Source organism: Pararhizobium sp. O133 (assembly GCF_051669845.1).
Lineage (GTDB): Bacteria > Pseudomonadota > Alphaproteobacteria > Rhizobiales > Rhizobiaceae > Pararhizobium.
Map to the genome: position 1 here is coordinate 57,672 of NZ_CP196429.1, position 57,671 is coordinate 115,342.

A 57,671-nucleotide genomic window follows, 5' to 3' on the forward strand; every position below is an offset into this window, starting at 1 on the left:
TCTCGATAGACTTGCTGCTCACGCTCGCGTGTTGGCCATCTTCCTGTCAATGCTGTTTCGCGAGCGAGTACAGCTTCTGTCTGGCCACGTGGCCCAAGGTGCAACAATTCCGGAGCTTGCTCTTTACTGGGCGGAGAAAGTACCGGATCGCGGCTTACCGTATAGTTGTAGCTAGTAGTCGCGACCTGAAGCGGCATGATAACCCCATCTGGCGTTTCGCTCTGCAGCCCGTCGTTAGCGAGCTGGTGTGCGTAGCCTAGCTGGTTTAATTGATACCCGTTTGACGCCGTTGCACCTTCCGTGGACGCAACAGGGTCCGATAGAGTTGCCCTTTGATCCGAGCGGTAACTTGCGTCATCTGGCCAGCCGCGCCCCACCAGTCGGGTCCGCCCCCTTCCCGTACCAACATGTTGTCGATGAAGTTCCTTGCATTCGAGATAGGCGGGCATAGGCCTTTCCAGCCGCCGGCCCTCTTTGGTCGAGCGCAGGGTATCGTGGACAACCTTGAACCCGAAAATATGCTCCGACTCGTATTTCCCGGTCTCGGTCGCAAGCCGAGCTCGTTCGTTTTTTCGACTTCCATAAGTGCCGATATTGTCGCTTCTCGAGCAAGCGGCTTTTTCTGGCTGAGTGGACTGAACCGTCAAACAACCCTCGTGAGACGACAGTCTTTCCGCACTTGAAATTACGTCATAGGCCGTTGCTTTAGCGCCTCGACGGCTCTTGGCACCCAGCCGTTTAACTTTGCTTACCTCGTCGAGGCGATTACTGTCGGCGATGCTGGCGGTTTGGTCTGCATCCCTCCCAGAGGGCCCGAAATATAGAGCACGTCTTGCTTCCAATTGTGCGCACGTCAGGTTTTGCACGTGAGTCGGCTGTTGTGCTGGCTCACGTGCGAGACTAGGCGAGCGCGCTTCCGGTTGATCACCTAAACTGAGGCGGGACTTATTGGTCGTGCTTGCTTGCGACAGAAGACCAGTCGCCCCGCCATCCTCAGACGGATCATGTTCATCGGGAATCCAGGCCGCCGGGTCGAGCTCTGCCAGGCGCGCGTTCACCACCAGATTTTGCCACCGCGGCTGGGCTAGCTGCCTCCACCGTCCGTACGCCTGACGCTCCGCATCCCCAAGCAACATTCCCTCGTATAAAAAGACTGAGGAAGATGTCTTCCCGATCATCCCATTCGAAACGGCACCGCCTTCGATAGCAGCTTGGCGCGCGACTATGATAAGATCTTCCCAGGTGGGCCGGTCCGGCCTGCTCCAACGATCATGCGCAGCGCGCTCGGCTGCTCCGAGCGCCACTCCATCGTACACGAAGAACGCACGCGACACCTGCTCGGCGTTAATTGGGACGCCCGAGATGCGCCCGGACTCGTTGGAAGAAACGTCGTTGCCTGGTTGGTGTTCGCACCACGTCGGAGCAGACTGGTGCAATTCCGCAACGCGTGCGTCCACAACCAGGTCTTCCCATCCTGGTTGCGCGGGCTCGAGCCATTTTTCATATGCTAGGCGTTCCCCCTCCCCAAGCGGGACGCCTTCGTACTCGAAGACCGAGGTGTCATTTGATTCGTTGAGCCAGGTGGAGGTGTCGATTGCGTCAAGACGGGCGTCAACTATCAGGTCTTTCCAGGATGGCGGTTGCGGTTTACTCCAATTCTCATATGCTTCGCGCTCAGGCGAGCCGAGTCTCATCCCATCAAATTCGAATGGTTCAGGGAAACCGTTCTTTTGACCAATGGAGCTTGTCCGCTTACGCTTAGGCGCCTCCGATCGGAATTCCTCTTGAAGGGGACTACACTCATTCGGAATTGCAGCAGAGGTGTTTAGCTCTTCAATACGCGCGTTCACAACGAGTTGTTGCCAACTGGGCTGTCCCGGCTCCACCCATTCCTCGTAGGCATGCCGTTCCCCTTCCGCCAGAGGAACACCATCATAAACAAAAGTTGAAGAGGTACTTTCTCCGACATCGACATTCCAAGCGAAACTGTCAATCGCGTTCAGGCGAGCGCTCAGTATCAGGTCTTTCCAACTCGGCCGGTCCGCTCTATCCCATGTCTCGTACGCGGACCGCTCGGCTGCGCCCAGTCTCATTCCATCGTAAGCGAATTGCGCAGATAAATTTTCCCGGTGATCCATTTGGCCGTCAGATGGGGAGCAAGCAAAACGGTTCCAAGGCTCTTTGGGATGAAGGACAGGCGTAACCCCTGCGCGAACCTGGGGCGAGGATCTAGCCGACCCGGCGTATCCAGTTTTTGAGCTTCCCGACGGTTTCATGGCGATGTCTCATCAATTGGCAACCTTCAACGTTGGTAATGCATTCCCGAAACGGGACATCTGACGGCGCTAACAAGACTCGATCCGAAGCGGTATCACATCGAGCTTCAAGTGCCGGAGGCTGTTCTACCTCGTAGCTGGAGCGAAATGATCTGGTCGAGGAGTTCGCGCTGCGCCAAAAGAGCCGGAGCAATTTCCGGAAGCTTCTCAGAGGTTGCGGCGTCCGCGCCTTGGTATTCCCGCTCGTCATCAACTTCGTTTGAACGGGGGCGAACTTCTATTGGCATTACTCCATCAGCCACAGTTCTGTTTTGGGGGGAAACGACTTCCCCATGGTCGTTCTCTTCAATCTGCACCGGTTTTTGCGAAGTTGTATCGGCTGTTCCCTGGTCGAGCTTGCCTTCAACGAGGTTTGTGTCTCCCGGCAACATCAAAGATGCGGGCTCGGGAAGGGAACCGTGTTGGCTTTCGAAAATTCGCTTCAATATGAAATCCGAATAATATCGCACTTTTCTCAGTTTGAGGGGAGGTTGGCCTTTGATAAGGACTATTTCATAATCGTCGTCGAGTAGGCGGACTTGTTCGGCGCGCAAAAGCGGTGCTCCTTGGTCGGAGATTTGGATGTTATGATCAAACATGCGCGCTTGGCTGTACGACGTTGAGCGAGCCTGGAATGTGTAGTCGCCGATAGCTTTGGAAATGTAGTTGGGCGTCTCGTCATCAGCAGTCGCCATGAATACCTGCACACCCGTATTGCTGAGAAAATTTTGCTTACCAGCTTCATCATAAGTTCCTGTCAAAGCCGAAAGACTCTGAATAATAAACATGAAGCGGCCCTTGTAGCCGGCGATCGTCGTAATTGCCGTCTCCACAGCTTCCAGCTTGCCCAAGTGCTTGAACTCATCGAGGAGAAACAGAACTTCGTGCCGTTCATCTCCAAGTGGCAGCGATCGCTGCAGGATTGATACAACCTGCTGGAAGAGAAGACGCATCAAGGGCGCTATGACTTCGAGATCGTTCGGGCTGACACAAAGATAAATACAAGTCCTCTTCCGCCGCAGATCGTAGACGGAAAAATCCGAGGTGCTTGTAGCCGCTTTAACGAGTGGATCGGCCCAAAGATTGAGTCCGCCGTCGCCGAGCACCGATGTGTAGGATGTCAGGATTTTGGTGTCATTCCCCGCCATATTGTCGAAGATACGCTGAGCCTCTTTGTTTTGTGTTTCCTCCGCGAGTTGCGCAAATAGTTTGTACTTTTCACCCGGCTGAGCAAACAGATCGTAAACGGCACCGATCGTTGGTGTGCCGCGCTCAATGCAACTCAATATGCCTGCTACGAAAAGATCCCGTGCCCCGTCGATGAAACCTTCGGCTCCCTTGCCTTTGGCTGTGATGAGATTCGCAGCGAGGCGGCGCGTTTCTGTAAAGCGCCGTTCGGGCGGCAACGCGGCAATATCCAGCACGGGATTGTAACAATGCGTTCGCCGCTCTGGATCTAAGGGCGAGAACTTGAAAACCGCGTCGCCACTTGATTTACGCGCCCTCGATGTGAGTTCAAATAGCTCGCCTTTCACATCCAAGGCAATTACTGAGCCCTTGAAGGTTAGCAACGTCGGGATAACGACGCCGACACCCTTACCAGCGCGAGTTGGCGCGACAACAAGGCTGTGAGGTTGTTCTCCGTTACTTAGGTAGCTGCCAAACCAACGTGGTCCACATGTCTTGCCGAAGATGGGACCCGTGACGTGACTGTAGCGCCGGAGGTACCTGGCGTGCCGCATCTCGCCGGAGCCGGCCCAGCGAGCAGTGCCGTGATGTTCGCGCTCGCGCATCGATAACAGTAGTTGGCATAGCAACACGAGCGTTGACGTCGCAACGATGATGGCTAGTCCGCGATAGAACGTAGGACTTGCGTATCCCAAATAAGGCGGTGTCTCGTACAGGAACGCAAAAACGTTGAAAGTCATCATCGTTTCGCCCGTAAAGCCATGGCGAAATGTGACATAGAGACTGGCCGCACAAAACCCCACGGCCAATGAACATGCTATGCTCGCAGCCAGGCCTATTGGCGTGTACTTGCCTGAATTCATCACGTGACCACGCTCCGTTTATCCTATTGGACGGCTGTTTGCTTTACGGGCAGCTGGATCTACAGCCCATACCTTTCGCGCACGCGCGGTTCCAAGGTTCTCTTACCACCCTGCGCGTCACGGCCGTCCCCGTTCCGGCCCATCGACTGATCTGCTAACCGGTCGGCCTGTTGCGCGCGATCTTCGTTTCGTCCGTCAACAGTTTTTGCGTTTGAAGTTCCAGGTTCCCGCAGGTGGTCGTGGACAGGAGCGGGACGTAGGAACTCGATGAAAAGGTTTTCGGCGCCGTTCGCAACCTTGGAATTATAGGTTTCCGGCGTCATGTAAGCATTGGCTGGCGATTTGAGCCAAACATTTTCCGCGCCATACGTATTCGTTACTGTCGCAAGCTTTTCCAGCCTGAGAAGTTTTGGCCAAAACGCGAAGAAGGTTCCGCTATGATGCTGAACCATCACCTCTGGATTATGCACGCCTGCCTGCCGCGGGAACTCATAATCATGTTCACTTACCCGTGGTCCAGCAGGTGTATCATAAAAATATTTGCTATCGGACTTCAATCCGCTGAAGGTATTATCGGATAGACCGAGCGCTTTCATTCGTTCGTAATACTTTTCGGATCCGAGATGCAAGAGCAGCTGATTTCGGGGCATATAGGATCGTTGCGCGCTATCCGCTTTGACGAGGATCACACTGTTTTCCAACTCCTCCGCAGTCGGCCACTTCTGCAATCTTTCGAAGAGCTGCTTGCCTGTTTCAAAACGAACAACGTGCTCCCAGGGGTAAGGCCACCGCGGAACTGGCTCATTCCCGATGAGCACTTCGTCACCAAGCCGTTCAGCATCGAAAATCGCTTCCGTCGGCATGCGTCGCGGCTGGTAAGCATAGGACGCGCCAGGACCTTGCTGAATCTGATAATCTGACGAGACTTTTCGTTTCCCTTTATCCGAAACATCTCGCCGTATATCGGCACACGACGCCTTCCCGATCCGCAGTGGACCCGCAACGTCCGAGCCAGGAAGTTCCGTATGGGTAGCCTGCGGCAACCTAGGTACTCCGCTTTCGAGCGTGATAGGTGCCGCCCTGGCGGCGCTTGTTCCCGAAACGGTAGTGGGCGAGCCCGCCTCCTCGATAGCCTCGTTCAGTTTGAGCCTATGAGATTTTCCCCCGACAACCTGCTCGGAGCGAGATCTCTTCGAGCGCGGTTCAGAGATTGCGTCAATCCTTACCAGATCCTCGTCGGTCAACTCCGGCAAGCCATCGAACTTCATCTCTGATGGGCTCGGGTCCTGCCGAGAAGCTTCCTCATGGAACGCAGGATTCGTATGCCGGCCGCCGCGGCCCACGGTATAATCTTCGGCTGAGAAAGCATCGTCCAACCTGACTGGCTGAATAGTGTTCGCACCTTCCCGCCCCGTAGTCGGGCGGGGTCCAGAGAGTGCGTCGATCCGGGCTAAGTCCTCTTTGGTCAATTCGGGGAAGTCGTCGGACTTCATTTCTGATGGGCTCGGGTCCTGCCGAGAGGCCTCCAACCTGACCGCATGAATAGTGCGTGCAACATCCAGCCTCGAAGTTGAGCGGGCTTCGGAGAGTGCGTCGATCCGTGCCAGGTCCTCGTCGGTTAATTCCGGGAAGTCGTCGGACTTCGTTTCTGATGGGCTCGATTCCTGCAGAGAAGCCTCCTGACGGAACGCAGGATTCGTAAGCCGGCCGTCGTGGCCCGCGGCAAGATCCTTGCGTGAGAAGGCATCATCCAAGCTGACCGCATGAATAGCGTGCGCAGCATCTCGCCTCGAAGGAGAGCGGGCTCGCGAGAATGCGTCAATCTGCGCCAAGTCCTCGTCGGTCAACTCGGGAAAGGCGTCGAAGCGTTCCTCCGGTGAGCCAAGCGAACGAACTGAACCTTCATGGATCGATCCTGAAGCTGTTTGGCCACCGGTTTCGGTCGCGTCGTCGGAATAGGCACTGTCGGCGAGGATTTGGGTGCTTTCGACGCTGGCGGACCCTGCCTCAGTGCTTAAATTCGTAGCGGCTACGTCAGGAGGAACAACCTGAGTACTGAGCGGTGAACTGCTGTCGGCGAGCAAATCAAGGTCATCTAACCCTGGCCAAGATAAGCCTTGTTGGATCGACGGAAGGCTATTGGTCTCGCTATCCCCGCTTTCTACCATCCAATATGGTGCGCCGTCGAATGTTTCTTCAGGCTGGCCCTCTCCAGGAATGATCACATCATGACCTGAACCAAAAGCGCTTGTGGCAATAGGTTGTGTCGCAATTTCGTGCTGAGATTGCGTACGGCTCTCTCCAGTCCCTTCGATATTATCCAGCTCCATCCCAGACCGGTGCGGCCCTTGCGAAGCCGGCGTCGCGGTCGAGCTATCTTTCATAGCCAAAGACGCGGCAATAGTTCCCACCTGCATTCCCGAGCTGGTACTCCGCTTCGCCATTGATTCACTTTGATCACCGGTTTGCTCGTGTTCGCGCAGCTGCTTTCTTTCCCCCTTGCCAAAACGTGACGACGACGTCGCCTCGTGGTCCGCCCTGGCAGTGGACTGCATTTCAATCTCCCGCAGGTATTGCATGGCCGTACGAAAATACCCCTTGCTCCTCGGAAAGACCGCTGATTGGCCAGCCGGAGCTTCGGCTGATCTCACCGGGAGTATTTCTGCTGTATTCGGGGCATGGGTTGTCGGCCGTTGATTTTCGGGGGAAGTGCCTGGAAGGTCGCCGGCCCCACCAGTAATTAATGGCCGTAAGGAACTGGTCGTTAAGTGTTCTCTGCGGTTTTGTCGGAAGGCAGTCGACACCGATGTATCCGGGATTGGTGCGCCTGTAGCGCCTTCGTTATTCGAGTTCAACGTAGCGGAGCGGCTGAAGTCTCGACGAAATTCTTCATCTGCCATGATCGATCCTTTTCTACCTTCTGTTTCCCTCATCCCCTTGGCTGCGCCCGTCCCTTGACCGCTTACGAATGCTCGGCTCGGCGTCATCATCACGAGGACGCTTAGAATTTGGCTCTCCCTGCTGCCGGCGATCGGCTGTCGGAGGCAATGCGTCCGTAGCGATGTTGGTCTGCCCCGGGTCATCCAACGGATTTGATCCAGGGGGCTGGATCGGCGATGTAATCGGATCGTCCTGGGCAACCGGTACGGCGCTGATTGTCACTCCCGTCCGAATTCCGTCTACCCTGGTCAGTTTTGCGCCGCTCTGCTCTTCCTCATCACCGCGAGGCCGTTTTCGATGAGGCCGTTGCCGAACATCATCTTCGCTTGTTGTGTGCGTGACGGGTTCGGTTGCCAAACGATGCATGCCAGAACGGCCTTCAAGATCCTGGCCGTCTCCGGCGATGGTGAGAGGGCCGTTCCTCAAGTTGCCATCGTCCACAAAGGCTTTATCGCTGCCGGATTGAGAACGGGAATCGTTTCCAGATGATACACGATCGGGCGTGACACCGTTGCCGTTCGATCCGATCAGTGCCCGGGAACGTACTTCAGACACCGATTGCAGACCGCCGTTTCGTCGCAAGTTTTCTGACACGTTTTGAGGCAGCGAACCGTACGAAGAATTAAAAGATTGATCCGGTTCTCCGTCGTTTCCCCCAGGCGAGAATTCTTCGAAATCAATATCCTCGAAACGAATTTGATTGGCCTGCTGCCGCTCCAGGCGTCGATACTGGGCAAAAGTCATCGGCCGCTCCGAGATGCCGCGCTCAGCTCGGCTCGTCGCCTCGAGGACGACGCCATGACGAAGTGAAATCTCGGCCATTGTAATGCGCAAGGCGTCATAATTCAGTTGGGGGTGGCGCCGGGATATTTTCAGCCAGCCGTGCCCCAAAAGTTCGCGACGATTAACGACCACATGCAGATGTGGGTGATCGCGATCGATGTGAAAGGCTGTAAGATAGTTGTATCGGCCTCCCCCTGCGCCTGACCCAAACATCTCGGCTGCCCACTCCCGGCTCGCTGCATAAGCTGCTACCTGACTTGTACCGGCAGGGAAGCTTACAATAATGTGGGTCGTCAACTCCTGTTGCCTTTCCTCGTCTGGCCGACTTTCGTGATAAGTCCCGGTTTCTTGAACCCAGCTTAGGGCGAGTTCGCGGATTTCATCCGGTGGTACGAAAGTATCGAGATGTCGGGCCGAACGCTGCAGCTCCAACTTGCCCTTCCGAGATAGATACTCCAACTGGTTGATAATCTGTTGGAGGGTCTTCGTCCCACCTCCCGGCACAATGCGGATGATGACTTGAGACCGATCGGGCATCCAACAGATTCCCCCAAGTGCTACGTTAATGCTGCAAGGCGTCCGCCAGCATGGAGCAACCGTCGATCCGTCGCCGTGATACGGACAAAATGGAACGGAGCAAACCGTCGAGATCAGCGAACGATTTACCGAAAGCGTTTCGTTCAGCTTGCAGAGCGCCCAAATCCGTTGTCGGATTTTCAGCATAGGCACACAGCAGCGCGGCAATGTTGTTTGAGAGTGCTCCTATTGAATGAAGAATGGCTTCCATCATCTGACGAGTCTCTGCATCGATTTCGAGAAAGCCGGCAATGCGGCGAACCGCAACTCTTATGGCCATGCTGTCGGAGAGCCCCAGCAGACGGGCTTGGCGAGAGAAGCTCTCATATTCCGACGATCGCAAACGAGTGCTAACGACCTTGAAACCTTCAATCTTCGGGCCTTCACGCCGGTCGACAATGTCACTTGAAGTGGATTTTTCGCTTTGCGACATGGCTTGCTCCATAGAAAACGGAATGATCTGGATTTGTTCCGGAGTGAAATTCTCCAGTTGAGACTGAGGGAGCCTAGCCGCCAACAGAATAAATTCAAGAATATACTGTTCATATTCGGATCTATATAGTTACATTTGCAACTATCCTTCAATGCAATTGAAATATACTCCTGATAATTTCGCTATACAGACAGTCACACATACAAACAATGATACAGACGCACTTTCGTTCACAACGTCGCCAGGATAAACTTATGAAACTTCTGACATTTTGCTCATTTAAAGGAGGCGCCGGCAAAACCACGGCGCTCATGGGCCTTTGCGCTGCGTTTGCAAGAGACGGCAAAAGAGTGGCTCTCTTCGATGCGGACGAGAACCGGCCGTTAACGCGATGGAAAGAAAACGCGATGCGTAGCAACACCTGGGATACATCCTGCGAGGTGTACGCTGCAGAAGAAATGTCGCTTCTTGAAGCGGCTTATGAGGACGCCGAGCTTCAGGAATTTGATTATGCGCTGGCCGATACGCATGGTGGTTCGAGCGAGCTCAATAACACAATCATCGCTAGCTCAAACCTGCTTCTGATCCCGACAATGTTAACGCCGCTGGATATCGATGAGGCACTTTCGACATATCGTTATGTTGTCGAGCTGCTGCTGAGCGAGAACTTAGTGATTCCGACCGCCGTGTTACGCCAGCGAGTCCCGGTTGGCCGATTAACCACGTCACAACGCGCGATGTCAGACATGCTGGTGAATCTGCCTGTCGTACAATCTCCAATGCATGAACGAGACGCGTTCGCTGCAATGAAAGAGCGTGGCATGTTGCATCTCACATTGCTGAACACGACAAATGATCCGACGATGCGCCTCCTTGAGCGGAACCTCAGAATTGCGATGGAGGAACTCGTAACAATTTCAGAATTGATTGGCGATACCTTGGGGAATTGAAGATGGGGATCCGCAAACCTGCTTTGTCTGTCGGTGAAGCAAGACGGCTTGCTGCCGCGCGACCGATCGTTCACCCAATCCCAGCTCTTTCCTCGCAAAACTTGGCGCCTTCGCAATTACCTGAAAGAGCCGGAAAGGAAAAACGACCAGCGCCTCCTATCGCCGCCAAACGTCGTGACAACTTCGATCGGCAATCAATGCTAACGGCGGACGCCTTGAGTTCGACTGCGCCGCCGGAAAAAGTCCAGGTCTTTCTTTCGGCACGCCCCCCCGCTCCTGAGGTATCGAAGATATATGACAACTTGATTCTGCAGTACAGCGCTACCAAGGCGCTGCAGATGATCTTGCGCCGTGCGCTCGCCGATTTTGAGAACATGTTGGCGGACGGATCATTTAGCACGGGGCCTCAAAGCTACCCGATCTCAAAAGTAGTCGAAAAACCTATCGTTGTCCTGACTTCTCGCATGTTCCCGGTATCGCTGTTAGAAGTCGCACGCAATCACTTTGATCCATTGAGATTGGAGACCGCCAGGGCTTTTGGCCACAAACTGGCTACGGCCGCACTTGCATCTTTCTTTGCCGAAGAGAAGATAAGAAAAGAACGCTAATATGATGAGGCCGGTCACTTGACGGCGGTATTGTATTCGACAGCAGGCAATGAGGCAGCCCCTACCCAGCTACAACACAGCCAGCTCACTCTAGGCTGTGTCCCCATAACGGGGTTCATGTTGATGACGTTGTGTGATTCAATTTCCTGGAAAGGAGATTGTTATGCGCCGTCACGAACTGACCGACGAGGAATGGGCGGTTATCGCCCCTTTGCTGCCGACCAACAGCCGTGGAGTTGAGCGCGTGGATGACCGCCGGGTGATCAATGGTATCCTATGGCGTTTCCGGACAGGTTCATCCTGGCGTGATGTACCGGAGCGCTATGGTCCGCGCACGACGCTCTACAATCGCTTCTCTCGCTGGCGCAAGGCAGGCGTCTGGGATCGCCTTCCCGGCGCTGTTTCAAGGCATTATGCCGGAGAGATCGTCATGATCGATTCTTCCTGCGTCCGCGTTCACCAGCATGGTGCAAACGAAAAAAAGGGGGATCTGCCGATCCTTGCATGGGACGTTCGCGTGGCGGCCTGACGACAAAGATCCACGCGCTCGTCGATGCTGATGGTTTGCCGGTTCGACTGGCATTGACCGCCGGTCAGGCCGCCGATGCTCCTATGGCCGAAAAGCTGCTGAGTGACATTCGGCCCGGAACGACACTGCTTGCCGACAAGGCCTATGACACCGACGCGATCCGTAACTTCGCCAAGCAACGCAAATGCTGGGCAAACATCCCCGCCAAGGCCAACCGAAAACAGACCTTCAGTTTCAGCCGTTGGGTCTATCGCCAGCGCAATCTGATCGAGCGTTTCTTCAACCATCAAACAGATGCGTGGTCTGGCAACACGATACGACAGACGTGCTGACAACTACCTTGCCGGGCTCAAACTTGCCGCGACGAGAATCTGGATCGCTTCAATTAACGAGTCCGCGTCCTAGGATCAGATCGAAAAAGGCATATGCGTCGCTGCTTCAGGCCGCCATCAGACCTCCATAGGAAACATCCACATCAGCGTCGAAGAAATAGCCGGCACCCCTGGCAGTTTTGATCAAGTTTGGGCTCGCTGCATCCTGCTCAAGCTTTCGGCGGAGCCTCAAAATGAGAACATCAATGCTTCTGTCATATACTTCCTCCTCACGCACTCGGCTCGCGATGAGGAGCTGTTCTCGGGAAAGCACGTCGCGTGGCTTTTCCAGGAAAGCGACGAGCAGATTGAATTCCCCTGCCGTAAGCTTCACCTCGCCATTTTGTGCGGATACCAATCGCCGCTGTCTGAGACTAAGTGTCCAGCCGGCGAAACAAAATGAACGCCGGTCTTTGGTTCGCATGACATTCGGTCGCACGCGTAATGCGACACGGATGCGTGCTAGGAACTCGCGCGTTCCGAAAGGTTTCGCGATAAAATCCGTTGCTCCCAGCTCGAGCGCCACCACTTTATCCGCCTCCTCAAGGCGATCACCGCTGATGATTATAATTGGAACATCGGATTTTGTGGCGAGACTGCGAACGATCTCAAGTCCGTCTTCACGCCCTAAATTGAGATCCACGACGACGACATCGACCGTCTCTGATGCAAGTACCCGGTTGAATTGCTGGCTATCTGATACCGCGGTGACCCTTAAGGCATGAATCGTTAAATACTCGGTAATAAGATGGCGCATCGCGGCATCGTCATCGATGACAAGAACATGTTTCACCAGTTCGCCTCCGTATGGGATTCTGCAGAATCGATAGATTCGTGCAAGCAGAGGATGTACGTCTCAGCCTCAACCTGATCATTTTCTCTCACTATGAGGGTAGTTCGGCAAAATTTCGGCCAAGCCGTGCATGACAAAAATGCTAACGGAAGGTTTCAGATTGATGACAGGAGTTGCTGCAGCGCGCTACACTTGTAACGCTTTAAAATCTGCGCGAGCAGACCTCCGTGCGGCTCTATTGCTGGTTTAGAAGATCCCCTATCGTCTCACCGCGTCGGCGGGCATCGGCGGCGAGCCATACTTCGCCCACTTCGTAAACATCGCCGTAAGCACGGAAGGGAACAATGACATCGATTGCCGTTGCCAACATGTCAATCAGTGTGCGATCTTCCAAGCATGCCCCCTGCACACTGCTCTTCACAAGTGAGAACAGCTTTTTGAAGCCTTGGACGGGATTCGCCCCATGTATGGTTGAAATCGATCCGGGGTGGCCTGAGACCACCTCACTCAGGTACGCCCACGCCGCGTCGTCGCGCATCTCACCGAGCAATATTCGGTCAGGCCGCATCCGAAGGCTTGCCTGGAGCAGCTGTTCCGCAGTCACTGCACCTAGCCCTGCCCCACTCTTGGAGTAGAGCAGTCTGACGTGGTTCTCATGTGGAATGACGAGTTCGAGCGTATCTTCAATGGTTATCAGCCTTTCTTCCCGCGGAATAGCACTGATCAAGGTCTTGCTCATCGTGGTCTTGCCGCTTCCGGTCGGCCCACAAAGCAACATCGTCCGCTTACCGATAACACATGCACGTAAAAATGATTCCAGATCGCCATTGTCGTAGTCGCGCAGAATCGCTTCGTCTAGTTGATCTCGTCGCTGCGTCCGGATTTGCCACTGATTCCATCGACGAACATCGTAGCGAGCCGAGACTTCCCCCAATTCAGAGACACGATTGCTCGGTCGTCGAATTGTCAAGCTCACGGTGCCAGAGGGTACCGTTGGCGGCAAGCAGATTTGCATCCGCTCGCCACCTGGGAGCTCGGTAGCGCAAAGAGGGTTGCGGGGGCCGACATCTTGTTTTCGCAATGCCCCTGCTAGAATGGCGATGTCTTCGAGATCATCATAAGAGAACGGTGCGGCGAACCTCGTGAAGACGCCACTTTGGCGTACAAAGGCTTCTCCCGGTCCGTTTATGGCAACTTCTTCAGTCCTCGGGTCATCGAGCCATTGCAAGACTGGGTTAAGAAGGGCGCGCAATTGCGGATTTACTTCCATTGGATGCATCTCGCAGCTTTGGCTATCTGTGCATTAGCGCAGATGCCGACGTTTCACCGATCCACCAGTCATATGAAGCTGGTAGATTCCTGAGAAATCCAAATCCCGCGCGACGAAGATCGAGACCGTGTCACCCTGATTTTTTTTCAAGGTTGGGGGAATGTTTATGGCCGCCCTTAGGGCCGTATCGGCCGCTTGTTCGCCATTGTTTTGGAAACTATTGAAGCTGGTCCCGCCGGTCGAATTCCCTGCGTAGCTACTTGCCGCCTGGACTGCGCCCTGGACGACACTCAGGAGCATGGCCCCGCTAAAGCGTTTCCAGAAATGATTGTCGACCGTACCCGGCAGTCCGGAACGGCCGAGTTCGTCGGCCCCCGGGGAGGAAAGAGAGACGACGGCGTGTGAGGGCGTCTCCGCGCGATTCCAGAGAACGAAAACGCGGGCGTCTCCCTGCTGCAGTCCACGCTGGATTTCGCCGACAACTGTCGTTCCGCGATCCAGAAGCACAACATTTCCGGTTGCTCCGCGTATGTCTTGAGGAAGTACACATTTCACATACCCTGCCAGATTTGTATCAATGGCGGTTTGCAGTATGCAGGGAATGATCGTTCCTTGCGTAACAGTGAAATCTGGGTGCGGCAAAAGTATAGCGAGGCTAGGCTGCAACACTGTCGGTTTCAAGCGCACAGAGAGATCGTTCTCAGCAGAATCCTCCGACGCGGCTAGGGAGTTGGCGTTTCTATTGTCTTGGCCACCGTTCTGAATATCAGCGTGTGGGGCGGATTTGACACCATTCTGATCACCTCCGCTGTAGGCAAAGATCGGTGTTTCTTCGGGCCTCAGTTCGTTGTGTTCTCGCTGATGTTGATCCGACGGCAAAACCGTTGCTTCCGCAGCTGGCGGTGTCATTGCCGGTTTGGCGGGAATATCAATCGGGGCCGGCCGAAAGGGCTTCGTGTTGGCATCGATCATTGTGTTTGGTGGAGACGGCTCGGTCCTTTTCTTTGAACGCGCCCCGAGCCAAATGAGGCTCAACGACAGTACCAGGACTAAACCCGCAACAAGGAGCTTTTGCGACCCCGAGAGGCGCCGGCCATGAGGATCGGTGACGAGGGATCCGGGCGCGTCGATACCTTCTCTGGATTGGGCATTCACGTCCTCCATCACCTCGTCTCCTTCAGCACGCGCACTACATCGGGTCTGACTGTGCCAGTGCCCGGCTTCCGTCCGACGGCGTCATATGCCTTATTCCAGATGCAAAGTACTGTATGGCCGTCCCGCAGACGCCATTCCCTGGAAACTGATGCTACTTCAACGTAATCTCCCTTAACTGAATAGTTGGCCGTGGCTTCCTTGCCATCTGGGTTAATCACGTAGATTGAAGGTACACGCACGTTTCCGGGAAAGCGAAATGTCGTGGAATACCCGTTGTCGAAAACCTCGAGCGGTAATAGCGAGCGGTCTCCTTGCGCGACATAGCTCCAATTTTTCGCATCTGTGCTGCCACCTGCTGGCGGACGCTCGAGCAAGTCCTCGGCTCGACGCTGATATTGTGCTTGCGCCCGCATCCGATCCGCAAGATCTCTCTGCTCCGCTTCTTTTCGGCGAGCAGCGGCAACGTCGGCAGGATAAGTGAACTGTACGCTGTAGTAGAGGTCAGGCTGCTCTTTATCGAGCCGAGACATCGTTCTGGTCGCGAGGCTGAAAACATAGCGCCGCATTCCTGCGTCGCTTGCGGTAAGGACGATCACAGGCTGCGGCTGCAGCACTTTGCTGGCCTTGAAAAACAGATAATTGCCGCGTGGGAGCGCAGCGAGATCTTTGCTGTTGGAAACGGCGACGGCTGTCACCGCTTCATTGGACCCAAATGTTACGACCAATGTGGCTCCAACAGCGGTTGAAAGGTGCACAACCTCATCGGGATTGTAGGCGAGATAGCGCATACGTGGATCCAGTTTGCCTGCCGCTGGCGTGTCTTCCGCGTTCGCGCCGCTGGTTACAAAGAGGATACAAACCAGGCCCAGAAACAAATTCTTGATCATTGCTGGCTCCGCGTCGTGTTCGAAACGGTATCTTCCGAAGTTTGATAGGAGGTAACGATTAAGCCGCCTGGATTTGTCAGCCTCAATCGGCCGGGCAAGTTAGTTACCGTTTCATAATGTACCGTTGCGGTCCAGGTGGTTACTATTGGAGCTTGCCCTTCCATGATGAGAGTGCGTTTGTAGCGGATCTGCTGGACGCCAGTCATAAGTTCGTTTGAGCCGATGTGCTCGGCTTCCAGCTTTCCGCGCTTACCAATGATGGTTTGGGGGGAGCTAGGACTGGGGTAATTGAAGAACTGCTGATAATCTTGACGCACCGTTGGGGCACTGAAGCTCGAGACCAGATCATAGGCGTATTGGGCTGTATCCGCCGAGTAGCTCTCCCGCAGACGAACATACTCCCATAGAGACGCATTCACGACCGCTTGCTCCTGCGTCGCCGGCAACCGCGAAATAGATACCTCACTGTCAACTGTACCGTCTGGGCGCACCCACAGATATACTGGAACAAGTTTGTTCAGCGGAAGCATGACGGCGATAGCGAAGGCCTGCGCCACGTTTCCTGCGACTGCAATGACAGCCAAAGCAGCCAAGGCTCTAGAGATTCGCCGAGCTGATCTAGCACGTGCAGACTGAAATGCTTCTACTTCCTTATAGTGGTCCGCCAATGCTTCCCGCTCTACTAACAGCGCGTATTCAGAGCCGTTCATTAGCCTCTCCTGCGTTGGTAGGCTGAAGGTCCGACTGAGCAGGCTGCCATCGCCCGACGTTCAGCGGAAAAATAGGCCCCTTACAAGTCGCCAACTGATCGCTTGTCTGACAAGACGCCAAGCCGATGATCAAAAACAATAGAAAGTACTTCAAGGAAATCCTCCATTTGTGAAGCTGGGACTAACGGCGGATTGTCCGGGCGAAATGGCGATTTAAGCTACCGGCCGTTTGCGTCGCACCGCTCCAATAGCTCCCTCCAATATTCCCGGCGATTGCCGGAAGAGCGACGATCAAGGCGTCGCCGGTCAGAAAGAACATGTCGAGTTCATAGAGGCCTATTATCTTGGCCGCCGTTGTGCCAGCAGAAGTGATAACCCCGAGCATTAGCACGAGTGCCGTCGCTTCCGTCAGAACCACGATAGTTGCCACTATGTTTAGAAGAAGCAGAAGTATGCCATAAGTGACGAGCTGGCCGATCCATTTCGCGGCCATGTCTCTAGTGCGATCGAAGAGATAGCCAACGAGCATCAATGGACCGATCGCCAATAGCACCTTGGTGAGGATTCCGACGGCATCGTAGATTCCAAACGCAGTCCAAAGCGTTCCATAGAAAATCCATTGTGCGCCTTGAAAGGCGAGGATGTCTTGATCGTTCATCGGCCCAATTTCAGAAGCAATCTTCTGAAAGGCTACTTGCGTGAGTGAAAACATCGTGTCGAGCTGAGCAGGAATCGTCTGCAAAGGAAGCCCACTGATACCGAACTGTTGAATGAAATTCGGAATCGTATCCTCGAAAACCGAGACAACGTAATCATGATATTCCGCCTGCTCAACGATAAGAGCAACAACTACCGATACCATGATTACCCGGGTGATTCCGCCCCGTGCGTCCATTTCCCCACGCATTACGAGGATGCCCTGGACAATGATCCATAGCGTCACGCAGGCCACGAGAGGAGCGCTGACTGCCCGTTGAATGTCCCCAAGCAACGTGTCCAGCCCGACGGTGAAGGCGAGGTCGAATATCGTATGTATCGCCGTAAAAGGCGCAGGAATGCTAAAATTCATTGCCCTTACCTGGATTTAGCTTCGATTTTCTACGGAGAAAGAGGGCCCTGAATGAACAGTAGCGGATCAGTGCAGTTGAGCGGCGCCAAATATAAGCGCAGTTGCCTGATGTTCCTTTCGTTGGGTCGCCGCCTCCTCCGCCTCGTGCAGCCCCGCCTGTGCGGTGGTCATCGTCAACAGGCTGGTCGCCTGAATGTTTTGAATAATTGCGTCATGGATCTGTTTGAGAAGCAAACCGTTGGTGACGGTGGCCTGCATGATATTGCGTGAGCGGGAGAGCTGGCCCGATGTCTCAGAATTTGCCGCAAGGCGCTTGTCCATTGCATCCAGATTGTCAGCCGCGACACCGGCAGCATTTGCGGCGCCTGCAATCTGCTGTCGCAAAAGATTTCCTTCAGCGTCGTCGCCCACGACTGCGCGATCGGCATCTAAGGTAATTGCACGCGCAGTTGTCGAAGCAGGCATCTGCGGCGAAAACATTTCCTTGTCGAGTTGGCCGGCAGAGGGATATTGGTTTTTCTGGTCGATCGCTGATAACATGCCGGTGACGCCAAAGGGCGAGGTCAACATTGTCACCATCGTGATCAATTGCTCGAGGTTCGCCGCAGTATTGATCGCTGTCGTCAGCGTTTCGGCCTCCGTTGCAGGGTCGCTGACAACAAACTGCGCCTTGGCAGTCCCCGACAGAACAAGGCATATGAAAAGTGCGTTTATTACGAGCTTCGTAATATTCATGACTTCGAACTCCAGATCAATCCTGTGCCTCATGGTAGCGCGTCATGAATTTTTCCAGCCAGGCAGAGGGTTCCTCTCCATGCGTCTCGCGCAACTGCTGGGCAAAACGCACCGTATTGGCACGCCCGGATAGTACGGCGACGTATTCCGGCATGTCGCGCAGATCGAATTCGCACACAACACTTCCGCTCTCGCGCTTCAGCAGAAATTTGCGGCTGCCAATCGCCATCTCCTCGCGAATAGCCTGAAATTCTCGCTCGGTGCACTTCAACCCGTCTATGTAAGCAGAGCGGTCTGCAGTGGGTGATGGGTAGAAGATTTTGGTCATACATTGTGCTACGAGGCTTGCGCCCAATGGTGAATCAAGTACGTGCTCGGGTTGCTGCGTCGCAAGAACTAACATTCCGTTGTTCTTCCGGACGGTCAGCAGGAACTTGTCGACGACTGCTGCGAATTTCTGATTAAGCAGGTAGGAACGAAACTCATCGCAGCTCATGACGAAGCGTCGGCCATCTACCATCGCTCCTATTCGATGCAAAAGGTATGCTGCGGCCGGCGCGCATACCTCCTCATATTCGAGGAGATGGGTCATATCGAAGCCCGTAATCGAAGGATCTAACTTCACTTCGTCCGATTCGCCGTCAAACGCCCAGCCAAGAGCGTTGCCTCGGCACCACCGCTGCAATCTAGCTCCCGCACCTTCGGAGGGCCCGTGCAATAAGAACTCCCTTAAGCCCGCAAGGGATCTCATGTTAGGCTCAAACGAAAGTTGCCGTTGGATACCGCGCTCTAAGCGGCGATTTTCCTCCGGCGAAATTCCCCCCCTGCCGTCGCTTTCAATCAGCGCCACGATCCACTCGCGGAGAAAGTCCCGCGCCGCTGCCGTATCCTCTAGGCCGCGCAAAGGTGCAAGGCCGCTTGGGACACCTCGTCGTAACGTGAGGTACGTGCCCCCGGTGGCGCGCACAAGCAGTTCACCGCCACGATCCTTATCGAAAAAAACGATCGTCCCGCTGCGGTCAACCACGCTCTGCTCAAGCATCGCCAGGATGAAGGTCATAAGTGTCGTTTTTCCCCTGCCAATCGGCCCGAAGATCGCGGTCATGCCCACGTCGTTTTCGTGCGGAATATAATCGAAGGGCGTCCCGCCGTTTGTACGGAAACGAGCAACCGCACCTCCCCAATGGCCCGACTTCCTTCCGATAGGGAAGTTCTCGAATGAAACCAAGCCGGCAAAGTTGCGTGAAGTGATCGCTCCGGGACGGGTACGCCATCTGTGGTTTCCTGGAAGCTGAGACCAGTATGCAGCCTCCATTCCAATGCTTTCCTGCACGATAACCGCGCCCGCGTCCGACAAGCTCGTGCGGGCTCGCGCACCATAGTCGGCAAGGGTATCGAGATCATCGCCATAGACACAAAGGCTGAGATGATGCGAACCCATGACGAATTCGCTACTGGCCAATGAATCTTCTGCTTGGGCGAGTTCACCGATCTGGGTGACCGCCTTGTCACCGGAGCTAGTCATCTGGTTCGATTTGAGGCTGAGCTTGGCGTGAGCCTGTGCACGTGTGAGGAAAGAGAAACTCTGGCTCAAAACGAGCGGAAAACTTGATGACAGGAGTGTGTTAAGCATTCCGGGCCGCGTCTTTGCCGGGTACTCGCGGAATGAAAAGATAGATCCAACGTAACGATCTTTCGGCGCTCTAATCTCGAGGGCACGCTTGCCGCAGATGACCCGGTCGGTATAAACTGAGGCGCCGAGGGATCCGCTAACGACCGGCACCGGTAAAAAACGACAAGTCATTATCAGGCGAAGGGCTTCACCAATTTCCGTGAAAAGCACCTGATTTTTTTCTCGGATGCCAAGTCGACGAAGTCCATACCCATCAAGCGCGCCAGCGACAACGTTCCAAAGATCCTCCAGATGTCGGATCTGATGCGCAAGATCGCCTGGGTTCTTCCCATAGCGCCTGGTGAATCTGCTTCCCACTTTACCGAGAGCGGTGCGAGGAGAGACAATGAGCGTGAGGAAGTGGTCGTTTCGAAACAGTTTACCAGACAGAACACGCCGCTCGAACGTTTCGCTTAGGCTTGACGCGAAGGTGCTGCGAAAATGGCGTACCGGCGGTACTGGCACATCGTTGTGACGGACGAGATGGGCATATACTGAGACGTTATCATCGGCAATATTGCGAAAGAGCGTGTTAAAGGCACGGCAGCGCGCATTTCGGACCTCTACTTCCTCCAGTTCGAAGGGAAGGCCACTGATATGCGCCATGGTCAAGATGGAACCGTCCTCTAGAAGAACGACATGGTCGCTGAGGTGCCCTACGTAAGGCAGGTAGATTTCCCCAGATCTCTCGGTCCGTCCGCTTGCTCCGAACATTACGTCATTCCTCTTCCTCGCGACGCCACTCTGATGGGGTTGGGACTGACGCTCGCGCCGCCCCACGCATGGCCGTCAACGCTTCTCCCTGCCGTCTGGAGAAACAGCAAGACCACGCTTGCCGCGTTATAGTCCCGCTCTACGATGAGCCGCGCTCCAAGCCACAGCGGCAAGAGAACAATTTCATAGAGGGGGTTCTGCACAACAACGATGAGAAACCCCGCCAACATCATGAAAACTCCAGCAAGCGTCAGCGGTACCCCAAAGAACAATGCAGGTCTCGTTGCCGCCAAGTAGAGTGTGGCTTCTTCAAGATCGGCATTCATCCCCCGCCCCCTGTCAGTGTTTGGCCGAGAAAGCTGGCTCCAAACATGATAACGATCCCGCCAACAACACCTGCTACCAGACCAAGGGAAGCTCGGCCGAACATCCACGATACCCCGATGGCTACGATACCAAGAACGGCGAGCGATTGACCAAACGGACCGAGAATAAACGTGCAGATATTGTTGACCATGGTGGCGGGGTCAGTGCCCCCAGCGGCCTGCGCGGCAGCTGGCTCGCAGAAAAACAAGCTCCAGCCGATCGCGCCGGTGACGCTCGGCACGTGCGGAGCCAGCAGGCGCACAGCTCTGTGCCAGAGGCCACGGAATTTCGACGGTGCGCGGTATCCTTCAAGCCATGCCATTATGGTGCATCTCCATCATTCGGTTCGAAAACTTGATCTTGTTCGGGGGATTTGCGCTCATTCGGCTGCTGCGCCTCTGGCGGCGCGGACGAACCGACTGCTGAGTGGGAGCGGTCGTATGAACCCCAGACGTTCCAGGGTTCTTCTGGACTCCGCTCATCACGGTCGCCTTTTTTCCCCGACTGAGCCAGCGGGGGGACGAGTAGCTGAGCCGCCACTTCGACCCTCCGCACATAGCCGTTCGCGAAGCCGCGTGTCGGGTTGCCGGTATTGTAAGCCGAAATTGCTCGCCGGATGGCAAGTTGTTCTGACTCTACCGTGTCGCCGCCACTATAATGCCGTACGAGCAGGTCCGCCGCCGCCGACAGGGACACGCAAGGGTTGATTGCATTGCCGGCAGTCAAGCCCAAGTTCGCGAAATTTTTCGAGTTCACTTGCATTAGGCCTACATCGACTGAATGCCCTGCTGCGACGCGATTGTTTACGCTTTGCGTAGCATCCGCCGGATTCTTGCCATGTAAAGTTTCGCCGGTGGTATTGTCATGCAGCACGAGCGGATCAAACTGACTTTCAACCTTCGCAATCGCTCCAAGCGTCGATGGAGCGACTGAAGGTGCGCATTCGCGAGCGAGTTGGTTAAATTCAGCGAACGAGAGCGGCGCAGCTTTGCTTGGCTGGACCATCAGAAAAATGATCCCGAAAGATCCTGCCGTCTTCCGCATTGTTTATTCCCCACTGTATCGCAATGATCTTGGTCAGCATGAAATGACTCGATCGCTAACAGTCGCGACTATGGGAGGTGTCTGTTACTTTCTGATTTTATTATCTTACCTCTCGGTTTCATTTGAAGCATCGAAGCGAAGCCGTTTGATTTCTTGAATCGAGGGAATCGGCGGCCCAAGCGGTGATCCCTAGGCCATGAGAGCGAATTCACCATAGCGGCGGTTTTCGAAAATTTTCGCAGGCTGGCGCGGAGGATGGTGCAGCCGCAGGAGATTTCGCAAAGCGCCCCCGAAGCGGAGATCGGCACCGACTGCACCCTAGACAGGGGGCCGTTCCTCACGTCTCCTAGTGCCGCGCGGCAGATACATCAAGTCCGTTGCATGAAACGCGATCGCAGTATTGACCTGCGAGACCGATGTCCTAGGATCACAACGAGATCTTTTTGAGGTGTTGTCTTGCAAAAGCTCGAACTCGTTTTTTTTGTTTGCGGTCTGTTGGCTTTGGGAACATGGCTTTATTCGAACGAGTATTGGGCGTATGGCGCACTTGCGACGATTTTCCTTCTGATGATCGCTTCGATCCATCTCCTCTTAACATCAAAAGAGCAGGTTTACCGGTTTTTTGCCTGTATATCACTGGCGGTGATTGCAGCCGCAACCGGAGTTGCGTTGTTGCGGATGTCGGGACTGACCGGCTGATTCCGCGACTGGGGATTAAATTAATAAGCAATCGCGTTGTGCGGCCGGCTTCTGTTCAGAGGGCGTATCGGTTTATGACGCAATCACGATTCCGCTGCTATTCGAGCCGACCATTCGTTCAGTTCTGATATTCGCACGAACGACATAGGCGAGAGTCTTTGCTGAAATCGGCTTTTCCAAAAAACGGGCAGATCCCTCGCGATCCGCAGAAAGGGGAACATTTTTCTGGTTTTCGCCAATAATGATGATGGGCGCTTTTGCCAGCTTTGAGATTAAGGACCCTGCACCGTCTCCATCCAGCAAAGACGGTTGATCAATTAGAACAAGATCAGGTTCTTTTCCTTCCAACACCCAGTCGATTAAACCATCCAACGTGTTAAAGCCGACTGGCTCATAGCCCAGCGCCGCGATCTTTTCCTCGTACATTTCCAGCGTGGCTAAGTCGGGTTCGACCACCGCGACAATCTCGCCGTTCCCAAGCGGGATTCTTCCAGGGTCAAAAAAACTCTCTGAATTTACCGGCTGCTTCGACGAAGGTGGCAAGTAGACGTCGAAGCGCGTACCTCTGCCGACAGTTGATACCACGTCGATGTAACCAGCCATCGCGCTAACGTGACCGTGAACCGTGGATAATCCCAGGCCCGTGCCACCGCTGCGGGCGCGGGTAGTAAAAAAAGGCTCGAAAATGTGCGATAATACCGCCTCTGTTATGCCTGCGCCGTTATCCTCAACTGAAAGAAGGATATACTCGCCGGTGGGAATAGTACCGTTTGTAAGAACCTTGTGTTTCCGTACGACAGACCTCCTAACGCTGACCTCCACACGCCCTAACTCTCGGCATGCTTCAGCAGAGTTTTTGCACAAATTCATCAGTATTTGCTCGACCTCAAGTGAGTTTCCTTCGATAACCATTGGAGCGCTCTGATATTTGAAATCGAGCTCGACGCCCGGAGGCAACGCAACACGTAACGACGGCGCGATCACGGTCACTAACTCCGAAAGATCGAATGGTTTTGTTGTTCGATCCCGCTTTCGACTAAGGGCAAGGATCTGGTTGACAATCAACCGCGCTCGATTGCCTTCAGAAATGATGTGATCGATGTAGTCTCGAGCATGAGTACGACGGCGCAGAACGTTGTGTGCCATTTCCGCGTAACCCAGAACTGCACCCAAAATGTTGTTAAATTCATGCGCAATGCCGCCGGCAAGCGTACCAACTGCTTCAAGCCGTTCCGCATGTTTCAAACGACGTTCCAGAATATCTCGCTGGGACTGCTTGCGCCGAATGACCGCATAGTGGCTAACACATGCAGCCGCTAGTTCCATCAGCTGCATTTCACGTGCGGTCGGCGTCTGTAGATGCTCTCGATCAAATCCCAGGCCAAAGACAGCGACTATTCGATCGGATACCTTGAACGCAAGCAGCACCCACAGAAATGGAGAGTCCTCACCGAAGCAGCTCGCTTTTCGTTGAGGATAGGCTCGGAAAATCCGCCCGCCGTCCTCGGCCCCTACCGTGGAAACAATTTCGCGCACCCGTTGTTCGTTCCACTCTGGCGCAGGAGTGCTTCCAAAAAAGGTGACGCCAACGTCATTCTCATTGATGTTGACCAGTCCCAGCGCGCATTGATGAGCTTCAAAGAATAATTGGATAATTCCCAACGCGGCATTCGTTGAGGATTCCAACGACGGTTTTGCTTCTGAAGCATCTTCGAAGCAAAGCCCAATCTTTTTGATCACTTCTTCGAAGTCCAGTCGTCTCGTCAACACCTTGGTTCGCAGATGTAACCTATGGACTAGGGAAATTATGCAAAAGCAAAAGAAAACCGAAACTGCGCCGAGGAAGACCCGTACCCGCTGTTCACCCGCGCTGGCCAAGCTATAAGCTTCAAGGTATGCTCGCTGCAACTTCTTCGTGTTGTCGATGGTTTCAGAAGTTTGGATCACTCCAACGGTGTCTTTCAATCGCGGCAGTAGAGTCAGGATAATCCTCCCACTGCGAACGATCTCCTTGACGCCTGCCTTATCCCCGTTCGCCGAAACCTGAAGCCGGTCGAGACGTTGGTTGATTTCCCGTGCAAACTCGAAATTTGGCTGAGACGAAAACTGGAGCATCAGATAGCCCAACTCAGCGACTTCTAGCGAGTTCAAATCCCTCGTATCCAAAGACCTCGGAAGCGAAGCTATCGACTGGTTAAAGGTCGCCAACGAATCCTGGAACATTACATTTTGCGTACCGAACGCTGCAACGGCTGCGTCGGTCGCATCTACTGAGCTCTTCACCCGCGCCAGCAATTCAGAAAATTCACCGGCCCCGTCGAGGCCCGCCCGCCTAAAAAGCTGCTGTAAATCTGCGACGCTCGTGCGCAGTCGCCCCAGAGGGACGATAAGAGGATGGTAATTCCGAAGAAGGCCGGCGTGAGCACGCAACACATTCCGCTGCAGCATCGCGCAATCCACGTCGATCGATTGCAGCTCTGTCAGGATCGCTTCGTTGCTTTCGTTGTCTTGCCAAGATCCTATGGCCAGAACCGCAAAAGATATCGAGGCAATTACCAGTACCAATACAGACCACGATTTGATATCAAGCAGAACCCTTCGGGAAGGTGATAAATGATCCCAAATCATGCGGTCACCTCTCCTTCTGACAGCCAATCCAACTAAGCAGATTTCGCGGAATCAACGGAGCCCAGTGGTCTGACCCAGTTTCTCATTACTCCGCATCCACGGTGAAAAACACCGACCGAACAAACCAAGCTGGTCCGACAAGAATTTGGCGGCGACTCCTATGCGCTTTCTTCCCATCAGCCAACGAGAGAAAGCAACTCGCTTCAATTTTCTCGATTGAAGCCAACTCTCATCTCCGCAATTCGGCGCACACCTCCATGACCCTGTACCGCCTGCCATTCACCTTCAATCGAGAGATTGGGAGCATGTCTAAGCACCGTAGCAAGTCCTTCTTGCAATTCCAAACGAGCCAACGCTTCCCCAAGGCATCGATGTTCACCGGTGCCAAATACCATATGCCAGCGCATCTGCTTGCGATGAATATCGAAAAGTTGAGGGTGGACATAGTGTTTCTCGTCTCTTAGCGCGGACATGGTGCAAAGTGCGAGAAGACTATTTTTGGGTAGTATGAACCCGTCAAGATCAATATCTGCCAGTGTTGAACGGGGATAGGATCCGACTGGAGGCTCAAAGCGCAGTCCCTCCTCGACGGCGGCGGCCACGAGAGTACCATCGTTCAACAGTGCGTCCCATGCCTGTCGATGTTGCAAAAGCTGTCCGGTCAGTGCAGTGAGGCCGGTTTTGGTCGTGTCAGTTCCAGCCAAGATGATAAGCATCAGCTGGGTTAGGCCTTCGACGGGCGAGAGATCCTCCGCTTCTCGCGTTGCGTTTATGTAGGATGAGAGGAAGTCATCACGCGGATCCGTTCGGCGATCGTCAATTACCGCTTGCACGTAGTTCTTAAACTCGACCGCTGATTTTTCGATGTCCGGAAAGTCGGCATCCCGCCATGAAGGGCTCAGGCAGCGAGCAACGCGATAGACGAGTTGAGTAAAATAGGGAATGTCGCTTGGCGGGAGGCCTAACAGGCTGGCTATCGTAACGGCTGGGAGCTTTGAAGCATATTCCCCCACGAAATTGAAGGAACCAAGCTCCTTCAAATCTCGAAAAAGGATCTCCGTCAATTGCCTTATTTGCGGACGTAGATTTTCAATCATCCGGAATGCGAAAGTCCGAGTAAAAGGAGAGCGACGCCTGCTGTGGGTTTCCTTGTTTGAAAAAAGCATGCTGTAGCGAACGAAGTCGAAGACCGCTCCTTCGTTGACCCCCCGATTGAGCATCAGTTCCGTCTCTATCTGACGGGTCCGAGGGTCACTACTTAAGCCCAATACATCGTCCGCCCTAAGTACGAGGTATACGCCGTCCTGCCTGCGGAGGAAGGGCCGCTTCGGCCGCCATTCTTTAAAAATAGCGTGGCCGAACCGATCTAAGTCCGCGATACTAACGTTGTCTGGGTCGATCGACGCCGATATCATTGGCCCGGACTCTTCCGACACTTTTTGAGAAACTCTACCATTCATAAAATAACCTCTGGAGGATACGCTCTTACGAGCAATTCGAGCAAAACTGCTGAATGCGGCGGCAGGCTTCCTCGATAAGCGCTTCCGACGTCGCATAGGAGATGCGGAAGTTCGCGCCGAGGCCGAAGGCCGAGCCGTGAACGACGTCAACGCCTTCCGATTCCAGAAGCTCGGAAACGAAATCCTCGTCCGTCTCGATGACCTTGCCCGACGGCGCCGTCTTGCCGATCAGGCCGGCGCAGGACGGATAGACGTAGAAGGCGCCTTCCGGCACCGGGCAGACGATGCCCTTGGCCTGGTTCAGCATGGAGACGACGAGGTCGCGGCGGCCTTCGAAGATCTTCTTGTTCGCCGGGATGAAGTCCTGGGTGCCGTTCAGCGCTTCGACAGCCGCCCACTGGGCGATCGACGTCGCACCCGAGGTCTGCTGCCCCTGGATCATGTCCATGGCCTTGATGAGCTGGAGCGGGCCGGCGGCATAGCCGACGCCAGCCGGTCATTGCATAGGCCTTGGAGACGCCGTTCATCGTCAGCGTCCGGTCGTAGAGGCTGGGCTCGACTTCAACGGGCGTGACGAACTTGAAGTCGCTATAGGTCAGGTGCTCGTACATGTCGTCGGTCAGCACCCAGACATGGGGATGCTGCATCAGCACGTTGGTCAGCGCCTTCAGCTCCGCATGCGTATAGGCCGCACCCGTCGGGTTGGACGGCGAGTTGAAGATGAACCACTTGGTCTTCGGCGTGATCGCCTTTTCGAGATCCGCCGGCTGAAGCTTGAAGTCATGCTCCTGGGTGGCCGAAACGAAAACCGGCGTGCCGCCGCAAAGCGCCACCATCTCGGGATAAGACACCCAGTAAGGCGCCGGGATGACGACTTCATCGCCCGGGTTCAGCGTCGCCATGAAGGCGTTGAACAGGATCTGCTTGCCGCCGGTGCCAACGATCGTCTGCTCCCAGGAATATTCCAGACCGTTTTCGCGCTTGAACTTGGAGGCGATCGCCTTGCGCAGCTCGGGGATACCGGACACCGGCGTGTACTTCGTTTCGCCGCGGTTGATCGCGTCGATGGCGGCCGTCTTGATATTGTCGGGCGTATCGAAATCCGGCTCTCCTATATTGAGGCGGACCACGTCCCTGCCCTCAGCTTTAAGCTCGCGAAACTTCTGCGAGACAACGATAGTGGCAGAAGGCTTTATACGGGAGAGAGCATCGGAACGCACGAACATGACAGGCTGACCCAAACGTTTCAAAAGGAAGTCTTCCCGATGTTTTTATGTTGAACGCGCTTCGGATTTCAATCGACGCGTGGTCCCCTGTTACAAATGAAATCAAATTTGACGTCCTCAGCGAAGCGCGCGATTTGAAGTCGTTCAAAGCGGCTTGGTATGCCGCCGCGTCTGCGATCGGCAATTCTGAAAGCCGCCCCTGCGAAACTCGTCGCTTTAAGAGCCCGAGTGGTCCTCGATCAGCGCATCAGTTTGCCGAACGGATTTGCAACTTTGTGAGCGTTACAGATGAAGCTCGATCCGACGTTTCAGCTCTGTTGAGATCATGAGATAAGGCCTCAAAGAAACGCCTGCATCATCAAAGAATTCTTCGACCGGTCAATTTTCCAACGCCGTTGCGAAAGCCTTTGTTGCGTTTTAAACGATGCGGGAAAAGGAGGCTGGGGCTCCGAAGAGCCTGTTGAAATCATGTCCGCAGAAAGCCATCCGACCGAATCCCAGATGACGCCGAAAAAGCTGTTCTATCTGACGCTGGGTTCCATCGGCGTCGTTTACGGCGATATCGGGACCAGCCCGCTCTACGCCTTTCGCGAGGCGTTGAAGCCGGTGGCCCATGACGGGCTCACCCGTTTCGAGGTCATCAGCCTGATCTCGCTGATGATCTGGGCGCTGACGATCATCGTCACCATCAAATATGTGCTCTTCCTGCTGCGCGCCGACAACGAAGGCGAGGGCGGCACGCTGTCGCTGCTTGCTCTTTTGATGAAGACCGCCAACGGCCATACCGCCATCCTGATGCTGCTCGGCCTCTTGGGGGCTGCGCTTTTCCTCGGCGACGCGATGATCACGCCGGCGCTGTCGGTGCTGTCGGCGGTCGAAGGCCTGAAGCTCGTCACGCCCAGGCTCTCGGAATATATCGTGCCGATCTCGGTGGTGATCCTGGCGCTGCTCTTCGTCGTGCAATCGCGCGGCACCGGCGCCGTCGCCAAATTCTTCGGCCCGATCACCGCCGTCTGGTTCCTCGTCATGGCCGCCGCCGGCATTTCGCATATCTCGGACGATTTCGGCATTCTTGCCGCCTTCAATCCTTACTATGCCGTCAGCTTCCTGCTGCATGAGGGCTTCTACGGCGTCGTCGTGCTCGGCGCCGTCTTCCTGACGGTGACGGGTGCGGAGGCGCTTTATGCCGATCTCGGCCATTTCGGCCGTCGCCCGATCCAGTGGGCCTGGTTCCTGCTGGTCTTCCCGTCGCTGACGCTGAACTATCTCGGGCAGGGCGCACTCGTGCTCGGCAAGCCGGAGACGATGTCGGATCCCTTCTACCTGATGTATCCGCAATGGGCGCTGCTGCCGGTTGTCATCCTGGCGACCGCGGCGACGATCATCGCCAGCCAGGCTGTTATAACAGGCGCTTTCTCGATGGTGCGCCAGGGCATCAACCTTGGCTTCCTGCCGCGCAGGGAAATCCTCTTCACCTCGGAAACCAATACCGGGCAGATTTTCGTGCCCTCGGTCAATGCCGTGCTGTTCATCGGCGTCATCTTCCTGGTCCTGAGTTTCAAAACCTCGGACGCGCTGGCGACCGCCTATGGCATCTCCGTCACCGGCGCCATGGTCGTCACCTCGATCATGGCCTTCGAATTCGTTCGCGCCCGTTGGAACTGGTCGCTGCCGGTTGCGGTGATCGCGCTGGCGCCGCTGGTCATACTCGAATTGATCTTCCTCGGCGCCAATCTTTTGAAGATCCACGACGGCGGCTATATCCCGATCCTGATCGCCACGGCCTTTACCGTCATCATGTGGACCTGGCGCCGCGGCACTGCGATCCTGATGGAAAAGACCCGCCACACCGATATTCCGCTCGCCTCCTTCGTCAGCTCGATCGAGCGCAAGAGCGAACATTCGCCGGCCCAGGTTCCCGGCACGGCGATCTTCCTGACCAGCGATCCGGAATCCGCACCCGCCGCCCTGCTGCACAATCTCAAGCACAATCACGTGCTGCACGACCGCAACGTCATCCTGACGATCCGCACGGTCAACAAGCCGCGTGTGCCGAGTCAGGACCGTTACAAGGTCGAGCAGATTTCCGAGCGTTTCTCGCGCGTCGAACTGCTGTTCGGCTTCATGGAATCGCAGAACGTCTCACAGGCGCTCGCGACGCTGCGCAAGGCCGGACTGAAGTTCGACATCATGTCGACCTCATTCTATCTCGGCCGGCGCAAGCTGGTGCCGGACGCCAATTCAGGCATGCCCTACTGGCAGGACCGGTTCTACATCCTCCTTGCGAATGCGGCCTCACTCCCATCAGACTATTTTCACCTTCCTGCCAACCGGGTTGTTGAACTGGGATCGCAGATTATCGTTTAGACGCGGCCCCTGACGGCGACCGGCGAGGACCACTCTCGACAGTGTTTGGCAAACAAGGGATTGTCCCGACTTTGCGAGCAGGTTCGGACCAATATCTGCCTCTAATGCAGAGCGAGCCGCATTCATCCAGCCCCGTTGGATTACAGCTGAAACTGACCTTCTCCCACGGCAAATCATTTTAGCACATTCAGATTGCATAGGGGGTGAAAGCTGTACAAGGAGACTGAACCATGAGCCTGAACGAAAAACCAGGTACTGCAAACAGCCGCTCGGATCTGGAGCCGGCTGGTGTCGACGGCACGCAATCGACAAGATTGCCAACCGCTTCAGAGATCGAGGGACCAACCGTTGCGCTACAAAGATCATTTTTTCAACAGTTGCTCTTGGACTTTGCCTACGGATGTGAATTTTTTTATCCACTACAGCAATATGAAGCTTTCACTTCGAAAGCAAAAGACGATGATGAGAACTGATGGCGGCCACTCGCCGAAGGAGTTCAAGGCGGCGACGCTTGAATCGGTTCTCGTTTACGAATGCGCCGCGCCTGACGCGGATTCAGATCAAATGTTCCAAAGCTACCCGCACCCCATTGCCAATGTCGAGAGATGACGACTTCCAACGACGCCTTGGCGCCTCAAAGCGGTATGGCTTGTCGTGATACAATAACCGACTGCAGAAATTGCCATGTCAATGCGGTGGGAGTGGGCGACTGACCGGGGGAAAGCCGTTTGGTACATACATCTACGTCTTAATCCGAAACAAAGTGCACTCGAATTTCCTGAAGTAATGAGAAGCCAACGTAGTTTTTTCGGTATGACATCCAACGGCAACGCGTCCGAAGGCAATGCTTTACATTTGTAACACGATTGACATTTAACCAACCTCGAAGGAACGCTAGAAGTTCCAGTACACCAAACGAGCTGAACTCAACGGTGGACAATCAGAACGATTGGGCGGCCGGCGGAAGATGCATGAGCAGACACGAAAGCCGGAACAAACTGCCCCGCTGGCCACTCCGCGAACAGCGATGCTTCCAGTCCTCCCCAAGATCAACATTCAACTCGCCCACGCACATCCAGGGAGTAATTCAGTATGTCGAATTTTTGCTTAAAGTCTGTGCAGGTAACAGCAATCGCATCGACTATAGCGCTCGTGCTGGCCGCGAATACCTTGGCACAAGAATCTTCCACCGCCTCTCCATGGCCGGACACACCAACCGCTCGGATCGAGGCGCTCGCAGTTCTCCAGACCTTGAATGCAAATCTCCTGGGAAATCCTAGCGCCACCTTGACGCTCGATCGCTGGTGTGCCGCGCACAAACTCGCCCCGGAAGACTCCAAGATCGTTGCCCAGCGCGTGCGCGTACAAGACACGCCCGCCGATAGCAGTATCCGAGAACTTCTTGCCGTGGGATCAGAGGAGCCTATCGCTTATCGCCGCGTTCGCCTGGTTTGCGGAAATCGCGTACTATCAGAAGCCGACAACTGGTATGTTCCGGCGAGACTGACAATGGAAATGAATAACGCGTTGAGCACCAGTGATATAGCGTTCGGCAGGGCCGTTCAGTCTCTTAACTTCACCCGCACCAACCTATCTTCCAATCTGCTTTGGTCTCCTCTACCAGAAGGCTGGGACATGGGAAATGAATTAACTGCGAACCGGAGAGGACCACTGGTCCTGCCACCGTTTCTTCTCGAACATCGTGCCGTGTTGAAGCTGCAGGACGGCACACCATTCAGTGCTGTGGTAGAAAAGTACACAAACAAAGTGTTGGATTTTCCGGCTCCGATAGCAATCCAAGGCTGGCTATTGGGACGCACGACCCGAGCGTCGGGCAGCACGCCCACGCGCTCCTGTTCTACATCTCCGGTCGAGCCTTGTCCTATGTCAATCTCACGATGAAAGCCCCTACTGCGGATTGCGGCTGGCGTTTTCCCCTTGGAAAAGCCGTTCCGGGTGCCAATCAATCCTCATTCCTCGGACCAGCACAGCTTGCAACGAGGCCGATGCCGATTGACTGCACCAAACACGAATGAAACCTGGAGCACAGCGGGGACAAGTCACCTTGTAATCCCTCCACTCACGCCAACACGGAACGGCTGCCGAGAGTTACCGTGACAATGCCGATCTGTCCCGATCGCGGGAGGATGAATCGAATTCGGCGCGCGTACGGGTGTAGGCATCACCGACGTTCTTGACGAAACTCTCGTGTGCCGTCAGAAGGCCGATAGCATTTGGCCCTCTCGTCACGACCGATCGACTATATCTTTCGATTATGTCAATCACCTCGTCGATAGGTTTCACCTCCGGTTCTTTCGCGTCTTGATACCTGCGGGGATGCGCCGCCATGTTTTTTTCAATCTCAAAGTCTGCGACAGCCCGGCGGAACAGGCGCAGCAGCTCCGGGCGATTGTTCCTCTCGTGTTGTACCCGAGTTTTTTGGTCGTCGTTTAAGTGCTTCTCGCCCTGGACCAATACGTCTGCGGCGGGGCATTTCTGACCCTGGTTCCAAGTAAGAGGGGGATCAAGCTGCAAGATTTCGATCGAACGTTCGATTAAGCGCGTCTTATTGACTTCCCCAAGATCGTCCAGATGCTTTATCACGCTCAGAATTGCGTCGCACTGATCAGGCTGAGGGAGGTTCAGGATGTTGGTTGTGAATCGTGCTTTTCCAGCCTCAGATTGAAACTTCAGAAGTGGTCCTACCGCCCGCGTTCTTGCCGTTTCAGATGGCCGGTTCACCTGCCAATCAGGCAATTGCTCCCCAGGGATGATTGTATCGAAGACTGCTTTTGCCGATGTACCAATCCTTTTCACGCGAGCGTGATAAATTCCGATAGGGCCTCGACGTAAAGCTTCGCGACCTGCGGAGCCAGTTCGCTCTAGATTTCCGAGATCTCGTGCGGTTTCGACCACATCCTGGGTTGGAACGTAGGTAGCAACTTTTGCAAGTACATCGGAAGGTAGGTTTCGGTTTGGTGACGCAGGATCACTCTTCACCCGAGCAGACTCAGATTCTCGGGGAGGTGTTCGTTGGCTGCTGGACGGCATGAGAAGCTCCATTTTTCTTCAATCACGCTAACCTTACTCAGATGAAAAGGGCGTCTCCACTGCTAATCTATTACTTTTGCAACACTTGAAATGCAGGTTGGCTGCATGAACGAGCGCCAACGCTAGCGCCCCTGCCAGCCCAGCGGATCAAATACAGCCACCCTCTTTTTCTCCAACTTTGCGAGGTGACGCTACTTGTCGCGATCTAAATGTCGCTGATGGTCGAGGGAATAGGCCCCTCCCGCCGGCGCAGAGATTGGCAATCTTACTGGACACGGCGCCATATCACGGCAATCGGCTTCTTCAAGTGCATTGCAGAAAAACGAATGCGCTGTTGACGGATCTGCTCATGAACACGGCAGGCGGGATTAAGGATCACAAACGCGCCACCTTCTCAACGATGCTAGTTAAAAGGCTCCGCATGTACGGCCACGATCGCGCGAGCTAGCCTTCATCAACACAGCCGGCGAGTCGGCGCATATATCCCGCTATTTTTCTTCGGCTATAGCCGGTCGATAGGTCTTAGGCTAACGTCGAATCAGCGGCAAGGTCCGCAAAACGTGACATCGCGCCCTCGATATCATCCCACGCAAGGGCATCTTTCCGATGTTTCACCTGCACATAGATACGGATGCCATCGAGTTGGATTTCTACATCTTCGTCGCTTTCGACAGCGATCTCCCGCGCAGCGATGGTTGCGGCTGACAACAAACATTGAACTGCATAGAGGTGCTGGAATAAGTAGCCGCGATGCACGGCTTCGATCCGACGCAGTTGCGCTGGGTCCAGAACACTGTTTCCTGAACGGCCTAACTCACCCAAAGCAGCGCATCCTCTTTTATCACAGCCTTCGTTTGCGGTCCCATTCTCTTTCCAAGTCAATGCAGGAACGGCATCAGGATGTTGCCCATACCGCGCCGTATCTCGATGCAGTCGCTGCACAGGCGCAGGGAGGGTACGCCCGGCATCGTCTGAGCGCCATTCGCAAGACGGTAGGACATGGCTGGCCGGTCGCCGCATGACGAGCAGACTTCCGAACTTCCTTCCGCCGTGACGACCATGCGCGACAACGCGGCCAGCTTCGGTTCGACGCGATCAACGACCGAATACCAATAGGCGCTGTGCGGCTCGATCTGCTCCAACTGTTTCTTCAGGTCGTCAGGATAGTGCTTCAACAGCCACGCACACGCGACCTCCCTGCGGATCTGATCGTTAAGCACAAGAGTTTCGTACAGGTCCACCAACAGCCGGAGGGATTGACCGCCGTGCTGGGTCTCTAGCATCTGCAACTGTATGAGGTTAATGGAAAACCGCACGCCTCCGCTGTAAGCCTCGCTCACTGTACCTATGCAGTATTCACGTATGTCGGCCATCTGCTCGGGCGCGGACATCGTTGCGATTAGGCTCTGGTCGTAGCGCCAAGGGTGAGCCGCTATTTCACCGCGCCACAGATCAAGGTAGCCGCTCTCGCGCAGAACCTCTGCAATCTCCGGATCAGCCTCAGGGCGAACCACGAGTAAAGCATGGAGTTCGTTTAGGCTCTCCAAGTCCGGAACGAACGTACGAGCGACGTCAAGAATGGCTTTGTGGGCCTGATGTGTATCTCGGATCGGGTTACGATTGGTTTCGAGCCAACGCCATTCTTCCTCGGACACGGCTTCGGTCTCTATCGGGATTTCCACCAGCAAGCGACTACGTCGTAAATCCTCCGGCGAGCAATAGTCTGCGTCCGGCACAAGATTGATGCCCGCGTTTCTGTAGACGCGGGCCACTAAACGAGAGCAATATTGCCGCTTCGATCTCGGCTTTCGGACAGCAGCGACCGACCGCATGGCCTCCGGCACAGAATAACGCGCACCGATCTCGGCCCGCGCGAAATCGATTACATTTGAAAGTACCTCGCGGGGGAGAGCTTCCTTCAGGCGGAAATGGAAAACCTGCTCGTCATCCTCGAACAACTCCCGCTGCAGGTTGCGCGCCTGTACCCCGTCCGCGGTGGAATCGATAAACGAACCATGCTGCACGCAGATCATCGCGTGTGAAACGATGCCCCCCGTGCTGAAGCGGATCGATTTGCTTATCTTTCCCGGTCGAGCTGTGAGGAGAATATCTCCAGGCTGAACACTTTTGATACTAATGCGCTTCATTCCCCTCCCCCGAAGCCGGCCGGCATCTATTGCTGCTAGTGCGGCCAGGACAATTGATCGCGCGGCAAACGATTGTCTGGATCGTGAACATGCACGTCATCATCTGGGATGAGATTGGCAGAAAAAATTACAAGATTAGTTCCGCCAGCGTGCCTTAGTGACGGAAAGAGCAGCCCCCGAAGGCCGGATGAAATGACTTTGTCTGCCAACTTCCAGGAGGGAGGGACCTTTTTGTCGATGCGAGCGATTTTTCGCCATGCACAATCCCATTGAGACCAAGCTGCATCCCAAAGAAGCGGATCGAAACCTTGCGACAGATCGGCTACTTCGCTGAGCGTGATCTTGTACGCTGCAAGCGTCGCCGGCGGTGTGATGCTCGCGCCCTGTCGATATTCTTCGAGCGCGGTTTGGGGGGCCTCGGAAAGATAGAGAGCCTCGACGCCGGGTCGATTGAAGCGACCGCCGTCAATAGCGGCCCCGGCGCCGCTGGTTGGAAGAAACGCCCATTTAGGTGTTAGATACCGATGAAAGACTGCGTTCGGGCCGATGCGGGTAATCTTCACCCGCGCGCTCCATTCTCCAGGTCCCGAATATAGGCAAGAACAGCCTCTATCTCACCATCGGCAACAAGCTCCGCGGCCGTGCGATGGCCATAATCGGCAATCGGTTCATTTCGATACCAGTAGATTGCCTTCGCAAGATCACCAGTCAGCTCGGCGGCCGCAGAGATCGCCTTGATCATTTCCCGCATCCTGCCCTGCAAGCGTTCGGAGGAGGGATTGCGCAGGGTATTGCGATGGACACCGGTCAATTCTGCAAGGTTTGCGACTTTGACGCCGAGCGCCTTTGACAAGCGAGACGGCGAAATATAGGGCGTCCGCGGTTCCTGAAGGCTATCAACAAAGCCGGAAACAACTGTGTATGAATGTACTGTCTGAGCCTGCGCCATGCCTAATCTCCGCTCAATCTTATGCACAATATATGCACATTTTGATGCACATCAAGGTTGGCTAGTAAAAAATCACGCCTGCTGCGTTCTTGAACGACATTCCACGTTCACGCCTCTGCCTATCAAGCGCCTGCGTCTACTCTTCATCGATGAGCGTTTTAGTAGTAGCCGGTATAGTCAGCACCAAGATCGAAAGCGCTGGCCAGTTCCTCGAGCACGACGAGAACGATGGAAAGCAGCATTTCGTACGCTCCGGGCTATCGAAGCCGTCGGTACTGCTCTTCCCACCATGAAAGAGGTTGTTACGGACGGTCTGGCAATAGCCGATAACCTGCCCAAGCTCACAAGTACTGGCGGGAAAACCCACAGCTCTAAACGCCAGCATTCCATCGTCGCCAATGATCTGCTTTTTCGGGTTAGCCGCGATCAACGCCACAGCGGCTTCGCTGCTTTTATAATCTCCTTCCCAGCGCTCTCGAAATTGTCTCCACCCAGCCTCCGCGGGCTGACCTGGCTCTGTTTTCTTTAGGTAACCGTTGGCCTTGAGCGCATATTCGAAACGCGCAAAAAAATAGAGAAAGTCAAAGGCGAGAGACACTAGGTCCTCCCCAACCTCGTCTCTTCGCATAATGCCCACCGTTCCTAGGAGATCCGTAATGCATGAAAGCCTGATACATTCAATGCGTCAGCATCGGGAGTAGCGACCTCCAAAACTATCAGGACAACGGCGGTCGCGCACCTGTCACCGAAGGAAAATTCCATCGATATAGATGTTGCGAGAAATCTTCTTCCGACCTGGATACATTCGCACGCCGCCGCGAGGATGAGCTCGAAGGAAGTCCGCAACATCGTCCAAGGTATTAAGGGGTAAGGGATCCACGTTTGATCCGAAATGATGACAGGCGTAGTAGCCGTCGGAGCCGCGTTCGACACGTCCGATGACCAGGCCGCCGACAATTCGCTCAACTCTCGTGACTGGCATCGTTACAGCTCCCCAAGGGCCGATCAACATAATCGCGAAATCGGTCTCCAGTTCCGAAGCAAGATGATAATCGAGATATTCTGTTACATCCGCGTTCGTAGAACATTTTACACCCCAGGCTGCGACTGAAATCAATATCTCACATTATCGCCGTGAAGGCGGCCGTCATTGATACATTTAGGCCATAATGAAACGCCGCAGCTTTCGGCGAAGAAGCGGTAGTGTCATTTGCTCATCAAATCGAATCTCGACAAGTTGGACGGCATTTTGTTCACAGAGACTTCTCTTTAAGGCGTCGCGTTCCATGTTACGTTTTAGCGCCACTTCTCCTCCAAATGCAGTAATGGCTCTGTAGTGCTGCTCACCATGGTGTTCCAGAGCAAGGCCGATGGCGGGCAGATACACGTCAAATCGTTGGCGCCCCAGCCATGGGGGCGACGCCTCCCTCAGGATAACTTGGTCGGGAAATAGCTTTTTCACCAGACTGTACATTTCTGCCTCCCTCATCCATCGGCGAACACCAAGAGTGTACTGGACTTCGGAACGCGCAGTGGACTTGTCCATTCCAGACATCAACATCAGCTGATCGATATACGGCGTGATAAATTCCCCAATATCATCACCGTAGAAGCTGGCAGCAGCCTCCGGTCCCGAGCGACGGGCGATACACAGGTGGCATATTTCGTCGATGTAGGTCGCATCCGACAACAATCGAACAACCTGATGGGTCCATGCGCCTGAATGAGATGCAATCCTTATAGCCTCTGACATCATCTTTTCATGAGCTAGGCGAGCGCATGAACAGAAACAACGCTTCCCGGTAACTAAATGATCGAATGCAACAAACTCAAAGCCCTCGATCCCAAACTCATAGCCTTGCGTACGCGGACCAGGTCGAGGGTTCGCGACCAGCGGCTGCTCAAGGCAAATCGCCTCCATCATTTTCTTGGTTTCAAGAAACGTGCTGGGCGGAATCGTCACGTGGTTCAAACGCAGGATGTGATTGGTTTGCGTTTTTAGCTGCTTCGACCAAAGTCGGTGTGTGATCAGCCCTGCAGGGCCACAATTTATGGGACTTAGGTGCAAACCCTGTGTGTCAATCTCAACGCCGTCAACCATGTTCTCTCTGGTTGTGGAAAAGGCCAGTTCGGCATACCAGGTGTCGTACCCGATGTCCGCAAGCCGCGCTAAGGATGCACAGCGCTCCTTGAAATACATCGAGTGAAGCTTCACCGAGGGGATCTTCCGGAGCGCCAAAGCTGTTTGCTGCCGAAGATTTTCGACGAGAATTTGTGTGAGCAGTTGTTCAACGGCATCCACCGGCCTCGTGCCCACGGTAGCGACCCTGGGTGCCAACGCTTCGGCAAATTCCTTCTCGGAAAAACCGATGGAAATGCGGCTACGCCTCACGCATCTGCCTCGCTTGCAAGGGCCCAATCGCAAATCCGGAGGACACCGACCAGCTAGATCTCATTCGAGACCTCGATGTCTTGGTTCAAGACGGCGCTTTCAACGAAGTTTCCGAGCGCACGAGCTGTTGAATCATAAATCGACTTCTCTCCGTCCGCGCTTGAAAGGGTGAGCACGAACGCAACTTCTTGCGCGCCCGCTTGGCTGTGATGCGTCCACCCAAATTGGTAGAGGTCACGCATGAACACGCGGGCGTAAAGCCGCAGGTATGGTCCGGAAAAGCCAAGTCCGCTCCCTTTTGAAAAGTCTCTGCAGTGCCGTCTGATAGGCTGCCATTTGCGAAGTTCATCGCGAGCGTCGTTTTCCGGAAGCGTCGACTCTTTCATTGAGCCAAGTAGCGACGGCCACCTATCCGCTCCCGACTGATACGCCAGAGATGTCTCCAAGCGGGAAGCGAAGTAGTTAGCGCCGCCAAACGGCGACACGAGAGGCCGCAAAACAGCGGTCAAGCTGGCGCGTCCGAACAATTTTCCGTCACGCACCAGCTCGGGAGGGATGGGAATATCGTTCCAGTAGTATGCGGTTCCTGGCTCGAGTTGTGCCCGCCACGCAAGCGTGACACTGCCGGGCGCGCAGGTCCAAGGGAGGTGCCCTTGATACGGGGTTCCCCAACCGAGGTTGGGATCGTGCTCACTTCGCTCGGCTGAATTGATGAGGAGAGCCTTAACCAGATCCGGCGTTGGTTCCCGTAAGCTATCGAAGGTGTGGGCTGCCAAAGACGATACCAACGGCGTTGCGTAACTGCTTCCCGTATCCACGACCCCACCCAGCATCCTGAGATTCGAAAACCACGACAGGTCCGGTTTCATCATCCCGTCAGGACCGGGACCTGGCAGGCATGCGGGGCAACTGTCACCCGGCGTACCGTCAGCAAGCGCCTGACGGCCCCCCACGACAATCGCCGCCTCGCAATCTGCTGGGGGATTAGGTCTTGAATTGTTATCTGGGGTGACATTTCCGACAGAGATGACGGGGAGGAAGCCCGCCGATCTCGCGAGAAGGCTGATTTCATGGCCGAGAACGCTGACCTCGGTGGGATCCAAACCGGCGCCGTCCTGATTGGCAGAGATGTTCCAGACGCGCGCTTCTGGATAAAGACGCGCAACCTCCGCCAGATAGTCGACCAACTCCCGCTCATCAAAGCGCCGATTGGCGTTCCGATGGGGGACGGCCTGAACAGTTCCGATACGGCAGTTTAGTTGAGGCAGCGAGCGATTTTTGTTCCAGGCGTGCCCATGGATAACGAGGGAGCTAACGCTATTTCCGTGAGGCTTGTCGGCTTGGGCGTTCGTGACGAAAGGTGTCGCCCTGAAAGCTTCAGCTGCGGTGTAGCTTCGCGCATGCAGACCGCCATCGACGACGGCAACGATTGGAGCATTCTCATCGATTACTGGTGCAGGAGGCTCCGCTCCTTCGCCAGGTGCTGCCACTCTGATCGGCCGCACAGGATCAATGCGATAAGAAGCGCCTGACGCAATGAGCTGTCTCAACCCTTCTTTATTCGGAATTCGAACTGCAGCGCGTCCGACGCCGGTGTTTCGATAATCTCGCATTGCCCTTGCAATGCTGGATTGTCGTGGTGTCGTGAGAGAACGCGGTTCTTCCGATTCCTCAGATGTTCCGAGCGTGAGCCGCACGCTGGTAAATGTCGGCATGACCAGCCTCTCATTGGCAAAGCGCTGGATACGCTCGAGGACTTCGGCCTTGGCATCTCGATCGCGGAACGGCGCAAGCCAAACAACGAACAAGCGTCCGTCATCATCTTCCGGTGCGGAATTCCAGAGCTCATTGAACGATCGACCGCGCAGACGACTTTTCGCATCAAATTGTCCGAGAGACGAAACACGGGATATGTCGGCTTGCACCGCATAGCCGATTGGATGTTCGATTGCGCGAAGGAGGCGAGGCAATTCTTTGACTTCAGCCTCGATCAAATAGCCGCCAGGAAGAGGAGCAACTAGCCTGCATCCATGACGCTGCGAGAACAAGTCATCGGGGGTGTGCGTTGGAGCAAGGGAATCCTCACTGAACATCCGAACGACTAGGTGCGTCAAACCCGAGTATGTGGGCAACTCTGTACGGTGTTCATAAATGTCGCGTGTTTCGCTCGCGAGCACGTCCTGCTGCCGGCCGAGCCGCTCCTTGACGATGCTGTCGATGCCTTTGCCACGCCCCGTCGGACTCCGCAGCGCCGGATCCATCTGAAGGCTCAGAACGGGATAGAGAAGAGGTTGGTCTCTAGGCTCCACCATACTACACCTCCCCTTCCTGTTGCTTCAGGTAAGCGTAAATGGCTTGCCGCGACACTCCGAGAATGCGGGCGGTATCCGCGCCCCCAATGGCGTACTTCTCCTTGAGGGCTATTGCAACCTGGCGTTTCTGCTCCGCATCCAATGGCTGCCGCTGTACAGGGACAGTACGGCCTGACCGCGGCTCCAGCAGAGCCACAACGACGGCTCCAAAATCAATATCACGCGACTCATGAACGGCATGACGCCGCGCCGACAGACTCATCGTTTCGATATCGGCCCCCGACAACCCTTCGGACACGACGGCGAATAGCTCGGCGCGCCTCTCCTCATCTTTGTCCTCGAAGAGAAAATGGCGCCAAAGGTCAGCGCGAACGCTTTCATCCGGAAGACCGAGTTCAATTTTATAAGGAAACCGCCTCCATATTGCAGGATCAAGAAGATGCGCATGATTGGTTGCAGCAACCACGATCGAGCTCGGGTCTAGCCCGTCCAACGCTTGAATGACGGTATTGACAACGCGTTTGAGCTCGCCCAACTCGTGACGATCGTCACGCAGCTTTGCGACTGCATCCATCTCATCGAGAAAAAGAACGGCGTTTCGCGCCGGCACGAAATCAAACACCGAGCGGATATTTTTGGCGGTGTCCCCGAGCAAAGAGGAGATGACCGAGTCGAGCCGGACGACATATAGCGGACGAGACAGTTGCGCAGCGATATGGCCGGCAAGGAGAGACTTGCCTGTTCCTGGCGGGCCAGAGAGCAGAAGCCCAAGACGTGAGGCCAATCCTTTGGCGCTCAAGTCATCAATGCGCCGAGCATCCGCGATGAAATCGCTGAACACATGCCACCCGCCTTCGTTGAGAAAAATAGGCGTATCGGGCCAGGTCTGCTCCTCGACAAGCGGCAAGCGGGATTTCGAGTCCACGGGCAGCGATTCCACGTAGCCAGACGCCTTCAAAGGCACCCCCCTCTTGCGCACCAGGGCCTTCAGCTCCTTGGCAATGGAAGTCTCACCATTCTTGTCGAGATCTCGCGCAAGCGCATTCGCAGCTCTGCGTACGCGCGTGTAGTCAGCGGAAAGTGCCGCGTCGGCCAACTCCAGCACATTTTTCATCTCAATGGTCATGATCACTCCATGCGTAAAAATTCGTCATCCATTCGTAAACCACAATAGCCATATTGACAATTAAATTTTCCTTAATGTAAACTCTTACGGCACTCAAGAAAAAAGATTCTGATGCAATGACAAGGAAGAATCAGCATGTGGTTCCCCATAACGGCGAATGGGCCGTGCGGGGCGCTGGAAATCAGCGAGTGACCTCCACCCATGGAACGCAGGCCGACGCGGCTGCCGCTGCTCGCAAAATTGCGATCAACCAGCAGAGCGAAGTCGTCATCCACCGTCCCAACGGACAAATCCGGGACAAGGATTCCTACGGTCGCGACCCGTTCCCGCCGCGTGGCTAAAACCTGAGGCCGCCTGGAGTGAGGCGGCCTCTTCATCAAAGGAGAGAAGAAATGCAGTTTGAAGGCGCATTAGTTCGCGAGCAGGGCGTCACCTTCGCCATAGTCATCGTCAAGCCGCACGTTTTGAACAGCGGCCATCAGGCCGACGACGTTGCATATAGCTTCCAGCCAGCATTCCCGGGCGTGCCGATTGTTCTCATGGCACAAAACAGCAGGGGCGTACCGACATATCGTGGCCGACGTGATCTTGTTAATTTTCTGTCGCGGGTGCCAATGCAGGCGATACCCTGGAAGCGCTACACCCTGAACTGATCGGGAAGACTAGATAGATGCTAAAGACAGATACCCGCCAAGCGAATTGGCGGCGTGCTAATCCTGCAAAATATGAGGCTCACCTCTTGGTGCAGCGTGCCGTGAAGGCGGGCGAGCTGAGAAAGAACACGTGTGAGGTCTGTGGTGATGAAGACGTCGATGCTCATCACGATCAATACGACGAGCCATTGAACGTCCGATGGCTATGCCGTCGCCATCACACCAGGCTTCACCACTACGGCGGGGACCTGTTTCCCATTCGGACTTCGCCTTAGAAGGTCTCTCGGACGGACCATTGGAAGACAGCACGGTTGTCCAAGACGAAATTCTGCAGTTTGCTCCCGTCACAGCGCCTTCGTCCGGGTCGCAAATGCAGAAGTACGCTGCCCTCATTCATTCAATGAACATTGCCTCCCCTTCAGTTGGATCGAAGGCGACATCATCTTGAACGGCACGTCTGCTCAGCAAGCCGGCGTCCTCGAGCGCTTCGATATTGGGAAGGTCACGCAACGTCTCCATACCAAAGACCGAAAGAAAGTGTGAGGTCGTTATGTAAGTATAGGGCGCGCCTGGCGTCGGACTGCGTGGCCCGGAGCCGATAAAACCCGCCCCGCGCAGATTACCAACGACGTCACGGCTGACCTCCTTCCCAAAGATCTTTGACAGCTCGCCGCGGGTAATCGGCTGTAAATATCCCACCGCCATCAGCACCATCGCCTCGAACTCGGAGAGTGCCGCCGCCCCTCCCCTTGTCGGGGCCGAAGACGCGCGAATCGTCTCGGCAAACCGCGGCCGGGTGCGATGCTGCCAGCCGCCGGCGACCGACACCAGCTCGTAAGGCCGATCCCGCAACTCCTCGACGAGATCGTCGATCAACAGATCAATGCTACAATCCTTTCCCACCACACGCGCCAGCGTCTCGCGGCTGACCGGCTCAGCCGAGGCAAAGATCACCGCCTCAATCCGCAGCATCCATTCCCGCCAACGAAGTTCTTGCGGTAAGTCCTCGAGCTCGCGATCATACAGGACATCTTGCTGTCGGTCTTTTGCCCGACGCAGTGTGGTTTTTGTCGCGCTCGCTCCCCTCATCATCATAATCCAAAGATGCGGAAGGAGGAGCGGCCGGACAGCTCGCGCACCGCTTCAAAACTCTCGAGCCGATCGAACAGCCGGTTCGCTGCCCAGCGCGACAGCTCGCTTCCTGGGACCGACGCCAGAATAGCGTCGTCGGACAGCAAACGCCGGATCACCGGCTCGGCGCCCCTGGTACGGAGCTTTGGTGCCACAGCCAGCAACCGCGCTGCCCTTCGATCGATCTCCACGGCAGATCGCAGCGCCGCCGCCACACCATCCATCAAAGCCAGGCAGATCGCCCTCGGATAAGCCGCTTCGCCAGACCGGACGCGACCACGGCCGCCGATGGTGCGGAACGCCTCGCCAAACCGCTCGGGGATTAGCAGCGGTACGGGTTTCGGCCAGTTCAGCATTAGCGCCAGAACGATCTCGGCGAGCCCAAGCGACAGCACCTCGGTGTCCGGGCGAATGGTCGTAATCGCCGATACAAGCTCGGCAACTGCGAGGGGTGCCGCGCGCCCGGACTGGATCGCCGTATCGACAAAATCCGGGACGGAGACAAGAGCATCCTCCCAGCCAATCCCCAGCAGCGCGCAGAGCTCCTTAACGAATGGCGTGGCAATCGTCCCGGATTGGCGCGTCAGCATTCGTATGGCAAGAAACAGCTTTCCGGCCGGCCCGGGATCGTTGCCGGGCGCGGTGAGCAAAATCGCGTCGCGAATGGCGGTTTCCTCTTCATTGCGGCCAAGCATTCTGGCGGCGACGGCAGCTGATTTGAGAGCAAGGCGATCGCGCCAGCAGCCGAGCCACGGCGGATCGGCGCGGATCAGATCATCGAGCGATTTCAGGGCGATACCGGCGGCGAAGGCGGCGTCGGATTCAGTGATGTCGCGACCACGCGGCAGTGCCCATCCCGGCATGCGGGGCGACCAGGCGGGGGCGGTTGGAGCGGAGGGGTCGAACGAATCCATGCGACGGAGTGTAGATTAGGTGAGCGGTTTAGTCCAGCATTATCCGCCTAAACCGCACCGCTTGTCGCGGATATATAACGTCCGATAATCTTGCATTATCGGACGTTTTGCTCTTTATATAAAGAATGGCCCATATCATCGAGCAAAACGACGAAAATCACGCCACAGAGACCTCCTCTCCGTCTGAGAGCACGACCGCTCGCGACGCTATTGCCGCGCCGCAGATGGCGGTCGGCATCTCGACGGCCAGCGCTGGCCTCCCCTCCCCTCTTCCGGAGGCGCGGACCTTGCCGGCGCACCTCGAGCAGCTCGCCGAACGCGCCCGTACCTATGTCGAGGCGGCGAGCGCCGCCAACACCCGCAAGGCCTACGCCTCCGACTGGAAGCACTTTTCCGCTTGGTGCCGCCGCCAGGGTCTCGCGCCCCTACCGCCCGATCCGCACACCGTCGGCCTGTACATTACGGCGCTCGCGTCCGGCACTGCTGCGGCCGATCGCAAGCCCAGCTCCGTCACGACGATCGAGCGCCGCCTTTCGGCGCTGACCTGGAGCTACGCCCAGCGCGGCACGCCGCTCGACCGCAAGGACCGTCATATCGCCACCGTAATGGCTGGCATTTGCAACACGCACGCCGCCCCGCCGCGGCAGAAGGAAGCCCTCCTGCCCGAAGACCTGATCGGCATGCTGGAAACGCTCGACAGGGGAACCCTGCGCGGCCTGCGCGATCGCGCCATGCTGCTGATCGGCTTTGCCGGCGGTCTGCGCCGTTCCGAGATCGTTGGGCTCGATATCGGCCGCGACCAGAGCGAGGACGCGCGCGGCTGGATCGAGATCCTCGAGAAGGGCCTGCTCGTCACCCTGCGCGGCAAGACCGGATGGCGGGAGGTGGAAGTCGGCCGCGGCTCGTCCGATGCGACCTGTCCGGTTCTCGCTATCGAAACCTGGATCAAGTTCGCCCGGATTGCCAAGGGTCCGCTGTTCCGCCGCGTCCGCGGCCAGGGCAAGGATGTCGGACCGGACCGGCTGAACGATCGCGAGGTCGCCCGTCTCGTCAAAAAGGCGGCACTGGCCGCCGGCGTCAGGGGCGACCTCAACGAGGCCGAACGCGCGGCAAAATTCTCCGGTCACTCGCTGCGCGCCGGTCTGGCCTCCTCCGCGGAGGTCGACGAGCGCTATGTCCAGAAGCAGCTCGGCCATGCCAGTGCGGAAATGACGCGGAAATACCAGCGCCGGCGTGACCGCTTTCGCGTCAATCTCACCAAAGCCACAGGGCTTTGAGGCCCCTCCCCTGCTCACTATGAACTCGTTGGGGCAAATTGCGTGTCGGATTTTTAGCTTTCCGCTTCAATTGAAATTGTTAGCTAAAAGCCACACAGCGCATGGGCGACAATACGCTCCGGGCGCTGACCTCCGATCTCGCCTATTTCGAAGCCTGGGGTCTGGCGGCCTCCGGAAAATCTCTACCCTGGCCGGCGCCCGAAGCGCTGCTCCTGAAATTCGTCACCCATCACCTGTGGGATCCGGAGAAACGTACTGCCGATTCAGATCACGGCATCCCGGCAGACGTGGCCGAAAACCTCCGGCACCAGGGATTCCTCAAGTCCGCCGGCCCACATGCGCCGGCGACCGTGCTCCGTCGGCTGGCGAACTGGTCGACACTGACCAGATGGCGCGGGCTTACCGACGCCTTCGGCTCCCCTGCCCTCGAATCCGCCGTTCGTCTGGATGTGCGCGCCGTCCTGCGGCAACGCCGCCGCAAAAGCGCAAAGGCGGTCACCGGCGACGTGCTGGCCAAGCTGTTGGTGACGTGCGCGACCGAAAGCCCGCGTGATCTCCGCGACCGGGCGATCCTGATGGTCGCCTTTGCCTCCGGCGGCCGCCGGCGCAGCGAGATCGCAGGCCTTCGCCTGGAACAACTGACCGTGGAAGCTCCGATCGAGACCGAAGGCGGCACTCCCCTCCCCTCTCTCGCCATTCATCTTGGCCGTACCAAAACGACGTCAGGCGAGGAGGACGAGTCGTCTATCTCACCGGCCGGCCTGTCGAGGCGTTGAATGCCTGGCTGGCGGCGGGGGAAGATCGACAAGGGCAGCGTGTTTCGGGGGGGGGGGCGGGCGCTGGGGGACAATTTCGCGGCGGGCGCTCGATCCGCAGTCGGTCAACGCCGTTATCAAGCAGAGGGTGGAGATGGCCGGGTTGGAGAGCGGGGAGTTTTCGGCCCATGGGTTGCGGTCAGGTATCTGGCCGAGGCGGCGAACCGAGGCATTCCCCTACCCGAGGCGATGGAGCAGTCACGTCATCGCTCGATTCAACAGGCATCCAGCAATGCCACCAGACGGTGTGGACGCGCGGCGCGCTTGTTATGAGTCTGTCAGGACCTTGGTTCGCGCAAATTCAGTTGGGGATGGAAGTCTATCTCAAACGGCACTACTCAGGAGAAGCAGCCTAACTTAGCTCGGGCTTGTGAGCACTTCTGTAATTTAGATGATGACCGTTTTCATTGTTACGCCGGGGCCGTTGTAAGATCGCGGGCTTGGCGCCTTCAGCCGGATCTCGCAAACGTTTCAGGTTACCTCTGACGGCTGGCTTGCCAGAAGAAGACGACGACGGATTGAGGCTAGTATTCCGTCAAAGGTGAAGCACGACATCCGATAACCACCAAAGGCAACATTGTTAGCACGCCAGCGAAGTCGATCAAGATCATCTGGCACGAGATCCGCATCACGCCCTACAATCAGAAGCAGGTGAATTGTCGGGCTATTCGTACCGAAAATCCGTCTGAATGCGGAAGAGTTTTTTTCTTCCGACAGCCGCCACGCCCAATCAACCAACTGCGACGAGCCGTGCTCAAATCGGTTGGACCAGTGTTTCATTGATTTTCCGGCTTCGAGCTTTGTAAAGATGCTGTATTCTCGCGCGTCCTCGACCTCGATCAATGTGAATGCATTCGCCTCAGTATCGCCAGAAGCCGCGTCGCACACGAAATCGCCAAACAAGTCGAGTTCGCTTGCCCAGCAGTTGGGTAGTTCGACAGCATTGTTTCCGTAGCCAATAGCAGCGCAGAGATGCGGGCGCTCTTTAAAAAATGGCGCTATCTGATCCCGTTCCTTGAGATGGCTCTCGGATTTAAGGAGCTCGTCAAGTTCGTCCAGGTTTTGTCGTAAGATCGAAGTATCAAGATTTAAGGAAACAAAGGATTTCATACAGAGTGGGCCTGTGCCAACCTCTCAACTCTCCGCAATCCATCGAGCTGGCTACGCCTAACGACGTCCTCAATTTTTAGATTTTCGCCCTCGAAGCGAACGAGGACTCGCAACTCGGCTCCCACCCTAAGGGAAAAGAGATCTTTCGTCCCGAGCAATAGCTTTGTTTGCTCCAGAGCTGAGGATCGTCCGCCGCGCGACAGACGTTCAACAGCGTTGACCACCTTTGCTTTCTCTTCCGATGCGAGTTGGTCGAGGTATGACCGCGCTGTAAATGTCCACACTATCTGCATCGAAGCTGATCGCCTTTCGTTCCAACTATATAGTAGTACGATCCCCCCCACCTTTCAACGTGTTCCGACCTTGGCTGCAGTGAATGGCCTATCGACAGCAGCAGGACATTCGATAGAATGTTCGGGCCGTCCACCGGGGACCTCATCGAGCGTTACAACGGCTAAGTCGTGTCCAGGGCTCGCCACGTCGTCATTGCTTACGAGCACAGTGGCCAAGACCAAGTCAAGGCGATCGTGTCGACAGAGCGGTCGCAGCGTAGGAAAGATGGCCGGGGAGGCGCCCGAATGGACGACAACATAATGGGAGTCTTGTGTCGTTTTGCATTTAATCGCAAGACTCCGCATGCGATAATTTCAACAAGATAGCGTGGCACTTAAATTGAGATTGAGCAGTTAATTTTGAGATTCAGGCTTCGATTGGCACTTAAGGTGAGATTCGTCGCCATGGAAAAGATGAATGCCGTCGGCCAATCGTCCTCAGAAAATGCTAAACCGTCACAAACGGTTATTGCCAAATCGGAAGGTGCCAGACGCCGAAAATCGCACCGAAAATCTCAAATTAAATGCCACCACCTGCCGGAACGGCCGCGTTCTTACGATTAAATGCCAAACGACACCATCAACCACCGAATTTACGAGATTCCCGCCTTAGACGCCTGCTACTGCGGGTTCAGCGGTCGCCGACCGATGCGCATACTCGTTCGTGCTAGTAATCAAACTTAGCGACTTTGACCAAATCGCCGAAGCATGAACTTCAGCCTTTCGTTCTCCTTCCGGAGCTTCACGACCATGAGGCTTCTCAGATGGCGGTTTTCAGCCTCGAGAGCGGCGAGCTCTTCATCCAAGCCGCACAGCAGCGGGGGATCGCGGCGAAGATTGAGAATTGGTGCACTTGCGGGGCTCGCTGACGGCGTCTTCTTACTCCGTGCTTTCGCTCCAGACTTCGGAGTCCATCCTGAACCCGGGCTACGCTGCTGATGCACCGAGCGCGTGGGGTCGGACGCATCGTCTTCCACAGCTTCAGACTCGATGGAAAACTCTTTCGACGACGACGTTGCGGCAGGACTATCCGGAGGGACTTCGCCGTCAATCGGAACATCCGAGTAGTCTACCACCTCGAACTTCACCGCGACAACGTCCTCCTGAACTGATGCTGCTTGAGGCAGATCAAGCTTTGGCATCACATCGTCAGCCTCTACCGCGCGGGCAACAGCCTGCAAATCCAGATCGCCCCAGATTGAGGTTCGGCGAAGTGTCTGGCGCCTGTTCGTCTTATATTCGACGATGAAATTGGATCGTGGTGTTCGCATGTTCCTAAGAAATGGAATGAGTGAGGGCGCAGAATGATCAGGATGCACGGGAATTTTTGAAACCGGCCAATCCCGAGGATTGCACGTCAAGGTGATCGAGGGATGGACACCGAAAGACCGCTAACTCATACCATGTCTCTTGCGCAGATCAGCGTTTTCGGCGCGCAGCTTCTCTGAGAGCAGCTTTCTGAGGCGCCGATTTTCTTCCTCGAGCTGGATGAATTCGGCGAGTTCGTCATCCACCGAAAGAGATGCTGCGGAAACGGGTGGCGCCGGTTGAGCCAAAGCCTTCTTCCACTGATAATGAGTCTGATCCGAAATACCAGCGCTTTTCACGGCATCTTCAAGGTTGCGCCGCCAGCGACCGTAGCTTCAATCTGACCAATCTTTTCCAGCTTTTCCTCCCCGGTAAGGCCGCGGACCTTCTGCTTCGCCAGTTTCGACGCATTCGCACGAATTTTTTCAGCCTTCGTGTTATTTCCTTTTTGAAGTCTTTTTCGGAGCAGCGGGCTCAGCTTCTGCCGCTACGGCGCCATCCTGGGTCTGGATTTCTTGGTCAGCAATTATTCATCCTCTGTACATCGCTGCTTTGTTTGCCAGCGCGATCCAAGAGTCAATTGTTCTTGCCACCTGTACGGACTAATTCCATGAATCAGATGGCACGACCCGTGATAATACAATCGATCTGAACACATAGTCGTCGGGCTTCTCCAATCTAGAAACCAGTTCTCATGTGTTCGAATCCTGTAGTGCCCGGGTTCGGTGGTTTTGCTAGCCAACACGACGCTGCTGGACATGAGAACGCATCAAAGCCATCAATATTGGTCTAAGCGAGAACTCGCCACTCCGTCAGCCATCTTCCGAGTGATCGAAGGATCGACTTGAAGAGGTTCTATTTCATTCGCTGCGAGGTCCGATCGGGATATCGACGCAGCGGAGCGTCTTTCTCTCTAGGTACTAGCCGCCACAGCACAAGTTGAGCGCGTACCGATCTCCGTGCGAACGAAACCAGGCATCAAAGCTGCGCAAGCAAAAGGCCCACCGCCTGGCAACACCGGTCTCCGGGAAAAACGCCATAAGGTACTGGCTGGGATGGCTGCATGCAGAAGGCTGCTTTCGGCGATCGCATCCAAGCTTCGCCAACATATGACTCCCCACTGTGCAACGCATCCAAATATGTGGTCGCGGAGCGTCCGCATGGATATAAGGTCTCGCATTCGCTCACGCACCTGAACGGGCCGCCATTCTGAATGGATCTGCGAAGTAAAATCGCACCTTAGAATGCTATTATTGCAACCAAGTAGCAAAAACAACAATTTAGCTTGTGGTCAGCTGACAACAAAACAAAGCGGCGGTTCAAAGGGCACTAATGTTTTTCAAGGGATATAATTTGGAACCGCGATTAAGCCCGCCTTTGTTCGCCGCCATTGGCCCGCAGCAACGCCATCAACATTGGTCCGAGAGAAAACTCGCCGCGTTTCGCCCTCGACGTCAAATCGCGAAGATATCCACCGGCCGATGTGATGTGCCCCGCCCGCTCCAGGATTGCAGCCATCATTGCGGCCGCGTTTTCAGCCCCTATTACTTCGCAGGCGTCCTGGTAGGCCGACGGGCTTACCCCCAGCATTGATCGCACGACCACGGCGGCCATCATAAGGTCCCGCCAGCTGCCGATTGCTCCGCCCGGACCATACATGGAAATCTCCGGGCATGCCCGAAGGACCATACCAAGCGGGAATGATTTTATCGATTCGGCTCTTAGTTCAACGTTTTTACTCTGCTTCGCGCCCTGCTCGTTTTCAGAGCAAGGTTCAAGTTCATTGCTGGATTCGGTATTTGAATTCTGTATGTGCTGACGGAATCCGTCATCATTGGCGTCGGATTTTCCAAGATTGACGTGCCGTTCCAATAGATTGACTACTTCTTCCTTCAGCATCTCGACTTCGTCGAGAATTCCGATTAATTCGTCCGCCCCTTTTGCCCGCCGCAGCCGTGCCATGGCTTCAACATAAAGCTCCTCGACCTTGGCCCAATCCCCGGGAACGTGATCTTCCATTGCCGCAGAGATCAATTTCCGGACATCCCGTCGGGCAATTGTGATGCGCTCTTTGACGATTTTGAGCTTGCGATTACCCTCTGCGACCTGCTGGGCCATAACCGCAAGTTCTTCTGATCGGGCCAGAAGCGGCGCAAGACTGAAGCCAAAGGCTGTCTCGATGGACCCATCTGAGCTCTTGCGCGCATAGCGTTTCCCGTTCGGGCTATCATTCCGTTGGATGAGACCTGCATCGACCAAGAGGGCCAAGTTCTCGCGTAGCGTCGTGCCGGCGATACCGTTTGCCCGTGCCGCGAGTTGGGCATTGGACGGAAACACGATAAGATTCGCTTCCTCCTTGAGTTCAGCCTCAGGGTAGAATGATAGAAGCGCGTTGAGCACTGCAAGTGCCCGATCGCGCAAACCCAACAATGATCGCGCGTCACAAGCATCGCGATAGATCTTCCACTTGTCGGCCGATTTACCCTGCCTGATGTCGGCGGATTTGAACTGTGCCGCCACTAAGGCAAGCGTCATCGGCCGCCGCCCAAACGGCGTCGTCACATTTCCACTCTGCATGTCTTTCACCCTTCAATAGGCAAAAGAAATCTGCTCACCAAAAACGGTGCCAAAGACTCTTGACTGCGATTCATGGAAATGCGATTCTCAGGCTGCTTAGACCATTGAGAGAGGCTTCCACGACGGCGACGTTTGGGGGCCTTTCTTTTGCTGTTCCTATCCTTATTTATCCTTCAGATGACGGATTTTCCTTTCTGAAGTTCGCGTAGAGCGCAGGAAGCTGCTCCATAACAAACTTTGCAAAAGTCTCGTCTCTATCTCGGTTCATTTCGATTTTGCACTGCTTGCCGCCGATGGCGAGCGTCGCGATTTGAAGCCCGTCAGCAGATTTTGCGACCAAGCGGGTGGGGGCTACAGACGGCGCCGTCACATCATCTATCTTGGACGCTCTTAGGACGACCAGGAAACGATTGTCAGAATCCCTATGTGAGAAGGATTTGTCCTGGGTGGCTTTGCGGGCCTTCTTCTCTGCGCCCGGGACTTTCAAAAGTTCTGCGAGCTCCTGCCACCTCGGTCGACCGATCTTCGGCGCACGGCCAATGGAATCAATCAACCACTGCGGAACTGCCCGAGCAACTGTTACCAGCTTTTGAGCTTCGTGTCGGTCAACAGACAAAGCCATTTGTATTAGCGACCGTTGAAAACCACCCTCGTCCAGTTTGAGTGCAAACGCCGCCCGTTCGATGAAAGTCAGGTCTTCACGAGCGGAATTCTCAATGCCCTGCGCGACGACAAGACGATCGTCATCCAGTTCGCGGACATAGGCTTTGACTTTCAAGCCGAGTTCGGCAGTCGCACGTAGTCTGCGGTGGCCGTAGGCAACCTGATATCGTCCGATCTCAGCTGGATGCGGTCGAACAAGGATCGGAATTTCTTGTCCATGATCTTTGATCGAAGTCTTAAGGACCTCCAAGACAGCCATGTCTTGGTCCTCAAACCGGTCCGCGAAGGGCGAGGGGTCGACCAATTCTGGGTCTATTTCGACTGGAACAGCTCCGTCAGCAACTTGCTGCTTGAGCTCTTCGTAATGTCTTTCCACCTCTGAGAACGTGTCTTTCAACGACCGGACCGCACCCGAGGCAACTCGCTGCACAGGCTGCTGTGCGTCATTAGAAGCGGTCTGATCGTTGCCCCCGGCAAACATTGAGCGAATGGATTGTGTACGTTTGCTCATCGTTCCGACCCTATCCAAACAACAGTTCTAGTAAGACCGTGTAGTCAGCTGACAACACACTAAGGTTTTGATTTATCAGCGATTGAGCCGCCATCATCGACCCCAGACCTTGTTTATCTGGTCGATAATTTCCAGATTCACGGCATTGATGGATTCCATTGCTCGATCATACGTCGTCCGTCCTACCGCGCCGCGCGAGAGTTCATAGAGCGACTGCTTGGTAAGACCGGCATTGGCGATTGCCGTCGACTTCCATGCGGATGCCGCCATGACGTCGATTCCGAAGACGTCACGAAGCAGCGCCACGATTTCCTGCTCGGGGACGTCGCGCGGATCATGCCTCGTAATAAGAAACCGTAGAAAGTCGTAGTCGAGCCGTCCGCCGGCTTCTTCAATTACCGACACGAGATCGGACGTCATCAAGAGGAACTGGCTCATGGATGCGACATCGACCATTTGGGGATGGACAGTCACAATCATGCCACTCGCTGCGTTAAGGGCGCCCATGGTCAAAAAGCCCAGTTGTGGGGGGCAATCGACGACAACGACGTCGAAGTCCTGTTCGACCTGATTGATTGCGCCTGCGACACGTCTGAAAAATAGATCCTCCGGACGCCCTCGATTCTGCAGCATGAATCGAGGGGTCTGATGTTCAAACTCCATCAGTTCGAGATTACCCGGGACAATGCTTATCCCGGTAAAGTAGGTGCGCCGGATAACGTCCTTCATCGTCACCCTCTGGTCGTCGTAGCGGATCGCACCATAAAGGGTCGTGTTTTCGGCAACGTCGAACTCTGGCTGATAACCGAACATTGCGGAGAGGGAAGCCTGAGGATCAAGATCAACCGCCAAGACACGGTAGCCCTGCAACGCAAGTCCTTGTGCGAGATAAACAGCAGTTGTTGTCTTCGCGGAGCCGCCTTTGAAATTTGCGACCGTGATCACCTGAAGTTTTTCGCCACTGCGCCGACGTGGCCAAAATCTACTTGCTTCCTTAGGTCGAGCTCCGGCAAGATACTCACGGAGTTGATTGATTTGCTCCAAAGTGTAAGAGCGGCGACCGGCGCTTCCCAAATCTGGCGAAGGGCCGAGTCCATCGAGCGAAAGCTGGCGAAGATAGCCGTCTGACACGCCGACAATTTCGGCGACCTCGCCGGAAGTGAAAGATCGAAGCGACTTTTGTGCGGTAGGGGGAAACGCGCGCTCACCAACCGCCCTGAGTCTCGCAGACAACGCTTCCGCGCGCTGGGTGATGTGTGCGGAAGTTGATGCTCGATTAATGTGCCGGTCGATCACGTTCACTTGGGCCTCAGGTTTCAGACGGTTTATTAGCGTCAGACGCGTTATTGCCGTCTCAAGATAACGCATGATTCTGGCAATGCCGCAAGGGAAATAGCGTTAACAGAAGGTTAACGACCGCAGATCCACCTAACACACAAAATCCGGATTTATTATCTAATACAACCTGTTAGCATACCAGACCGTCAGCTATGTTCATGATTTGTCTTACTGTGAATCCTACAATCGTAACCCAAAGGAGACGACACGGAATCCGCATTGTCGTCCAGCTAAAGCAGACTCACCACCGCGACTCAGCTGGATCTTACCTTGTAGAATCCTACAACTACTCACCGTGTCCAAACCGTGCTGAGTTCTCCGCCGAACAACGACGACGGAGAAATTCATGCAGGTTCTCGCGATCTCAACACCGAAAAATATTCAGGAAGCTGAGCTTATCCACCGCCATCACGAGCTACGCGCGCGGGTCTTCGCCGACCGGCTAGGCTGGGATGTCGAAGTTATCGACGGCGTGGAATTGGATGCTTTCGACACTCTGATACCGACTTACATCCTCGCAATTTCCGACAGTCGCCAGGTAGCAGGATGCGCGCGGCTGCTTCCGGCGCCTGGCCCCACAATGGTGGCCGACGTCTTTCACTCACTCCTTCCGAATGGCCGGTTGAACGCCCATTCCGCGATGATCGAGAGCTCCCGTTTTTGCGTCGATACGGCGCTCGGCGAGGGCAGGGGAGACGGATCCGTCCATGAGGCGACGCTGACCATGTTCGCCGGCATCATCGAATGGTGCATGTCGAACGGTTTCACCGAAATCGTCACCGTCACTGACCTGCGTTTCGAGCGGATCCTCGCGCGCGTCGGGTGGCCCCTTCAGCGCTTGGGCGAGCCCAGGAAGTTCGGGGTGACGATGGCGGTCGCGGGAATCCTACTCGCCGACGCCAGTACATTTCAAAAGCTCCGTCCCGCCAACTATCGCTCTGAATTCACCTCCCTCAGCAAGGCAGCGTAGGAGAAATCCGTGAACCAGCTTCGCTCTCACCCTCGGCTTGTGCGTAAACTTCAGGAAGCACTCGGTGACCAGCTCTGCGTGGCGCTGGACGATGCAACAGTCGTCGAGATCATGCTCAATCCGGATGGAAAGCTGTTTATCGAACGCCTCGGACATGGCGTTGCGCCCGCCGGCGAAATGTCCCCGGCCGCGGCCGAAATGGTGATCGGTACTGTCGCGCATGCACTGCAGTCGGAGGTCGATACCGAACAGCCGATCATCTCCGGAGAGCTGCCGATCGGCGGTCACCGCTTCGAGGGACTGTTGCCTCCCGTGGTCGCCAGGCCTGCTTTCACGATCCGGCGCAGGGCATCGCGCCTCATCCCGCTCGAAGATTACGTCCGGACCGGAGTGATGACCGAATACCAGGCCGCGACGATCCGCAGCGCGATTTCCGCGAGGCTCAACATCATCATTTCCGGGGGAACGGGCTCGGGCAAGACGACGCTTGCGAATGCTGTGATCGACGAGATCGTGAAAAGCGCGCCAGAAGATCGGCTCGTCATTCTGGAAGACACCGCCGAAATTCAATGCACTGCCGAGAACGCAGTTCTGCTCCATACCAGCGATACGATCGACATGGCACGGCTTCTAAAGAGCACGATGCGCCTGCGTCCTGATCGGATAGTTGTGGGCGAGGTCCGCGACGGCGCTGCCCTGACCCTGCTCAAGGCTTGGAACACCGGTCATCCGGGCGGCGTGGCGACCATCCACTCGAACACCGCCATGTCGGCGCTGCGCCGTCTTGAACAGCTGACGGCCGAGGCAAGCCAGCAGCCGATGCAAGAGGTGATCGGGGAAGCCGTCGATCTCGTGATCTCCATTGAGCGGACGCCGCGCGGACGGCGCGTTCGCGACGTCATCCAGGTCGAGCGGTTCGTCAACGGTCAATACGAGGTCGAATCCGATCAGCTCACAGAAGAACAGGAAGCGCGCCATGTCGCATAGGAAATCATTCATCGCCGTCGCGCTCTTGGCGGCGCCCATCGTTCTCGCCTCGGTCGCGCCGACCCTTGCCAGCTCCGGCGGCAGTCTCCCGTGGGAAGGGCCGCTGCAGCAGATCCAGGAGTCGATCACCGGCCCGGTCGCGGGTGCGATCGCGCTTGCAGCAGTCGCCATCGCCGGCGGCATGCTCATCTTCGGCGGCGAACTGAATGATTTCGCGCGGCGACTTGTATACGTCGTTCTCGTCGCCGGCATCCTCCTCGGCGCCACCAACATCGTCGGCCTGTTTGGCGCAACCGGCGCCTCGATAGGACTGACGAGCGAACAGCTCACCACGATTGGATCGGCCGGAGGCGGGGAGGGAACTCATGGCTAATTCCCCATCCGGCCTGCAGCGCAACCGCATCCACCGTGCACTGTCGCGTCCAAACCTGCTGATGGGCGCCGACAGGGAGCTTGTGTTGCTGACCGGTCTCGCCGCCGTCATCCTGATCTTCGTGGTGCTGACGGTTTATTCGGCGCTCTTCGGAATCGCCGTCTGGGTCGTGATCGTCGGGCTCCTCAGAATGATGGCGAAGTCCGACCCGTTCATGCGGCAAGTCTATATCAGGCACATTTCCTACAAGCCCACCTACAAGGCGACGACATCGCCTTGGCGCCGGTATTGAGGAGGCGGCCATGGTAGCTCTCAAACGCTTCCGGGCGACCGGCCCTTCCTTTGCTGATCTCGTTCCCTATGCCGGCCTGGTCGACAATGGTG

General features: G+C 55.6%; 52 protein-coding genes and 3 pseudogenes (2 of these 55 cut by a window edge). 17 read left to right on the forward strand and 38 right to left on the reverse strand.

The window, feature by feature from the left end:
* The 5 genes from ACST81_RS26500 to virD1 form a co-directional block, all read right to left on the reverse strand.
* A protein-coding gene (locus ACST81_RS26500; RefSeq protein WP_236771576.1) for a virA/G regulated protein crosses the window boundary here: on the reverse strand, nucleotides 1–2,138 show its 5' portion. 232 nt of this gene lie to the left of the window's left edge; only the first 2,138 of its 2,370 coding nucleotides appear in the window; the start codon lies at nucleotides 2,136–2,138; its stop codon lies off the left edge, out of view.
* 245 nt (nucleotides 2,139–2,383) lie between these two features.
* Nucleotides 2,384–4,366: a type IV secretion system ATPase VirD4 gene (virD4, locus tag ACST81_RS26505; protein WP_012476043.1), complete on the reverse strand. Its 1,983-nt coding sequence runs from the start codon at nucleotides 4,364–4,366 to the stop codon at nucleotides 2,384–2,386.
* Nucleotides 4,367–4,425: 59 nt separating this feature from the next.
* Nucleotides 4,426–6,921 carry a virA/G regulated protein gene (locus ACST81_RS26510; RefSeq protein ID WP_173992072.1) on the reverse strand — a complete coding sequence of 832 codons (2,496 nt, stop codon included), beginning with the start codon at nucleotides 6,919–6,921 and terminating at the stop codon, nucleotides 4,426–4,428.
* Between the two features lie 358 nt (nucleotides 6,922–7,279).
* Complete coding sequence (locus ACST81_RS26515) at nucleotides 7,280–8,626, reverse strand: T-DNA border endonuclease VirD2 (RefSeq protein WP_012476041.1); 1,347 nt, start codon at nucleotides 8,624–8,626, stop codon at nucleotides 7,280–7,282.
* A 25-nt stretch (nucleotides 8,627–8,651) separates the two neighbouring features.
* Nucleotides 8,652–9,098, reverse strand: coding sequence for a T-DNA border endonuclease subunit VirD1 (gene virD1, locus ACST81_RS26520; RefSeq protein ID WP_012476040.1), 447 nt, complete (start codon nucleotides 9,096–9,098; stop codon nucleotides 8,652–8,654).
* A 254-nt stretch (nucleotides 9,099–9,352) separates the two neighbouring features.
* On the opposite strand from virD1, the gene ACST81_RS26525 reads away from it, so the two are divergent.
* From ACST81_RS26525 to ACST81_RS26535, 3 genes and pseudogenes are all read left to right on the forward strand, one after another.
* Nucleotides 9,353–10,048, forward strand: a complete 696-nt coding sequence (locus tag ACST81_RS26525) for a conjugal transfer ATPase VirC1 (protein WP_012476039.1) — start codon at nucleotides 9,353–9,355, stop codon at nucleotides 10,046–10,048.
* Nucleotides 10,049–10,050: 2 nt separating this feature from the next.
* The gene (locus ACST81_RS26530) at nucleotides 10,051–10,656 is read left to right on the forward strand and encodes a conjugal transfer protein VirC2 (protein ID WP_010900354.1); all 606 of its coding nucleotides are present in this window, start codon (nucleotides 10,051–10,053) and stop codon (nucleotides 10,654–10,656) included.
* Between the two features lie 163 nt (nucleotides 10,657–10,819).
* Nucleotides 10,820–11,517, forward strand: a pseudogene (locus ACST81_RS26535) (IS5 family transposase).
* 106 nt (nucleotides 11,518–11,623) lie between these two features.
* Here ACST81_RS26535 and ACST81_RS26540 read toward each other — a convergent pair.
* The 12 genes from ACST81_RS26540 to ACST81_RS26595 all read right to left on the reverse strand — a co-directional run bounded on the left by ACST81_RS26540 (nucleotide 11,624) and on the right by ACST81_RS26595 (nucleotide 21,971).
* Complete coding sequence (locus tag ACST81_RS26540; protein ID WP_012476036.1) at nucleotides 11,624–12,349, reverse strand: response regulator; 726 nt, start codon at nucleotides 12,347–12,349, stop codon at nucleotides 11,624–11,626.
* 235 nt (nucleotides 12,350–12,584) lie between these two features.
* Nucleotides 12,585–13,619: a P-type DNA transfer ATPase VirB11 gene (virB11, locus tag ACST81_RS26545; RefSeq protein WP_012476035.1), complete on the reverse strand. Its 1,035-nt coding sequence runs from the start codon at nucleotides 13,617–13,619 to the stop codon at nucleotides 12,585–12,587.
* Nucleotides 13,620–13,652: 33 nt separating this feature from the next.
* Nucleotides 13,653–14,783 carry a type IV secretion system protein VirB10 gene (gene virB10 / locus ACST81_RS26550; RefSeq protein WP_012476034.1) on the reverse strand — a complete coding sequence of 377 codons (1,131 nt, stop codon included), beginning with the start codon at nucleotides 14,781–14,783 and terminating at the stop codon, nucleotides 13,653–13,655.
* Nucleotides 14,783–15,661: a P-type conjugative transfer protein VirB9 gene (virB9, locus tag ACST81_RS26555; protein WP_012476033.1), complete on the reverse strand. Its 879-nt coding sequence runs from the start codon at nucleotides 15,659–15,661 to the stop codon at nucleotides 14,783–14,785. Before virB9 ends, virB10 begins: the two co-directional genes overlap by 1 nt.
* A complete protein-coding gene (locus ACST81_RS26560) occupies nucleotides 15,658–16,371 on the reverse strand; it encodes a type IV secretion system protein VirB8 (protein WP_012476032.1) in 714 nt (237 codons plus the stop codon). Before ACST81_RS26560 ends, virB9 begins: the two co-directional genes overlap by 4 nt.
* Nucleotides 16,358–16,525: a type IV secretion system lipoprotein VirB7 gene (locus ACST81_RS26565; protein WP_010900348.1), complete on the reverse strand. Its 168-nt coding sequence runs from the start codon at nucleotides 16,523–16,525 to the stop codon at nucleotides 16,358–16,360. The genes ACST81_RS26560 and ACST81_RS26565 overlap by 14 nt, the downstream gene beginning before the upstream one ends.
* A 27-nt stretch (nucleotides 16,526–16,552) precedes the next feature.
* Complete coding sequence (locus ACST81_RS26570; RefSeq protein WP_010900347.1) at nucleotides 16,553–17,440, reverse strand: type IV secretion system protein; 888 nt, start codon at nucleotides 17,438–17,440, stop codon at nucleotides 16,553–16,555.
* Between the two features lie 66 nt (nucleotides 17,441–17,506).
* The gene (virB5, locus tag ACST81_RS26575) at nucleotides 17,507–18,175 is read right to left on the reverse strand and encodes a pilin minor subunit VirB5 (protein WP_012476031.1); all 669 of its coding nucleotides are present in this window, start codon (nucleotides 18,173–18,175) and stop codon (nucleotides 17,507–17,509) included.
* A gap of 16 nt (nucleotides 18,176–18,191) precedes the next feature.
* Complete coding sequence (locus tag ACST81_RS26580; protein WP_077768109.1) at nucleotides 18,192–20,561, reverse strand: VirB4 family type IV secretion/conjugal transfer ATPase; 2,370 nt, start codon at nucleotides 20,559–20,561, stop codon at nucleotides 18,192–18,194.
* Nucleotides 20,561–20,887 (reverse strand): type IV secretion system protein VirB3, encoded by a 327-nt coding sequence (locus ACST81_RS26585; protein ID WP_010900344.1) that lies wholly within the window; start codon nucleotides 20,885–20,887, stop codon nucleotides 20,561–20,563. Before ACST81_RS26585 ends, ACST81_RS26580 begins: the two co-directional genes overlap by 1 nt.
* Nucleotides 20,884–21,249 carry a pilin major subunit VirB2 gene (gene virB2, locus ACST81_RS26590; RefSeq protein ID WP_010900343.1) on the reverse strand — a complete coding sequence of 122 codons (366 nt, stop codon included), beginning with the start codon at nucleotides 21,247–21,249 and terminating at the stop codon, nucleotides 20,884–20,886. The genes ACST81_RS26585 and virB2 overlap by 4 nt, the downstream gene beginning before the upstream one ends.
* On the reverse strand, nucleotides 21,249–21,971 hold the full coding sequence (locus ACST81_RS26595) for a type IV secretion system lytic transglycosylase VirB1 (RefSeq protein WP_010900342.1): 723 nt from the start codon (nucleotides 21,969–21,971) through the stop codon (nucleotides 21,249–21,251). The genes virB2 and ACST81_RS26595 overlap by 1 nt, the downstream gene beginning before the upstream one ends.
* A 456-nt stretch (nucleotides 21,972–22,427) precedes the next feature.
* On the opposite strand from ACST81_RS26595, the gene ACST81_RS26600 reads away from it, so the two are divergent.
* Nucleotides 22,428–22,670 carry a hypothetical protein gene (locus tag ACST81_RS26600; protein ID WP_077768110.1) on the forward strand — a complete coding sequence of 81 codons (243 nt, stop codon included), beginning with the start codon at nucleotides 22,428–22,430 and terminating at the stop codon, nucleotides 22,668–22,670.
* 72 nt (nucleotides 22,671–22,742) lie between these two features.
* On the opposite strand, the gene ACST81_RS26605 is transcribed toward ACST81_RS26600, so the two are convergent.
* From ACST81_RS26605 to ACST81_RS26615, 3 genes and pseudogenes are all read right to left on the reverse strand, one after another.
* On the reverse strand, nucleotides 22,743–25,298 hold the full coding sequence (locus tag ACST81_RS26605) for a two-component system VirA-like sensor kinase (protein ID WP_010900341.1): 2,556 nt from the start codon (nucleotides 25,296–25,298) through the stop codon (nucleotides 22,743–22,745).
* Nucleotides 25,299–25,501: 203 nt separating this feature from the next.
* Nucleotides 25,502–26,758, reverse strand: coding sequence for a cytochrome P450 (locus ACST81_RS26610; protein WP_234886495.1), 1,257 nt, complete (start codon nucleotides 26,756–26,758; stop codon nucleotides 25,502–25,504).
* A 25-nt stretch (nucleotides 26,759–26,783) separates the two neighbouring features.
* A pseudogene (locus tag ACST81_RS26615) lies at nucleotides 26,784–27,984 on the reverse strand (pyridoxal phosphate-dependent aminotransferase).
* 468 nt (nucleotides 27,985–28,452) lie between these two features.
* On the opposite strand from ACST81_RS26615, the gene ACST81_RS26620 reads away from it, so the two are divergent.
* From ACST81_RS26620 to ACST81_RS26630, 3 genes are all read left to right on the forward strand, one after another.
* Nucleotides 28,453–30,351: a potassium transporter Kup gene (locus ACST81_RS26620; RefSeq protein WP_012476026.1), complete on the forward strand. Its 1,899-nt coding sequence runs from the start codon at nucleotides 28,453–28,455 to the stop codon at nucleotides 30,349–30,351.
* 230 nt (nucleotides 30,352–30,581) lie between these two features.
* Complete coding sequence (locus ACST81_RS26625) at nucleotides 30,582–30,824, forward strand: hypothetical protein (RefSeq protein WP_142843418.1); 243 nt, start codon at nucleotides 30,582–30,584, stop codon at nucleotides 30,822–30,824.
* A 619-nt stretch (nucleotides 30,825–31,443) separates the two neighbouring features.
* Nucleotides 31,444–32,253: a hypothetical protein gene (locus tag ACST81_RS26630; RefSeq protein ID WP_010900336.1), complete on the forward strand. Its 810-nt coding sequence runs from the start codon at nucleotides 31,444–31,446 to the stop codon at nucleotides 32,251–32,253.
* A gap of 207 nt (nucleotides 32,254–32,460) precedes the next feature.
* Here ACST81_RS26630 and ACST81_RS26635 read toward each other — a convergent pair whose 3' ends face one another.
* The 10 genes from ACST81_RS26635 to ACST81_RS26680 all read right to left on the reverse strand — a co-directional run bounded on the left by ACST81_RS26635 (nucleotide 32,461) and on the right by ACST81_RS26680 (nucleotide 42,328).
* Nucleotides 32,461–33,402: a hypothetical protein gene (locus ACST81_RS26635; protein WP_077768177.1), complete on the reverse strand. Its 942-nt coding sequence runs from the start codon at nucleotides 33,400–33,402 to the stop codon at nucleotides 32,461–32,463.
* A gap of 522 nt (nucleotides 33,403–33,924) precedes the next feature.
* Nucleotides 33,925–34,224, reverse strand: a complete 300-nt coding sequence (locus ACST81_RS26640) for a hypothetical protein (protein ID WP_077768112.1) — start codon at nucleotides 34,222–34,224, stop codon at nucleotides 33,925–33,927.
* Nucleotides 34,225–34,280: 56 nt separating this feature from the next.
* Entirely contained in the window at nucleotides 34,281–35,549 is a 1,269-nt protein-coding gene (locus ACST81_RS26645) for a YiiX/YebB-like N1pC/P60 family cysteine hydrolase (protein ID WP_012476023.1), read from the reverse strand.
* Nucleotides 35,550–35,584: 35 nt separating this feature from the next.
* The gene (locus ACST81_RS26650; RefSeq protein WP_077768113.1) at nucleotides 35,585–36,112 is read right to left on the reverse strand and encodes an RES family NAD+ phosphorylase; all 528 of its coding nucleotides are present in this window, start codon (nucleotides 36,110–36,112) and stop codon (nucleotides 35,585–35,587) included.
* Complete coding sequence (locus ACST81_RS26655) at nucleotides 36,109–36,498, reverse strand: hypothetical protein (RefSeq protein WP_010900332.1); 390 nt, start codon at nucleotides 36,496–36,498, stop codon at nucleotides 36,109–36,111. The genes ACST81_RS26650 and ACST81_RS26655 overlap by 4 nt, the downstream gene beginning before the upstream one ends.
* A gap of 136 nt (nucleotides 36,499–36,634) precedes the next feature.
* Nucleotides 36,635–37,096 (reverse strand): hypothetical protein, encoded by a 462-nt coding sequence (locus ACST81_RS26660; protein ID WP_142843417.1) that lies wholly within the window; start codon nucleotides 37,094–37,096, stop codon nucleotides 36,635–36,637.
* A 144-nt stretch (nucleotides 37,097–37,240) separates the two neighbouring features.
* A complete protein-coding gene (locus tag ACST81_RS26665) occupies nucleotides 37,241–37,615 on the reverse strand; it encodes a hypothetical protein (protein WP_142843416.1) in 375 nt (124 codons plus the stop codon).
* A 42-nt stretch (nucleotides 37,616–37,657) separates the two neighbouring features.
* A complete protein-coding gene (locus tag ACST81_RS26670) occupies nucleotides 37,658–38,890 on the reverse strand; it encodes a hypothetical protein (protein ID WP_077768115.1) in 1,233 nt (410 codons plus the stop codon).
* Nucleotides 38,891–38,943: 53 nt separating this feature from the next.
* The gene (locus ACST81_RS26675) at nucleotides 38,944–41,151 is read right to left on the reverse strand and encodes a S8 family peptidase (protein ID WP_271363758.1); all 2,208 of its coding nucleotides are present in this window, start codon (nucleotides 41,149–41,151) and stop codon (nucleotides 38,944–38,946) included.
* 52 nt (nucleotides 41,152–41,203) lie between these two features.
* Entirely contained in the window at nucleotides 41,204–42,328 is a 1,125-nt protein-coding gene (locus ACST81_RS26680) for an AAA family ATPase (RefSeq protein WP_010900329.1), read from the reverse strand.
* 116 nt (nucleotides 42,329–42,444) lie between these two features.
* Here ACST81_RS26680 and ACST81_RS26685 point away from each other — a divergent pair, with 116 nt between their 5' ends.
* Genes ACST81_RS26685 through ACST81_RS26695 form a run of 3 tightly spaced genes read left to right on the forward strand, consistent with a single transcriptional unit; the run spans nucleotide 42,445 to nucleotide 43,256 of the window.
* Entirely contained in the window at nucleotides 42,445–42,669 is a 225-nt protein-coding gene (locus ACST81_RS26685; protein WP_077768116.1) for a DUF2188 domain-containing protein, read from the forward strand.
* 51 nt (nucleotides 42,670–42,720) lie between these two features.
* Nucleotides 42,721–42,981, forward strand: a complete 261-nt coding sequence (locus tag ACST81_RS26690; protein WP_162854303.1) for a hypothetical protein — start codon at nucleotides 42,721–42,723, stop codon at nucleotides 42,979–42,981.
* A gap of 17 nt (nucleotides 42,982–42,998) precedes the next feature.
* A complete protein-coding gene (locus ACST81_RS26695) occupies nucleotides 42,999–43,256 on the forward strand; it encodes a hypothetical protein (protein ID WP_077768118.1) in 258 nt (85 codons plus the stop codon).
* 118 nt (nucleotides 43,257–43,374) lie between these two features.
* Here the strand turns inward: ACST81_RS26695 and scpB are convergent, their stop codons facing one another.
* Nucleotides 43,375–44,070, reverse strand: coding sequence for an SMC-Scp complex subunit ScpB (scpB, locus tag ACST81_RS26700; RefSeq protein WP_077768119.1), 696 nt, complete (start codon nucleotides 44,068–44,070; stop codon nucleotides 43,375–43,377).
* 2 nt (nucleotides 44,071–44,072) lie between these two features.
* Nucleotides 44,073–45,026, reverse strand: a complete 954-nt coding sequence (locus ACST81_RS26705) for a DUF1403 family protein (RefSeq protein WP_012476016.1) — start codon at nucleotides 45,024–45,026, stop codon at nucleotides 44,073–44,075.
* A gap of 125 nt (nucleotides 45,027–45,151) precedes the next feature.
* Between ACST81_RS26705 and ACST81_RS26710 the strand changes: the two genes are divergently transcribed.
* Nucleotides 45,152–46,303 (forward strand): site-specific integrase, encoded by a 1,152-nt coding sequence (locus ACST81_RS26710; RefSeq protein WP_012476015.1) that lies wholly within the window; start codon nucleotides 45,152–45,154, stop codon nucleotides 46,301–46,303.
* 101 nt (nucleotides 46,304–46,404) lie between these two features.
* Nucleotides 46,405–47,391 (forward strand): annotated as a pseudogene (locus tag ACST81_RS26715) (tyrosine-type recombinase/integrase).
* Between the two features lie 198 nt (nucleotides 47,392–47,589).
* Here the strand turns inward: ACST81_RS26715 and ACST81_RS26720 are convergent.
* The 6 genes from ACST81_RS26720 to repA form a co-directional block, all read right to left on the reverse strand.
* The gene (locus ACST81_RS26720) at nucleotides 47,590–48,228 is read right to left on the reverse strand and encodes a Shedu anti-phage system protein SduA domain-containing protein (protein WP_077768120.1); all 639 of its coding nucleotides are present in this window, start codon (nucleotides 48,226–48,228) and stop codon (nucleotides 47,590–47,592) included.
* 1,012 nt (nucleotides 48,229–49,240) lie between these two features.
* Nucleotides 49,241–49,831: a hypothetical protein gene (locus tag ACST81_RS26725; RefSeq protein ID WP_012476012.1), complete on the reverse strand. Its 591-nt coding sequence runs from the start codon at nucleotides 49,829–49,831 to the stop codon at nucleotides 49,241–49,243.
* Between the two features lie 120 nt (nucleotides 49,832–49,951).
* Nucleotides 49,952–50,167 carry a hypothetical protein gene (locus tag ACST81_RS26730; protein WP_116979320.1) on the reverse strand — a complete coding sequence of 72 codons (216 nt, stop codon included), beginning with the start codon at nucleotides 50,165–50,167 and terminating at the stop codon, nucleotides 49,952–49,954.
* A 1,066-nt stretch (nucleotides 50,168–51,233) separates the two neighbouring features.
* Nucleotides 51,234–52,445, reverse strand: coding sequence for a plasmid replication protein RepC (gene repC / locus ACST81_RS26735; protein WP_012476011.1), 1,212 nt, complete (start codon nucleotides 52,443–52,445; stop codon nucleotides 51,234–51,236).
* Nucleotides 52,446–52,611: 166 nt separating this feature from the next.
* Nucleotides 52,612–53,619, reverse strand: a complete 1,008-nt coding sequence (repB, locus tag ACST81_RS26740; RefSeq protein ID WP_012476010.1) for a plasmid partitioning protein RepB — start codon at nucleotides 53,617–53,619, stop codon at nucleotides 52,612–52,614.
* 93 nt (nucleotides 53,620–53,712) lie between these two features.
* Nucleotides 53,713–54,921 (reverse strand): plasmid partitioning protein RepA, encoded by a 1,209-nt coding sequence (repA, locus tag ACST81_RS26745; protein WP_234888145.1) that lies wholly within the window; start codon nucleotides 54,919–54,921, stop codon nucleotides 53,713–53,715.
* 382 nt (nucleotides 54,922–55,303) lie between these two features.
* Here repA and ACST81_RS26750 point away from each other — a divergent pair, with 382 nt between their 5' ends.
* The 5 genes in view from ACST81_RS26750 to ACST81_RS26770 are tightly spaced (at most 10 nt apart) and all read left to right on the forward strand, a layout consistent with a single transcriptional unit that may run on beyond the window.
* A complete protein-coding gene (locus ACST81_RS26750) occupies nucleotides 55,304–55,927 on the forward strand; it encodes an acyl-homoserine-lactone synthase (RefSeq protein ID WP_012476008.1) in 624 nt (207 codons plus the stop codon).
* A gap of 9 nt (nucleotides 55,928–55,936) precedes the next feature.
* The gene (gene trbB / locus ACST81_RS26755) at nucleotides 55,937–56,914 is read left to right on the forward strand and encodes a P-type conjugative transfer ATPase TrbB (protein ID WP_077768123.1); all 978 of its coding nucleotides are present in this window, start codon (nucleotides 55,937–55,939) and stop codon (nucleotides 56,912–56,914) included.
* Entirely contained in the window at nucleotides 56,904–57,287 is a 384-nt protein-coding gene (locus tag ACST81_RS26760) for a TrbC/VirB2 family protein (protein ID WP_012476006.1), read from the forward strand. The genes trbB and ACST81_RS26760 overlap by 11 nt, the downstream gene beginning before the upstream one ends.
* The gene (locus ACST81_RS26765; protein ID WP_012476005.1) at nucleotides 57,280–57,579 is read left to right on the forward strand and encodes a conjugal transfer protein TrbD; all 300 of its coding nucleotides are present in this window, start codon (nucleotides 57,280–57,282) and stop codon (nucleotides 57,577–57,579) included. Before ACST81_RS26760 ends, ACST81_RS26765 begins: the two co-directional genes overlap by 8 nt.
* Before the next feature lie 10 nt (nucleotides 57,580–57,589).
* Nucleotides 57,590–57,671 carry the 5' portion of a conjugal transfer protein TrbE gene (locus ACST81_RS26770; protein WP_012476004.1) on the forward strand. 2,375 nt of this gene lie beyond the right edge of the window, so 82 of the gene's 2,457 nt are visible here — the first part of the coding sequence; it begins with the start codon at nucleotides 57,590–57,592; the stop codon falls past the right edge of the window.

Excerpts from the sequence above, each read along its gene's own strand:
- virD4 (WP_012476043.1), bottom strand. The coding sequence starts at position 4,366 with ATGAATTCAGGCAAGTACACGCCAATAGGCCTGGCTGCGAGCATAGCA.
- ACST81_RS26510 (WP_173992072.1), bottom strand. The coding sequence starts at position 6,921 with ATGCAGTCCACTGCCAGGGCGGACCACGAGGCGACGTCGTCGTCACGT.
- ACST81_RS26515 (WP_012476041.1), bottom strand. The coding sequence starts at position 8,626 with ATGCCCGATCGGTCTCAAGTCATCATCCGCATTGTGCCGGGAGGTGGG.
- virD1 (WP_012476040.1), bottom strand. The coding sequence starts at position 9,098 with ATGTCGCAAAGCGAAAAATCCACTTCAAGTGACATTGTCGACCGGCGT.
- ACST81_RS26525 (WP_012476039.1), top strand. The coding sequence starts at position 9,353 with ATGAAACTTCTGACATTTTGCTCATTTAAAGGAGGCGCCGGCAAAACC.
- ACST81_RS26530 (WP_010900354.1), top strand. The coding sequence starts at position 10,051 with ATGGGGATCCGCAAACCTGCTTTGTCTGTCGGTGAAGCAAGACGGCTT.
- virB11 (WP_012476035.1), bottom strand. The coding sequence starts at position 13,619 with ATGGAAGTAAATCCGCAATTGCGCGCCCTTCTTAACCCAGTCTTGCAA.
- virB10 (WP_012476034.1), bottom strand. The coding sequence starts at position 14,783 with ATGGAGGACGTGAATGCCCAATCCAGAGAAGGTATCGACGCGCCCGGA.
- virB9 (WP_012476033.1), bottom strand. The coding sequence starts at position 15,661 with ATGATCAAGAATTTGTTTCTGGGCCTGGTTTGTATCCTCTTTGTAACC.
- ACST81_RS26560 (WP_012476032.1), bottom strand. The coding sequence starts at position 16,371 with ATGAACGGCTCTGAATACGCGCTGTTAGTAGAGCGGGAAGCATTGGCG.
- ACST81_RS26570 (WP_010900347.1), bottom strand. The coding sequence starts at position 17,440 with ATGAATTTTAGCATTCCTGCGCCTTTTACGGCGATACATACGATATTC.
- virB5 (WP_012476031.1), bottom strand. The coding sequence starts at position 18,175 with ATGAATATTACGAAGCTCGTAATAAACGCACTTTTCATATGCCTTGTT.
- ACST81_RS26580 (WP_077768109.1), bottom strand. The coding sequence starts at position 20,561 with ATGTTCGGAGCAAGCGGACGGACCGAGAGATCTGGGGAAATCTACCTG.
- ACST81_RS26585 (WP_010900344.1), bottom strand. The coding sequence starts at position 20,887 with ATGAATGCCGATCTTGAAGAAGCCACACTCTACTTGGCGGCAACGAGA.
- virB2 (WP_010900343.1), bottom strand. The coding sequence starts at position 21,249 with ATGGCATGGCTTGAAGGATACCGCGCACCGTCGAAATTCCGTGGCCTC.
- ACST81_RS26595 (WP_010900342.1), bottom strand. The coding sequence starts at position 21,971 with ATGCGGAAGACGGCAGGATCTTTCGGGATCATTTTTCTGATGGTCCAG.
- ACST81_RS26605 (WP_010900341.1), bottom strand. The coding sequence starts at position 25,298 with ATGATTTGGGATCATTTATCACCTTCCCGAAGGGTTCTGCTTGATATC.
- ACST81_RS26610 (WP_234886495.1), bottom strand. The coding sequence starts at position 26,758 with ATGAATGGTAGAGTTTCTCAAAAAGTGTCGGAAGAGTCCGGGCCAATG.
- ACST81_RS26620 (WP_012476026.1), top strand. The coding sequence starts at position 28,453 with ATGTCCGCAGAAAGCCATCCGACCGAATCCCAGATGACGCCGAAAAAG.
- ACST81_RS26625 (WP_142843418.1), top strand. The coding sequence starts at position 30,582 with ATGAGCCTGAACGAAAAACCAGGTACTGCAAACAGCCGCTCGGATCTG.
- ACST81_RS26630 (WP_010900336.1), top strand. The coding sequence starts at position 31,444 with ATGTCGAATTTTTGCTTAAAGTCTGTGCAGGTAACAGCAATCGCATCG.
- ACST81_RS26635 (WP_077768177.1), bottom strand. The coding sequence starts at position 33,402 with ATGCCGTCCAGCAGCCAACGAACACCTCCCCGAGAATCTGAGTCTGCT.
- ACST81_RS26645 (WP_012476023.1), bottom strand. The coding sequence starts at position 35,549 with ATGAAGCGCATTAGTATCAAAAGTGTTCAGCCTGGAGATATTCTCCTC.
- ACST81_RS26655 (WP_010900332.1), bottom strand. The coding sequence starts at position 36,498 with ATGGCGCAGGCTCAGACAGTACATTCATACACAGTTGTTTCCGGCTTT.
- ACST81_RS26675 (WP_271363758.1), bottom strand. The coding sequence starts at position 41,151 with ATGGATCCGGCGCTGCGGAGTCCGACGGGGCGTGGCAAAGGCATCGAC.
- ACST81_RS26680 (WP_010900329.1), bottom strand. The coding sequence starts at position 42,328 with ATGACCATTGAGATGAAAAATGTGCTGGAGTTGGCCGACGCGGCACTT.
- ACST81_RS26685 (WP_077768116.1), top strand. The coding sequence starts at position 42,445 with ATGACAAGGAAGAATCAGCATGTGGTTCCCCATAACGGCGAATGGGCC.
- ACST81_RS26690 (WP_162854303.1), top strand. The coding sequence starts at position 42,721 with ATGCAGTTTGAAGGCGCATTAGTTCGCGAGCAGGGCGTCACCTTCGCC.
- ACST81_RS26695 (WP_077768118.1), top strand. The coding sequence starts at position 42,999 with ATGCTAAAGACAGATACCCGCCAAGCGAATTGGCGGCGTGCTAATCCT.
- scpB (WP_077768119.1), bottom strand. The coding sequence starts at position 44,070 with ATGAGGGGAGCGAGCGCGACAAAAACCACACTGCGTCGGGCAAAAGAC.
- ACST81_RS26705 (WP_012476016.1), bottom strand. The coding sequence starts at position 45,026 with ATGGATTCGTTCGACCCCTCCGCTCCAACCGCCCCCGCCTGGTCGCCC.
- ACST81_RS26710 (WP_012476015.1), top strand. The coding sequence starts at position 45,152 with ATGGCCCATATCATCGAGCAAAACGACGAAAATCACGCCACAGAGACC.
- ACST81_RS26720 (WP_077768120.1), bottom strand. The coding sequence starts at position 48,228 with ATGAAATCCTTTGTTTCCTTAAATCTTGATACTTCGATCTTACGACAA.
- ACST81_RS26725 (WP_012476012.1), bottom strand. The coding sequence starts at position 49,831 with ATGCGAACACCACGATCCAATTTCATCGTCGAATATAAGACGAACAGG.
- repC (WP_012476011.1), bottom strand. The coding sequence starts at position 52,445 with ATGCAGAGTGGAAATGTGACGACGCCGTTTGGGCGGCGGCCGATGACG.
- repB (WP_012476010.1), bottom strand. The coding sequence starts at position 53,619 with ATGAGCAAACGTACACAATCCATTCGCTCAATGTTTGCCGGGGGCAAC.
- ACST81_RS26750 (WP_012476008.1), top strand. The coding sequence starts at position 55,304 with ATGCAGGTTCTCGCGATCTCAACACCGAAAAATATTCAGGAAGCTGAG.
- ACST81_RS26760 (WP_012476006.1), top strand. The coding sequence starts at position 56,904 with ATGTCGCATAGGAAATCATTCATCGCCGTCGCGCTCTTGGCGGCGCCC.
- ACST81_RS26765 (WP_012476005.1), top strand. The coding sequence starts at position 57,280 with ATGGCTAATTCCCCATCCGGCCTGCAGCGCAACCGCATCCACCGTGCA.